46 protein-coding genes, 1 tRNA gene, 3 rRNA genes and 1 other annotated feature (2 of these 51 only partly in view) are annotated in these 57,671 nt (G+C 52.0%); of the genes, 3 read left to right on the top strand and 47 right to left on the bottom strand.

The genetic code is table 11. From position 1 onward, the window contains the following. The 24 genes from fusA to NSS64_RS32070 all read right to left on the bottom strand — a co-directional run. Positions 1-1,262, bottom strand: the 5' portion of a protein-coding gene (fusA, locus tag NSS64_RS32185) for an elongation factor G (protein ID WP_076081734.1). The gene continues 817 nt to the left of window position 1, outside the view; only the first 1,262 of its 2,079 coding nucleotides appear in the window; the start codon lies at positions 1,260-1,262; its stop codon lies beyond the left edge, outside the window. A gap of 47 nt (positions 1,263-1,309) precedes the next feature. Continuing rightward, the gene (gene rpsG / locus NSS64_RS32180; RefSeq protein ID WP_020427074.1) at positions 1,310-1,780 is read right to left on the bottom strand and encodes a 30S ribosomal protein S7; all 471 of its coding nucleotides are present in this window, start codon (positions 1,778-1,780) and stop codon (positions 1,310-1,312) included. 45 nt (positions 1,781-1,825) lie between these two features. Beyond that, the gene (gene rpsL / locus NSS64_RS32175) at positions 1,826-2,245 is read right to left on the bottom strand and encodes a 30S ribosomal protein S12 (RefSeq protein ID WP_036721853.1); all 420 of its coding nucleotides are present in this window, start codon (positions 2,243-2,245) and stop codon (positions 1,826-1,828) included. Positions 2,246-2,379: 134 nt separating this feature from the next. Then, a complete protein-coding gene (locus NSS64_RS32170; protein ID WP_036692367.1) occupies positions 2,380-2,631 on the bottom strand; it encodes a ribosomal L7Ae/L30e/S12e/Gadd45 family protein in 252 nt (83 codons plus the stop codon). A gap of 179 nt (positions 2,632-2,810) precedes the next feature. After that, entirely contained in the window at positions 2,811-6,422 is a 3,612-nt protein-coding gene (gene rpoC / locus NSS64_RS32165; RefSeq protein ID WP_076081733.1) for a DNA-directed RNA polymerase subunit beta', read from the bottom strand. A gap of 113 nt (positions 6,423-6,535) precedes the next feature. Further along, on the bottom strand, positions 6,536-10,081 hold the full coding sequence (rpoB, locus tag NSS64_RS32160) for a DNA-directed RNA polymerase subunit beta (protein WP_341142733.1): 3,546 nt from the start codon (positions 10,079-10,081) through the stop codon (positions 6,536-6,538). A gap of 425 nt (positions 10,082-10,506) precedes the next feature. Next, complete coding sequence (locus NSS64_RS32155) at positions 10,507-11,103, bottom strand: class I SAM-dependent methyltransferase (protein ID WP_341142732.1); 597 nt, start codon at positions 11,101-11,103, stop codon at positions 10,507-10,509. Between the two features lie 136 nt (positions 11,104-11,239). Continuing rightward, the gene (gene rplL / locus NSS64_RS32150; RefSeq protein WP_036721862.1) at positions 11,240-11,599 is read right to left on the bottom strand and encodes a 50S ribosomal protein L7/L12; all 360 of its coding nucleotides are present in this window, start codon (positions 11,597-11,599) and stop codon (positions 11,240-11,242) included. A 63-nt stretch (positions 11,600-11,662) separates the two neighbouring features. Beyond that, positions 11,663-12,166, bottom strand: a complete 504-nt coding sequence (gene rplJ, locus NSS64_RS32145; RefSeq protein ID WP_340946733.1) for a 50S ribosomal protein L10 — start codon at positions 12,164-12,166, stop codon at positions 11,663-11,665. Between the two features lie 64 nt (positions 12,167-12,230). Further along, positions 12,231-12,384: a sequence feature (ribosomal protein L10 leader region), on the bottom strand. Between the two features lie 68 nt (positions 12,385-12,452). Then, positions 12,453-13,145 (bottom strand): 50S ribosomal protein L1, encoded by a 693-nt coding sequence (rplA, locus tag NSS64_RS32140; RefSeq protein ID WP_340946731.1) that lies wholly within the window; start codon positions 13,143-13,145, stop codon positions 12,453-12,455. An 81-nt stretch (positions 13,146-13,226) separates the two neighbouring features. Then, complete coding sequence (gene rplK / locus NSS64_RS32135) at positions 13,227-13,652, bottom strand: 50S ribosomal protein L11 (RefSeq protein WP_019908208.1); 426 nt, start codon at positions 13,650-13,652, stop codon at positions 13,227-13,229. A gap of 75 nt (positions 13,653-13,727) precedes the next feature. After that, the gene (nusG, locus tag NSS64_RS32130) at positions 13,728-14,261 is read right to left on the bottom strand and encodes a transcription termination/antitermination protein NusG (protein ID WP_020427084.1); all 534 of its coding nucleotides are present in this window, start codon (positions 14,259-14,261) and stop codon (positions 13,728-13,730) included. A 21-nt stretch (positions 14,262-14,282) separates the two neighbouring features. Then, entirely contained in the window at positions 14,283-14,474 is a 192-nt protein-coding gene (gene secE, locus NSS64_RS32125; RefSeq protein WP_036692354.1) for a preprotein translocase subunit SecE, read from the bottom strand. A 21-nt stretch (positions 14,475-14,495) separates the two neighbouring features. Then, complete coding sequence (rpmG, locus tag NSS64_RS32120; RefSeq protein ID WP_074086515.1) at positions 14,496-14,645, bottom strand: 50S ribosomal protein L33; 150 nt, start codon at positions 14,643-14,645, stop codon at positions 14,496-14,498. A gap of 362 nt (positions 14,646-15,007) precedes the next feature. Then, positions 15,008-15,652 carry an RNA polymerase sporulation sigma factor SigH gene (gene sigH, locus NSS64_RS32115; protein ID WP_036692348.1) on the bottom strand — a complete coding sequence of 215 codons (645 nt, stop codon included), beginning with the start codon at positions 15,650-15,652 and terminating at the stop codon, positions 15,008-15,010. Positions 15,653-15,813: 161 nt separating this feature from the next. Next, complete coding sequence (locus tag NSS64_RS32110; RefSeq protein WP_036692346.1) at positions 15,814-16,335, bottom strand: NYN domain-containing protein; 522 nt, start codon at positions 16,333-16,335, stop codon at positions 15,814-15,816. A gap of 2 nt (positions 16,336-16,337) precedes the next feature. After that, the gene (gene rlmB / locus NSS64_RS32105; protein WP_076081731.1) at positions 16,338-17,099 is read right to left on the bottom strand and encodes a 23S rRNA (guanosine(2251)-2'-O)-methyltransferase RlmB; all 762 of its coding nucleotides are present in this window, start codon (positions 17,097-17,099) and stop codon (positions 16,338-16,340) included. 24 nt (positions 17,100-17,123) lie between these two features. Continuing rightward, positions 17,124-17,561: a Mini-ribonuclease 3 gene (locus NSS64_RS32100; RefSeq protein ID WP_340946729.1), complete on the bottom strand. Its 438-nt coding sequence runs from the start codon at positions 17,559-17,561 to the stop codon at positions 17,124-17,126. Then, positions 17,558-18,964, bottom strand: coding sequence for a cysteine--tRNA ligase (cysS, locus tag NSS64_RS32095; RefSeq protein WP_340946726.1), 1,407 nt, complete (start codon positions 18,962-18,964; stop codon positions 17,558-17,560). Before cysS ends, NSS64_RS32100 begins: the two co-directional genes overlap by 4 nt. A gap of 51 nt (positions 18,965-19,015) precedes the next feature. Beyond that, entirely contained in the window at positions 19,016-19,708 is a 693-nt protein-coding gene (gene cysE, locus NSS64_RS32090) for a serine O-acetyltransferase (RefSeq protein WP_076081729.1), read from the bottom strand. 426 nt (positions 19,709-20,134) lie between these two features. Further along, a complete protein-coding gene (gene gltX, locus NSS64_RS32085) occupies positions 20,135-21,598 on the bottom strand; it encodes a glutamate--tRNA ligase (protein WP_340946724.1) in 1,464 nt (487 codons plus the stop codon). A gap of 58 nt (positions 21,599-21,656) precedes the next feature. After that, positions 21,657-22,145 carry a 2-C-methyl-D-erythritol 2,4-cyclodiphosphate synthase gene (gene ispF / locus NSS64_RS32080; RefSeq protein ID WP_076081728.1) on the bottom strand — a complete coding sequence of 163 codons (489 nt, stop codon included), beginning with the start codon at positions 22,143-22,145 and terminating at the stop codon, positions 21,657-21,659. Then, complete coding sequence (gene ispD, locus NSS64_RS32075) at positions 22,142-22,840, bottom strand: 2-C-methyl-D-erythritol 4-phosphate cytidylyltransferase (protein ID WP_340946722.1); 699 nt, start codon at positions 22,838-22,840, stop codon at positions 22,142-22,144. Before ispD ends, ispF begins: the two co-directional genes overlap by 4 nt. A gap of 100 nt (positions 22,841-22,940) precedes the next feature. Beyond that, positions 22,941-24,029 carry a PIN/TRAM domain-containing protein gene (locus NSS64_RS32070; protein WP_340946720.1) on the bottom strand — a complete coding sequence of 363 codons (1,089 nt, stop codon included), beginning with the start codon at positions 24,027-24,029 and terminating at the stop codon, positions 22,941-22,943. A 209-nt stretch (positions 24,030-24,238) separates the two neighbouring features. On the opposite strand from NSS64_RS32070, the gene NSS64_RS32065 reads away from it, so the two are divergent. Next, the gene (locus tag NSS64_RS32065; protein WP_036692322.1) at positions 24,239-24,634 is read left to right on the top strand and encodes a hypothetical protein; all 396 of its coding nucleotides are present in this window, start codon (positions 24,239-24,241) and stop codon (positions 24,632-24,634) included. A 170-nt stretch (positions 24,635-24,804) separates the two neighbouring features. On the opposite strand, the gene pssA is transcribed toward NSS64_RS32065, so the two are convergent. The 12 genes from pssA to NSS64_RS32005 form a co-directional block, all read right to left on the bottom strand. Beyond that, the gene (gene pssA, locus NSS64_RS32060) at positions 24,805-25,542 is read right to left on the bottom strand and encodes a CDP-diacylglycerol--serine O-phosphatidyltransferase (protein WP_340946718.1); all 738 of its coding nucleotides are present in this window, start codon (positions 25,540-25,542) and stop codon (positions 24,805-24,807) included. A 64-nt stretch (positions 25,543-25,606) separates the two neighbouring features. Next, positions 25,607-26,683, bottom strand: coding sequence for a DNA integrity scanning diadenylate cyclase DisA (disA, locus tag NSS64_RS32055; RefSeq protein WP_340946715.1), 1,077 nt, complete (start codon positions 26,681-26,683; stop codon positions 25,607-25,609). 13 nt (positions 26,684-26,696) lie between these two features. Further along, positions 26,697-28,064, bottom strand: coding sequence for a DNA repair protein RadA (gene radA / locus NSS64_RS32050; RefSeq protein WP_036692317.1), 1,368 nt, complete (start codon positions 28,062-28,064; stop codon positions 26,697-26,699). Between the two features lie 217 nt (positions 28,065-28,281). Beyond that, positions 28,282-30,750, bottom strand: coding sequence for an ATP-dependent protease ATP-binding subunit ClpC (gene clpC / locus NSS64_RS32045; protein ID WP_340946714.1), 2,469 nt, complete (start codon positions 30,748-30,750; stop codon positions 28,282-28,284). Between the two features lie 37 nt (positions 30,751-30,787). Further along, positions 30,788-31,852 carry a protein arginine kinase gene (locus NSS64_RS32040; protein WP_341142731.1) on the bottom strand — a complete coding sequence of 355 codons (1,065 nt, stop codon included), beginning with the start codon at positions 31,850-31,852 and terminating at the stop codon, positions 30,788-30,790. Positions 31,853-31,881: 29 nt separating this feature from the next. Next, entirely contained in the window at positions 31,882-32,403 is a 522-nt protein-coding gene (locus tag NSS64_RS32035; protein ID WP_076081723.1) for a UvrB/UvrC motif-containing protein, read from the bottom strand. 30 nt (positions 32,404-32,433) lie between these two features. Further along, entirely contained in the window at positions 32,434-32,895 is a 462-nt protein-coding gene (locus NSS64_RS32030) for a CtsR family transcriptional regulator (protein WP_036721901.1), read from the bottom strand. A 362-nt stretch (positions 32,896-33,257) separates the two neighbouring features. Continuing rightward, positions 33,258-34,430: a GNAT family N-acetyltransferase gene (locus tag NSS64_RS32025; protein WP_341142730.1), complete on the bottom strand. Its 1,173-nt coding sequence runs from the start codon at positions 34,428-34,430 to the stop codon at positions 33,258-33,260. Positions 34,431-34,865: 435 nt separating this feature from the next. Then, positions 34,866-34,982: ribosomal RNA gene (gene rrf, locus NSS64_RS32020) — 5S ribosomal RNA — on the bottom strand. 137 nt (positions 34,983-35,119) lie between these two features. Continuing rightward, positions 35,120-38,166, bottom strand: a 23S ribosomal RNA gene (locus NSS64_RS32015). A 261-nt stretch (positions 38,167-38,427) separates the two neighbouring features. Continuing rightward, positions 38,428-38,503, bottom strand: a tRNA-Ala gene (locus NSS64_RS32010). A gap of 127 nt (positions 38,504-38,630) precedes the next feature. Beyond that, positions 38,631-40,191 (bottom strand): 16S ribosomal RNA (locus tag NSS64_RS32005). Together the 16S, 23S and 5S rRNA genes with 1 tRNA gene alongside form the textbook arrangement of a ribosomal RNA operon. 453 nt (positions 40,192-40,644) lie before the next feature. On the opposite strand from NSS64_RS32005, the gene NSS64_RS32000 reads away from it, so the two are divergent. Both NSS64_RS32000 and NSS64_RS31995 read left to right on the top strand, forming a co-directional pair. Next, a complete protein-coding gene (locus tag NSS64_RS32000; RefSeq protein ID WP_340946709.1) occupies positions 40,645-41,895 on the top strand; it encodes an MFS transporter in 1,251 nt (416 codons plus the stop codon). A 114-nt stretch (positions 41,896-42,009) separates the two neighbouring features. Further along, positions 42,010-43,284: a molybdopterin-dependent oxidoreductase gene (locus NSS64_RS31995; protein WP_340946707.1), complete on the top strand. Its 1,275-nt coding sequence runs from the start codon at positions 42,010-42,012 to the stop codon at positions 43,282-43,284. Between the two features lie 84 nt (positions 43,285-43,368). Here NSS64_RS31995 and NSS64_RS31990 read toward each other — a convergent pair whose 3' ends face one another. From NSS64_RS31990 to NSS64_RS31940, 11 genes are all read right to left on the bottom strand, one after another. Further along, a complete protein-coding gene (locus tag NSS64_RS31990; protein ID WP_341142729.1) occupies positions 43,369-44,274 on the bottom strand; it encodes a hypothetical protein in 906 nt (301 codons plus the stop codon). A 13-nt stretch (positions 44,275-44,287) separates the two neighbouring features. Next, positions 44,288-45,532 (bottom strand): ABC transporter permease, encoded by a 1,245-nt coding sequence (locus NSS64_RS31985; protein WP_341142728.1) that lies wholly within the window; start codon positions 45,530-45,532, stop codon positions 44,288-44,290. Then, complete coding sequence (locus NSS64_RS31980) at positions 45,529-46,254, bottom strand: ABC transporter ATP-binding protein (protein WP_341142727.1); 726 nt, start codon at positions 46,252-46,254, stop codon at positions 45,529-45,531. The genes NSS64_RS31985 and NSS64_RS31980 overlap by 4 nt, the downstream gene beginning before the upstream one ends. A gap of 12 nt (positions 46,255-46,266) precedes the next feature. Further along, positions 46,267-47,988 carry an alkaline phosphatase gene (locus NSS64_RS31975; protein WP_341142927.1) on the bottom strand — a complete coding sequence of 574 codons (1,722 nt, stop codon included), beginning with the start codon at positions 47,986-47,988 and terminating at the stop codon, positions 46,267-46,269. 220 nt (positions 47,989-48,208) lie between these two features. Continuing rightward, the gene (gene ligA / locus NSS64_RS31970) at positions 48,209-50,221 is read right to left on the bottom strand and encodes an NAD-dependent DNA ligase LigA (RefSeq protein WP_341142726.1); all 2,013 of its coding nucleotides are present in this window, start codon (positions 50,219-50,221) and stop codon (positions 48,209-48,211) included. A 77-nt stretch (positions 50,222-50,298) separates the two neighbouring features. Further along, entirely contained in the window at positions 50,299-52,668 is a 2,370-nt protein-coding gene (gene pcrA, locus NSS64_RS31965; RefSeq protein ID WP_341142725.1) for a DNA helicase PcrA, read from the bottom strand. Positions 52,669-52,774: 106 nt separating this feature from the next. Next, positions 52,775-53,482 (bottom strand): heptaprenylglyceryl phosphate synthase, encoded by a 708-nt coding sequence (locus NSS64_RS31960; protein WP_036721273.1) that lies wholly within the window; start codon positions 53,480-53,482, stop codon positions 52,775-52,777. 167 nt (positions 53,483-53,649) lie between these two features. Continuing rightward, positions 53,650-54,516: a phosphatidylinositol-specific phospholipase C/glycerophosphodiester phosphodiesterase family protein gene (locus NSS64_RS31955; protein WP_209868286.1), complete on the bottom strand. Its 867-nt coding sequence runs from the start codon at positions 54,514-54,516 to the stop codon at positions 53,650-53,652. 120 nt (positions 54,517-54,636) lie between these two features. Beyond that, positions 54,637-56,037: an undecaprenyl-phosphate glucose phosphotransferase gene (locus NSS64_RS31950; RefSeq protein ID WP_339311784.1), complete on the bottom strand. Its 1,401-nt coding sequence runs from the start codon at positions 56,035-56,037 to the stop codon at positions 54,637-54,639. Then, complete coding sequence (locus NSS64_RS31945; protein WP_341142724.1) at positions 56,034-56,987, bottom strand: glycosyltransferase family 2 protein; 954 nt, start codon at positions 56,985-56,987, stop codon at positions 56,034-56,036. The genes NSS64_RS31950 and NSS64_RS31945 overlap by 4 nt, the downstream gene beginning before the upstream one ends. A gap of 189 nt (positions 56,988-57,176) precedes the next feature. Beyond that, positions 57,177-57,671, bottom strand: partial view of a glycosyltransferase family 2 protein gene (locus NSS64_RS31940; protein WP_341142723.1) — the 3' portion only. It continues 573 nt past the right edge of the window; the window shows 495 of its 1,068 coding nt (coding positions 574-1,068); its start codon lies off the right edge, out of view; the stop codon is at positions 57,177-57,179.

Genomic DNA, 57,671 nt, shown 5'->3' with positions numbered 1-57,671 from the left:
AGTTTATCTTGGTCAGCTTTGGTTTTTGGCTCGACTGCGATTTCGATAACCGGATCTGGAAAGTTCATGGATTCCAGAATGATCGGATGTTTCTCGTCGCAGAGTGTATCGCCTGTGCTAGTGTCCTTCAGACCAACGGCTGCCGCGATATCACCAGCGTAAACGATGGAGATTTCTTGACGGCTGTTCGCATGCATCTGCAGGATACGCCCAATACGCTCACGTTTGCCCTTAGTAGCGTTAATTACATAAGAACCTGATTCCAGGATACCGGAGTATACACGGAAGAACGTGAGTTTACCAACATAAGGGTCTGTCATGATCTTAAATGCCAGGGCACCGAATGGCTCTTCATCCGAAGGATGACGTTCCGCTTCTGTTCCATCCTCCAGATGACCCGTAATAGCCGGTACATCCAAAGGTGAAGGCAAGTAATCAACAACAGCATCCAGCATAAGCTGAATCCCTTTGTTCCGGTAGGAAGAGCCGCAAATTACTGGGAAAATTTTAACTTCAACTACGCCTTTGCGCAGAGCAGCTTTGATTTCCGGAATAGTAATTTCTTCGCCTTCCAGGTACTTCATAGTCAGATCTTCATCAAGTTCAGCAACTTTCTCGATCAGCTCGAGACGCAGTTCCTCAACCTTTGCCAAATATTCTTCCGGAATATCCGTAACTTCAATATTTTGGCCCAAATCATCTCTGAACATATGTGCTTTTTGCTCAACGAGGTCGATGATACCTGCGAAATCATTTTCTGCACCGATTGGCAGTTGAATAGCAACTGCATTGGCTTGAAGACGATCACGCATAGTTTCGATTACGTTAAGGAAATCCGCACCGATAATGTCCATTTTGTTCACATATGCGATCCGTGGTACGTTGTAACGGTCAGCCTGTCTCCATACGGTTTCAGACTGAGGCTCTACGCCCTCTTTCGCACTAAATACTCCAACTGCCCCATCCAATACACGCAGGGAACGTTCAACTTCAACGGTGAAGTCAACGTGTCCTGGGGTATCAATGATATTGATGCGGTGACCTTTCCATGCAGCAGTTGTAGCAGCGGAAGTAATCGTGATTCCGCGCTCTTGTTCTTGTTCCATCCAGTCCATTGTAGCAGCACCCTCGTGAACTTCACCGATTTTGTGCGTACGGCCTGTGTAGAATAGAATCCGCTCAGTGGTAGTAGTCTTACCAGCATCAATATGTGCCATGATCCCGATATTACGTGTATTTTTTAAGGAGAACTCTCTTGCCATGAAATGGATCTCCTTTCAAAATAGAAGTTATTTGAACGACTGCAATCCTACCAGCGGTAGTGAGCAAACGCTTTGTTCGCTTCAGCCATCTTGTGTGTATCTTCACGTTTCTTAACGGAAGCACCTGTGTTGTTGGAAGCATCGATAATCTCAGCCGCCAAACGCTCTTCCATAGTCTTCTCACCGCGGTTGCGCGAGTAGTTTACAAGCCAACGTAATCCCAAAGCAGTACGTCTTTCAGGTTTAACCTCAATAGGTACTTGGTAGTTAGCACCGCCGACACGACGAGCTTTAACTTCCAATACAGGCATGATATTCTTGATGGCAGCTTCGAAAACTTCCATCGGCTCTTTACCTGTACGTTCTTGAATCAACTTGAACGAATTGTACAAAATGCTTTGAGCGACACCTCTTTTACCACCCAGCATAATACGGTTGATCAAACGAGTAACCAACTTGCTATTATACAATGGATCTGGCAATACATCTCTTTTAGTAACTGGACCTTTGCGTGGCATGGATATCCCCCTTTCTTATATGGTTATTATGCTGATAAGCTCATCTTATTTCTTGACTTTAGGACGTTTCGCACCATACTTGGAGCGAGCCTGCATCCGGTTAGCAACACCTGCAGTATCCAGTGCGCCACGAACGATGTGGTAACGAACTCCTGCAAGGTCCTTAACTTTACCTCCGCGCAGCAATACTACACTGTGCTCTTGAAGGTTGTGTCCGATACCCGGAATGTAAGCAGTCACCTCAAGACGGTTCGTCAGACGAACACGGGCATACTTACGAAGTGCTGAGTTTGGTTTACGTGGAGTCATTGTGCCTACACGAGTGCATACACCGCGTTTCTGCGGAGCGCTCAAATTTGTAGCCTCACGCTTGAGGGCGTTGAACCCTTTTTGAAGAGCGGGAGATTTGGATTTTTCGATTTTGGCTTGACGGCCTTTACGAACCAATTGATTGATAGTTGGCATGTTGTGCCACCCCCTTCCTGAAATGATAGTCAATTTACAAACATTAAGTCCACAGACCCAGGTGGTTCATAAAAAGACAAATGAAAAGTCCTTGCTGCCGAAGTGTACCCCGGTACAAAAACGTTCTCTTGCTGCTATTGTTTTAAGACGGCTGCCATCGCAGCACCAACTTCTATACCGCAGGCCTTGCCCAAATTCAGCATCGTGTCCACATAAGTGACCTTCACACCTTGTTTGTTGCAAAGCATTACAATTCTGGAAGTAAGCCGTTGATCTCCGTCCTCTGCCACATAGACTTCTGCGGCTTGGCCCAACTCCACCGCCTTGACGGTTTGCTTGGAACCGATCTTGACCTGAGCATCCTGTAACCCTCTGTCATCAGTCATGAAAATCATTACCTCCACTGAATAAGAATGACAAGACTACTCACGCACCTTAGACATATTAGCATCCTCAGCACATGATGTCAAGAAAAACGACAATAAATTTATTAATAATCACAGCAGACAGCCGCGTCACGCCAGATTTCTGCGTCACGCGGATACTGCTTGCCATGAGTATTCAATTATTCAGCGGGTACCGGCTCTAAAGCTTCTTCATTGCTTTCAGCATTCGGATCGCTCAGCTTCACATTACGGTAACGATTCATGCCTGTACCTGCAGGAATCAGCTTACCGATGATTACATTCTCTTTCAGACCGAGCAACTTATCCACTTTACCCTTAATAGCTGCATCTGTTAAGACGCGGGTAGTTTCCTGGAAGGATGCCGCAGACAGGAACGAATCAGTTTCCAGGGAGGCCTTGGTGATCCCGAGCAGAACCGGTTTGGCGACTGCTGGTTCATTTCCGGCAAGAATGGCTTCCTTGTTGGCTGCTTCATATTCATGAATATCCGCAAATGCACCCGGCAGGAGACTGGTATCTCCAGCATCGATAATGCGGATTTTGCGCAGCATCTGCTTGATCATAACTTCAATGTGCTTATCATTGATTTCAACGCCCTGGTTACGGTATACACGCTGTACTTCTTGCAGAATGTAGTTCTGTACCCCGCGGATCCCTTTGATACGCAGCATTTCTTTAGGGTCAATTGAACCGTCTGTTAATTCATCGCCGGCCTCAATCTCCTGGCCTTCGCTGACACGCAGACGGGAGCCGTAAGTGATGGAATACGTTTTGGACTCTGCTTCACCCTGGACTTCGATTTCGCGGCGGTCCTTGGTTTCACGGATTTCCTTAACTACCCCGTCAATCTCACTGATTGTAGCCTGACCTTTAGGGTTACGGGCTTCAAACAGCTCCTGGATACGCGGCAAACCTTGCGTAATATCGTCTCCGGCTACACCACCGGTATGGAACGTACGCATGGTAAGCTGTGTTCCCGGTTCACCGATGGATTGTGCGGCAATAATACCGACAGCTTCCCCGATTTCCACGAATTTACCTGTTGCCAGGTTACGTCCGTAGCACTTCTTGCAGACACCGTGACGGGCACGGCAGCTGAGTACAGAGCGGATCTGCAGCTTGGTAACGCCAGCATTCACGATTTCTTCAGCCTTATCCGAGTCAATCAGATCGTTACGGTGAACGATGATTTCCTTCGTCTCAGGATGACGGACGGTCTCGAAGGAATAACGGCCTTCAATACGGTCGTAGAGATCCTCAATGACTTCCTTGCCATCCTGAATCCGGCTAACCATGAAGCCTTTATCAGTACCACAATCTTCTTCACGGACAATAACATCCTGCGCTACGTCAACCAGACGGCGTGTCAGGTACCCGGAATCCGCTGTACGCAGCGCTGTATCGGCCAGACCTTTACGCGCTCCGTGAGTGGAGATAAAGTACTCGAGGACGGTTAGGCCTTCGCGGAAGTTCGCTTTGATTGGCAATTCAAAGATTCGGCCCGAAGGTGTTGCCATCAGACCACGCATCCCACCGAGCTGGGTGATCTGCGATTTGTTACCACGCGCCTTGGAGTCGACCATGAGCATGATGGAGTTGAAGCGGTCCATTGATTTAAGCAATACGTTAGTCAGATCATCCTTGGTCTTCGACCAAATCTCGATAACGCGGTCATACCGCTCATCATTGGTAATCAGACCACGGCGGTATTGATTCGCAACCACATCAACCTTAGCTTCGGATTCCTTAAGAATGGTAGCTTTTTCCTCAGGCACGATAACATCCGATACGGCAACCGTAACACCGGAACGTGTAGAGTACGTAAAGCCGAGTTGCTTAATTTTATCCAGAATCACTGAAGTCTTGGTGGTGTGATACGTCTCAAAGCAGCGGGCGATAATGAGGCCCAGATATTCCTTACCTACAGCACTGGCTTCCGGAGCTGCCATGATCAGTTCGCGGACATCCGCACCCTTTTCATAGATGAAGTACTTCTCAGGAGTTCCCTGCAGCAGGTTAGTTTTGGTAGCTTCGTTGATATACGGGAAGCTGCTTGGATAGATTTCGTTGAAGATAATCTTACCCACAGTAGTGATCAGCAGAGCATTCTGCTGCGCTTCTGTGAAGCTGGTTTTACCCAGAGCCTTAACAGGAATAGCAACACGTGCATGCAGACCTGCAGTTCCGCGCTGATAAGCAGAGACCGCTTCATTCACGTTACGCAGGATCATCCCGGTACCCTTTTCTTCCTTGTTGTCCATGGTCAGGTAGAACGTACCAAGTACCATATCCTGGGAAGGGGTAACGACCGGCTTGCCGTCCTTAGGGTTCAGGATGTTACCGGACGCCAGCATGAGAATACGGGCTTCAGCTTGAGCCTCAGCGGACAGAGGAACGTGTACCGCCATCTGGTCACCGTCAAAGTCGGCATTGTAAGCCGTACATACGAGCGGGTGAAGACGGATCGCGTGACCTTCTACCAGAATCGGTTCGAACGCCTGGATACCCAGTCTATGCAGCGTAGGGGCACGGTTCAGCAGAACCGGATGCTCTCTGATTACCTCTTCAAGCACATCCCATACTTCAGGACTTACGCGCTCAACCTTACGCTTCGCGCTCTTTATGTTGTGGGCTAGCCCTTTGTTAACCAGTTCTTTCATTACAAACGGCTTGAACAGCTCCAGTGCCATCTTCTTAGGAAGACCGCATTGGTACATCTTCAGGTAAGGTCCTACGACGATAACCGAACGGCCGGAATAGTCAACACGTTTACCGAGCAAGTTCTGGCGGAAACGTCCCTGTTTACCTTTCAGCATATGGCTGAGCGATTTGAGCGGACGGTTACCTGGTCCTGTTACAGGACGGCCGCGGCGGCCGTTGTCAATCAGCGCATCTACAGCTTCCTGAAGCATCCGTTTCTCATTCTGAACGATAATGTCAGGCGCGCCGAGATCCAGCAGTCTTTTCAGACGGTTGTTCCGGTTAATTACACGGCGGTACAGGTCATTAAGGTCAGACGTAGCGAAACGGCCGCCATCCAGCTGAACCATTGGACGAAGCTCCGGAGGGATAACCGGGAGTACATCCATGATCATCCAGTCAGGCTTGTTGCCGGAGTTGCGGAAGGCCTCGATGACTTCCAGACGTTTGATTGCCCGGTTGCGGCGCTGGCCTTGAGCGGTACGCAGCTCTTCTTTGAGGAATTCCAGTTCTTTATCGATGTCGATATCCTGAAGCAGCTTTTTGACAGCTTCTGCACCCATGCCGGCCTGGAATCCGTAGCCATATTTCTCACGGTAGCTGCGGTATTCTTTCTCGGACAACAGCTGCTTCTTCTCCAGCGGAGTTTCCCCTGGATCAGTTACAACATAAGATGCAAAGTAGATAATCTCTTCGAGCGATCTAGGAGACATATCCAGCGCCAGACCCATACGGCTTGGAATACCTTTGAAATACCAGATATGAGATACAGGAGCTGCCAGTTCGATGTGGCCCATACGTTCGCGGCGGACTTTAGCGCGGGTAACTTCCACGCCGCAGCGGTCGCACACTACGCCCTTATAACGGACGCGTTTGTATTTACCACAGTGACATTCCCAGTCCTTTTGCGGTCCAAAAATACGTTCGCAAAAGAGACCCTCTTTTTCCGGTTTCAATGTACGATAGTTAATGGTTTCCGGTTTTTTAACTTCTCCGCGGGACCAAGAACGAATTTTTTCCGGGGAAGCGAGCCCGATTTTCATAAATTCAAAATTGTTAACGTCCAACAAGGAGCAACCCTCCTTAACCTATATCCTGATTTAGTACCACTGCCCTCTCTTGACGCTGAAGTCAACAGAGGGCATGGTCCTTTGTGTAATGAAATTAGTGGCTTGCTGATGAACTACTCTATGCCGACTTCTGCGCCTTCCAAATTGAGGCTCAGCTTATCGCCTGACGTCTCGTCCTCATCGTCCAGTTCCTTCATCTCGATCTCCTGCTCGTCACCGCTGAGGATTTTGACATCCATCCCGAGCGACTGCAGTTCCTTGATCAATACCTTGAACGATTCCGGCACACCCGGTTCTGGAACATTTTCACCTTTGACAATGGATTCGTACGTTTTCACACGGCCGACCACATCATCGGATTTCACGGTCAAAATCTCTTGCAGTGTATACGCCGCGCCGTAAGCTTCAAGCGCCCACACTTCCATCTCCCCGAAACGCTGTCCGCCGAACTGAGCTTTACCGCCCAGTGGCTGTTGTGTAACGAGTGAGTAAGGACCTGTAGAACGGGCATGAATCTTATCGTCAACCATGTGCGCGAGCTTGATCATGTGCATGACGCCGACAGTAACCTCACGCTCGAAGCGCTCGCCTGTACGTCCGTCATACAGCACAGTCTTACCATTACGCTGCATACCGGCTTCTTCCATCGTATCGAACACGTCATACTCGCGGGCTCCGTCGAATACCGGAGTAGCCACGTGGATACCCAGACGCAGTGCAGCCATACCAATATGGACTTCAAGCACCTGTCCGATGTTCATACGCGAAGGAACGCCCAGCGGGTTCAGGACAACCTGTACCGGCGTACCGTCAGGAAGGAACGGCATATCTTCTTCTGGTAGGATACGGGCAACGACACCCTTGTTACCGTGACGTCCGGCCATCTTGTCACCTTCAGAAATTTTACGTTTCTGGGCGATGTAGACACGAACCAGCTGATTCACGCCAGGAGGCAGCTCATCGCCGTTCTCGCGTGTGAATACTTTGACGTCAACGATAATACCATCACTACCATGCGGAACGCGCAGGGAGGTATCACGAACTTCACGGGCCTTCTCACCGAAGATCGCGTGCAGCAGGCGTTCTTCAGCAGTCAGCTCAGTTACACCCTTCGGAGTAACCTTACCTACCAGAATATCGCCGGCATTGATTTCCGCACCGATACGGATAATTCCGCGCTCATCCAGATTGCGGAGCGCCTCTTCACCGACGTTAGGAATATCACGTGTGATCTCTTCAGGTCCGAGCTTCGTATCACGGGCTTCGGATTCGTATTCCTCGATGTGGATCGAAGTGTATACATCTTCCTTCACCAGCTTCTCACTCAGCAGGATCGCATCCTCGTAGTTGTAGCCTTCCCAAGTCATGAACGCAACGACTACGTTGCGGCCAAGCGCAAGTTCGCCCATTTCTGTGGAAGGTCCATCTGCCAGGATGTCACCTTTTTTGACGATATCCCCACGTTTAGCCAATGGACGCTGGTTAATACAGGTACCCTGGTTCGAACGCATGAATTTGTGTAATTTATATTTAACGATATCGCCTTTGACTTCCTTGCCCTCAACTGCCTCAACACGGCGCAGCCAGATTTCATTGGCAGAGGAGCGTTCGATAATACCGTCATATTTGGAGACAATACATACGCCCGAGTCTTTAGCAGACTTATGCTCCATCCCTGTCCCTACAAGCGGAGCCTTAGGAATAAGAAGCGGAACGGCCTGACGCTGCATGTTCGATCCCATCAGTGCGCGGTTGGAGTCATCGTTCTCAAGAAACGGAATGAGCGCCGTTGCGACCGATACGACCTGTTTTGGCGAAACGTCCATGTAGTCTACACGGTTGCTAGGCATAGTAGTGATGTTGTCTGAATCCTTGTTGTAACGAACGATAACCTGGTCTTCCTTAAAGGAGCCATCCTCATCGATCAGTACATTCGCCTGTGCAACTACATAGTTATCTTCTTCATCGGCAGTCAGATAATCGATTTGCTCAGTTACCTTACCTGTCTTCGGATCTACCCAACGATACGGAGCTTCGATAAAGCCGTATTCATTGATGCGGGCGAAGGTGGACAAGGAGTTGATCAGACCGATATTCGGACCTTCCGGAGTCTCGATAGGACACATACGGCCATAGTGACTGTGATGGACGTCGCGGACTTCAAAGCCTGCGCGTTCACGAGTCAGACCGCCGGGTCCGAGTGCAGACAGACGGCGCTTATGCGTAAGCTCGGCAAGCGGATTCGTCTGATCCATGAACTGGGACAGCTGCGAACTGCCGAAGAACTCTTTGATGGATGCGATAACCGGGCGGATGTTGATCAGCGCCTGCGGTGTAATCGCATTGGCATCCTGAATCGACATTCTCTCGCGGACTACGCGTTCCATACGGGACAGACCGATCCGGAACTGATTCTGCAGAAGCTCACCTACAGAACGCAGACGGCGGTTACCCAGATGGTCAATATCATCCGTGTTGCCGATACCATGCAGCAAATTAATAAAGTAGCTGATTGAGGATATAATATCAGCCTGAGTAATATGCTTAACCGATTTATCAATGTTGCCATTGGCGATCAGTTTGATGATACGGCCTTCTTCGATTGGCGAGAATACGTCAATGGTCTGAAGCGGAATATCTTCGCTGTCCATTACACCGCCGGTTACACGGTAGTTTTTGGCAGCCATACTCTTCTCGAAATAAGGAATCAGCTCATCAAGCAGGCGGCGGTCCACCATTTGGCCGGATTCTGCCAGAATTTCTCCGGTAGATTCATCAACCAAAGGCTGTGCCAGACGCTGATTGAACAGACGATTCTTAATATGCAGCTTTTTATTGATTTTGTAACGGCCTACATTGGCCAAATCATAACGTTTCGGGTCAAAGAAACGTGCGACGAGCAAGCTCTTGGCATTATCAAGTGTAGGCGGTTCGCCCGGACGCAGACGCTCGTAGATTTCAATAAGCGCCTTCTCCGTGGAATCCGTGTTGTCTTTATCCAGCGTGTTGCGAATATATTCATCATTGCCAAGCAGTTCCAGAATTTCAGCATCACTGCCGAAGCCCAGAGCACGCAAGAGCACTGTTACCGGGATCTTACGAGTCCGGTCGATACGGACATACATGATGTCCTTAGCGTCGGTCTCAAGCTCCAGCCAGGCTCCGCGATTCGGAATTACTGTGGCGGTGTAAGTTTTTTTGCCGTTCTTATCCACTTTTGTGCTGAAATAGACGCTTGGAGAGCGAACCAACTGGCTGACAATAACCCGTTCCGCACCATTGATAATAAAAGTGCCGGTTTCCGTCATCAGAGGGAAATCTCCCATGAACACTTCCTGCTCTTTTACCTCACCGGTCTCCTTATTGATGAGACGCACCTTCACACGCAGAGGTGCTGCATATGTTACGTCCCGCTCTTTAGCGTCGTCAACCGTGTACTTCGGGTCACCCAGGCTGTAATCAATGAACTCTAGTACCAAATTCCCTGTGAAATCCTGGATCGGCGAGATGTCCTGGAACATTTCCCGCAATCCTTCCTCCAAAAACCAATCATAAGATTTTTGTTGGATCTCGATCAGGTTCGGGACCTCGAGTACCTCTTTAATTCTCGCATAGCTCCGCCGAGTGCGTCGACCATACTGAACAAGATGTCCTGCCAACTTTACTCACCCCTCATGTCTACTCACTTAAAAATTGATTGCGAACCCTTGTTTGGACCCGTATAATGGAACCATACCACAAGGACTCAGCCATAAATACAGAAAAGCCCCTTATCGAAATCTTTCGAAAAAAGAGCACATCTATCCACGGCCAAAATACTCCTTATCCAGTAGATTTGCCCAAAACGTGCGTATTATACGTCACCAGGCTACAGTTCATGCGCTATTATCTATTGCCCCGGCGACCTTCGCCGTGACAGGAACATAGAGAACGGAATTCGCAGAAACCTGCCGTGCGGCATGCGCTTACCGGGCAACAATATATCACTTGACATTTCAGCAAACTAAAGACATGGAGCCTAGCTTAATACTGACATTTTATAATAATACCACTACGGACATCGCATGTCAATGAGTATTATTATTTATTTCTGAGCTTTTAAGATTCTATAGCCCTTGTCTTTCCCTACTTCTTCTACCACCGCAAACATACTCTCCAGCTTGGCAACCGCCGACGGCGCACCCTGCTTCTTCTGAATGACAACCCACAGACAACCGCCCTCATTCAAATGATCATACGCCTGTTCAAAAATCGCATGCACTACGGCCTTCCCGGCACGAATCGGCGGGTTGGTTAGGATCACATCGAAGGCCTGCCCCTCTACTGCCGATAGCACATCACTTTCCATCACCGTAACATTGCGGATTCCATTATGCTGCGCATTCTCGCGGGCAAGCTCTACCGCACGGCTGTTGATATCAATCATCGTCACATGTCCCTTAGAAGCGAGTTGCGCCGCACTAATCCCTATAGGCCCGTAACCACAACCCACATCCAGTACCTTCGCATCCTCCGGAATCTCCATCGCCTCAATCAGAACACGGCTGCCATGATCAATATCTCCTTTAGAAAAAACACCGGCGTCGCTGGTAAAGCGGAGGCGTTTGCCTCTCAGCTCCGTATCGATGCTGCGTCTGTCATGACGCGCTTCCGGCTGCTGCGAGTAATAATGCTGCGACATACCATCCTCCCTTTCACGTTGAACTACATATACCTGCAAGGCTCCCTTATAGAGCAACCCCCTTGAACAAGTTCAAGGGGGTTGCGGAAACCGGAGAGAATGACTTCTGCTCCGGGGCAGTACCTATTGAATCAACTTATTTTACTTCTACAGCTGCGCCTGCTTCTTCCAATTTTGCTTTGGTAGCTTCGGCTTCTTCTTTGCTTACTTTTTCTTTGATTGCTTTTGGAGCGTTGTCTACAACTTCTTTAGCTTCTTTCAAGCCAAGACCTGTGATTTCGCGAACGATTTTGATAACGTTGATTTTGGAAGCGCCAGCGCTTGTCAAAATTACGTCGAATTCGGACTGTTCAGCTTCAACAGCTGCTACAGCGCCGCCAGCTGCTACTGGAGCTGCTGCAGTTACGCCGAATTCTTCTTCGATTGCTTTTACCAGGTCGTTCAGTTCCAGTACGCTCATGCCTTTAATTTCTTCTAAGATTGTTTCTTTGCTCATGATTGAACCTCCATTATATTTGAATTGGTTTGTGGTCTTGATTATGAAGCCAGAAGCAAAGGCTTACGCGCTTTGTTCTTCTTTCTCAGCAACAGCTTTAACTGCAAGCGCGAAGTTGCGCATTGGAGCTTGAAGCACGCTAAGCAGCATGGAGAGCAAACCATCGCGGGATGGCAGTTCAGCCAGTGCTTTCAGTTGGTCCGCATCGATAACTTTACCTTCTACAACGCCGCCTTTCAGTTTCAAAGCGTCGTTCTTCTTAGCGAAGTCATTTAGAATCTTAGCTGCTGCTACCGCATCAGTCTCGCTGAATGCGATCGCTGTAGGACCCGTCAGGACAGCGTCCAGATCAGTCAGCTCAGCTGCCGCAGTTGCACGGCGAAGCAATGTGTTCTTCAGGACTTGAAACTCAACGCCAGCTTCACGAAGCTGCTTACGCAGTTCAGTCACTTGCGATACGTTCAATCCGCGGTAGTCTGCAACAACAGTGGAGACACTGTTCTGCAGTTTGCTAGTAACAACATCAACCGCATCCTGTTTAGCTTGGATTACTTTTGCATTTGCCAATTATATACACCTCCTGAAAATTTATGTCACGGCGGTTATTCCGGAGAAACCCCGCCGTTCCTACGCAGGCATTAGAAAAGCCTCCGCAGATTCACGAAGGCTTGATAAAACGGAAAGTTAATCAGGCGAGCCTGGCACTTTTTGTTTCTATCACAACACCTCGGTAGGAAATTAAGCCCTACGGCACCTACTGTCTACGGTAAGCATATTCACATTTAAGAATGATCACCTTAATGTTCACAACTGTTATAGATTATCAAAGATAACTCTAGGAGTCAACCTTTAATTATCTGAAAGCAGCTGCATTCACACGAGCGCTAGGTCCCATTGTGGACGAAATAGCGATGCCTTTAAGGTATACACCTTTGGCAGCAGCCGGTTTCGCACGGTTCAGAGCGTCCATAAGAGCTTTAAGGTTCTCGTTCAGTTGTTCAGCGTTGAAAGACACTTTGCCGATTGGCGCGTGAATTTGGCCCGCTTTGTCAAGACGGTATTCGATCTTACCGGCTTTGATTTCTTGAACAGCCTTGGTAACGTCGAAAGTAACTGTACCTGCTTTAGGGTTAGGCATGAGGCCTTTACCACCGAGCAGACGACCCAGTTTACCGACTTCACTCATCATATCAGGTGTAGCTACGCAGACATCGAATTCGAACCAGCCCTGTTGAATCTTGTTGATCATGTCAGCATCACCAACAAAATCAGCGCCAGCCGCTTCCGCTTCCTTCGCTTTTTCACCTTTTGCAAATACAAGCACGCGTTGTGTTTTGCCTGTGCCGTGAGGCAGGACAACAACACCACGAACTGCCTGGTCTTGTTTACGCGGGTCTACACCCAGACGAACTGCTGCTTCAACGGTTTCGTCGAATTTGGCAGTTGCTGCCTTTTTCACAAGCTCTACAGCTTCTGAAGGCTCGTAAGTCGCTTCGCTGTTGATCAGCTTAGCAGATTCCATGTATTTCTTACCATGTTTAGCCATGAAAATGTTCCTCCTTTGTGGTGTTAGCGGAAATTCCTCCCACATATTGCGGTCATGAATGACCGGTTCATCGAATACATATTAGTCTTCGATTGTAATTCCCATACTGCGGGCAGTACCTTCAACCATACGCATTGCAGCTTCAACAGATGCAGCGTTCAGATCGGGCATTTTGGTTTCAGCGATTTCACGAACCGCTGCGCGGCCCAGCTTCGCTACTTTTTTCTTGTTTGGTTCACCGGAGCCTTTTTCTACTTTTGCAGCGATGCGAAGCAGAACAGCAGCCGGAGGAGTTTTGGTGATGAAGGTAAACGAACGGTCTTCAAATACTGTAATTTCAACCGGGATGATCAGACCAGCCTGGTCGGCAGTACGAGCGTTGAATTCCTTACAGAATGCCATGATGTTGACACCCGCTTGACCTAACGCCGGACCTACTGGAGGCGCTGGATTCGCTTTCCCTGCAGGAATCTGCAGTTTCACCATTTTAATAACTTTTTTAGCCATGAGTGACACCTCCTTGCGTAAATAGTGGTATTCGAATGCTAAACAGCATTCTCCCACAAGAAACCCTTGTGCTTGTTATATCTTCTCCACTTGAGTGAAATCCAACTCCAGCGGGGTTTCCCGTCCAAACATGTTGACATGTACCTTGATCTTGCTTTTGTCTGCCAAAATTTCTTCCACGGAGCCCACAAAATTCGCAAATGGACCGACCATAATACGTACGGATTCCTTAATTTCGAAATCAATCTTCGCTTTAGGTTCAACCATGCCCATATGCTTCAGAATCTGTTCAACCTCTTCGGGTAGCAGAGCGGTAGGCTTAGAGCCCGAACCAGTTGAACCGACAAATCCGGTAACGCCCGGCGTATTGCGGACAACATACCAAGAATCATCAGTCTGAACCATTTCGACCAAAACGTAACCAGGGTAAACTTTGCGCATGACAGTTTTTTTCTTGCCATCCTTGTTTACCAGCTCTTCTTCCATAGGAACAAGAACGCGGAATATTTTGTCTTCCATGCCCATGGACTCAACGCGTTTTTCCAAATTGGCCTTGACCTTATTCTCATACCCGGAATAGGTATGAACAACGTACCATCTTTTTTCCATATCAAGCCACCTGGGACCTCTCTAAATAATCGCTTCAATCACAGCGGAAATACCGATGTCCAGAACCCAGAAGTAAAGCGAAATAACTACAATTGTACCGAGAACGATCAATGTATAGTTCTTCAGTTCTTTACGGCTAGGCCAGCGAACCTTTTTGAGTTCACTCCAGCTCTCAGTGAAAAAGGAAAACAAAGACTTGAAACTACGTTTCACGCCGACTACACCTCCAAAAGACTATCTGGTTTCGCGATGAGGAGTTTGCTCGTTACAGAACTTGCAAAATTTCTTCATCTCCAAGCGGTCGGGGTGATTTCGCTTGTTTTTGGTTGTTGCATAGTTTCTTTGTTTGCAACTTGTACAAGCCAAAGTGATAATTACCCGCATGATGTGCACCTCCCGAAGACGTACTTCTAATCATCAAATTAGAAGACGTAGATATTGATTCAAAAAAAAGCCGCGAATTTAGGCCTACCTAAAACACTTTAGCATAATATCAATGTCTGTGTCAACGAAAGTTTCCCCCATCGCACTGGGTAATTCCGGGTGCTGTAGCCTTATGCCATAAGTCATCTTTGATCCTGCTTCTTCTTTTACCGCTAGCTGTCTTCCATAATCATTATGCTGCAATTCGCTTGTGTATAAACCTGCCATCCTCCGACGCTTCACCCATCGCAAGTTCGCCGTATCCAAATCTAGCGGACACTAAAAAAAGACTCGAGTCCCGAGCCTTCCTAGTCATTATATCATTAATTGTCACGCACTTCCAGATATCTTTCCAATTTACGTTTCACTCGCTGCAAGGCATTGTCAATGGACTTCACATGCCGCTTCAAATCCTCGGCAATCTCCTGATAGGACCGTCCGTCCAGATAGAGCATCAGAACCTTGCGCTCCAGATCACTCAGAATCTCGGCCATCTTATCTTCCAGTCCGATGAACTCCTCCTGGTTGATAATCAGCTCTTCCGGGTCCAGCACCTGACTTCCGCATATCACATCCATCAATGTCCGGTCGGAGTCCTCATCATAGATGGGCTTGTCTAACGAGACATATGAATTAAGCGGAATATGCTTCTGGCGGGTAGCGGTCTTAATGGCGGTTATAATCTGACGGGTGATGCACAGCTCGGCAAAGGCCTTGAAGGATGACAGCTTGTCACCCTTGAAGTCACGGATGGCCTTGTATAAGCCAATCATGCCTTCCTGCACAATATCTTCACGATCTGCCCCGATCAAAAAATAGGAACGGGCCTTGGCACGCACAAAATTACGGTACTTGTTAATTAAATGCTCCAATGCGCCACTGTCGCCACCACGGAAGATCTCGACAATTTCTTCATCACTTATGAAATCATACTCGGACAGCATTAATTCCTTGAGGTCGACACTCACCAAGAATCCCCCCGGCTGCAACGCAAGACACATCGTTACTTCTCGAAATATAGGAACAGTATATATTATGTTACCTTACACCGTCAACCGGATTTGTCCAAAAACAATCTTCAATAACATATTATGTCATTTTATCGTGAGGGGCAACTCCTATTTCTGTCCTATTGTCTGCGCCAGTCCTCCAGCCGTTTACGCGTCTCCGGCGGCAGCTTGTCTTCCAGCGAGTGACGGGTCCCGCTCACGCTTCCCGGCTCGATCGCCTTCTTCACCTGCTTCTGGTTCTCCTCAATCTCAAGCCTCAGTTCCCTGGCTGAAATCCGGAGTGCGCCCTGGGCAAAAACGACATGCTGCTCCACAAAATCACTGGTGGCTACCGAGATCTGTCTGCGGCGGTGCGTGAATTCCCCAACCAGCCGTTCGATGCATTCATCTGCCGTTTCCTTCTCCTTGGTGAAGAAGACCTGGATCTTCCCTTGTTCAAACGACCTGCCCAGTCCCGGCACACGGTAGGCATCGAATACGGCAATGACGCGCAGCCCGGAGAATGCCTGATAATCGGCCAGCATATCGAGCAGCCGGTCGCGTGCCCCCTGCATACCGGTCTGCGACAATGCCGCAAGCTCCGGCCAGCCGCCGATCATGTTGTATCCGTCCACGAGCAGGATATCGCGCCAGTCTGCCATAGTTATCCCTGTTCTTGGCGGCGGCGGAGTACCTCGTACATGATTACACCCGCTGCCACCGAAGCATTCAGAGAGTTGATCCTTCCGGCCATCGGCAGCTTAAGCAGCACATCGCATTTCTCACGGATCAGACGGCCCATCCCCTTGTTCTCATTGCCGATCACCACTGCTACCGGCCCGGTGACAATATCAGATCCGAACAGATTCTGATCGGTATCCACATCCGTGCCGACTACCCAGACTCCCAGCTCCTTCAGCCGGTCAATGGTCTGTCCAAGATTCGTTACGCGGGCCACAGGCACATATTCGACTGCACCAGCCGAGGTCTTGGATACGGTAGCTGTAATCTGCGCAGAGCGGCGCTTCGGCACAATGACTCCGTGCACCCCTGTGCAGTCAGCCGTACGCAGGATAGACCCGAGGTTATGCGGATCTTCAATTTCGTCCAGCAGGAGCAGAAACGGCGGTTCTCCCTTAGCTTCAGCTATCGCCAGAATATCAGCAACCTCTGTATAGGCAAAAGGCGCCGCTTGCGCAACCACTCCCTGATGCTGGACGCCCGGTGCGAGCTGATCCAGCTTGCGCTTGTCCACATGCTGAATGACAATACCCGCCTTGCGCGCTTCGGCAACGATAGGTGCGGTCAGGTGCTTTTGCGCGGTCTCAGCGATCCAGATTTTGTTGAGTGTCCGTCCCGCTCTAAGGGCTTCAAGCACCGAATGCTTGCCTGCCAGTATTTCCTCTTCAGTTCTCAATTCTTCCATTGTTTTATCTCCTGTTCTATATACTCACTTGGGGCGGTGCATCATATATTCGATACTGCTGTGAACAAGCTCCTGGATTCTCGTCTGCTGTCCTGTGTAATATAAATAGCCGATCATGCATTCAAAAGCAGTGGCGTGGCGGTATTCCAGCACATCCGCATTTTTGGGAATGCTGCCGGATTTGGCATTGCGTCCCCTTCTGACCACATCCTTCTCATCCTCGGTGAGCACCGGGTCCAGATAAGCAAGAATGTTGCTCTGAGCTCTCGCGGAGACCAGTCCTGTCGCCGACCGGTGCAGATGCTGGGGGCGCAAATTAGGCAGCGAGATCAGATACTGCCGGACTGCAACTTCGTAGATAGCGTCACCTGCATAAGCCAGGACGATAGGAGGCAGCAGATGGGCCGGCTTAGAGGGTTCATACGGGAACCAGGCGCGGTTCAGATCAAACAGCCCGTTCATTTGCGCCGCCACCGCATTCCCTGTGGAGTATCTTCCAGCAGAATTCCCAGCGCATTCAGCTCATCGCGGATTTCATCCGACCGGCTCCAGTTCTTGTTCTTGCGCGCTTCCGCACGCTCTGCAATCAGGCGTTCCACCTCTTCGCTTGCCACTTCTTCCTCAGCCTCTACCGTGAGGCGAAGCACCGCATTCATCTCCGCAAAAGCCTTCAGCAGCGCGGCAAAGTCCGCCGGATTCGCCTCAGGAGCAGCAAGCGTAAGGTTCGCCAGGCTCACCCAGTCGAACACCGCCGTAATAGCGTCCGGTGTATTGAAATCATCCTGCATCCGCGCATGGAAGTTGCTCAGGGTAGCGGCCAGCCGCTCCGTAACCTGCGGACTTGCTTCACCCTCTGCCCCCTCTGCTGCCAGTTCAAGGCGATGCTTCACATTGCCTTCAGCCAGAGCGATCCGCTCTACGCTTTTCTCGGCAGACAGCAGTGCTTCCTCGGTGAAGTTCAGCGGATTGCGGTAATGGCTGGACAGCATGAAGTAACGGATAGCCCCCTGCTTGAAGCGCGCGCGGATATCCTTCACGAGGAGGCCATTCCCCAGCGACTTTGACATTTTCTCGTCACCGATATTCAGAAAAGCATTATGCATCCAGTAATTCGACAGCGGTTGACCCGTCAGCGCTTCGGTCTGGGCACATTCGCATTCATGATGCGGGAATTTCAAATCCTCTCCGCCGCCGTGAATATCGATTGTTGTACCCAAATATTCACGCACCATCGCCGAGCATTCAATATGCCAGCCTGGACGGCCCTCTCCCCATGGACTGGACCAGTGCACTTCGCCCGGCTTGGCTGCCTTCCAGAGTACGAAATCCTCCTGGTTCTCCTTGCGCGAATCCACCTCGACACGGATACCGAAGCGCAGCTCCTCCAGATTCTGGCGGGACAGCTTGCCGTAGTTGGCAAATTTGCCGGTACGGTAATACACATCTCCGCCGTTCTCATACGCGTAGCCCTTGTCTTCAAGCTCCTTAATGAATTCGATAATCGTGTCCATGCTCTCCGTAACGCGCGGATTCATCGTCGCCGGCTTCACGCCCAGCCCGGCCAGATCCTCCTGGTAGGCGGCAATGAACATTTCGGCAACCTCGGCTACGGTGATGTTCAGCTCCTCCGCCTTGCGGATCATTTTATCATCCACATCGGTGAAATTTGTCAGATAGCGGACTTCATTACCAAGCGCCTCCAGGTAGTTGCGCACCATGTCAAAAACAATGACCGGTCTTGCATTCCCGATATGCATATAGCCGTAGACCGTGGGTCCGCAGACGTACATCTTCACCTTATCCGGCTCCTGCGGTACAAATTCTTCCTTCGTGCGCGTCATTGTGTTGTAAATGTGCAAAGCCATTCTTGTCCCAACCCTTTCTATTGTCCCCGGATTTCTGAAATGCCGGTACGCTTAAATTTCATAATCGCCGATATATTGCTGGCTTTCGAGCCGCCGCTGTTCCTTCTTCTGCTTATCTTCAGCACCCATCTGTTCTCTTAGCTCCTCGATCTCCTTCTGCAGGAATTTGAGGGAATCGACCAGCGGGTCAGGCATCTTGGTATGATCCAGCCGGTCGGATACACGTTCGCCGTTACGCTTGACTACACGCCCGGGATTGCCGACTACCGTGCTGTTGTTAGGCACTTCACGCAGCACGACTGCGTTAGAGCCGATATTAGAATTATCGCCGATCCGGAAGGAACCCAGTACTTTGGCGCCAGAGCCAATGACTACATTGTTGCCGACGGTAGGGTGACGCTTGCCCTTCTCTTTGCCGGTTCCCCCAAGTGTAACGCCCTGATAGATAATAACATCATCGCCAATCTCGCAGGTCTCACCAATGACAATACCCATTCCGTGGTCAATAAACAACCGGCTGCCGATGACCGCGCCCGGATGAATCTCCACTCCCGTCATGAACCGGCTGATCTGCGAGACCATGCGTGCCAGGGTAAACCAGCGGCGTTTGTAAAAAGAGTGGGCCATCCGGTGTGCCCAGATCGCATGAAGCCCGGCGTAGGTGAAGACGACCTCGAACCTGCTGCGGGCAGCGGGATCATTGTCGAATACTGCCCGAATGTCCGACTTAATATGCTTAAACATCGCGGTTCCCCTCTTCTTTGAGATGCACATTCTCTTATATTTCAACAAAAAACGCCCCTGCAGCATGATAGCTGCAGAGACGTTTAACCGCGGTCCCACTCTGCTAGAACATTCTTATATGCCAGAGCTGTTAAACTTCGCAGCCGCTGTATCCGGTGTTCCTCTTGGTGTCTGTAACGGCGACAGCCCGGCACAGTCTACAGCCCCGCACAGGGACATTCAACCATGCAGCTCACAGGTGCATCTTCAGCGGCAGACAAATGAATAACTCCCAGCCTGCAAGGGCATTCGCCCTTAAGCGGTTATTCTCTCTGGCAATTGCCCTTATACGCCTACTTTTCCTGATCCCAGCTATTCTTATATTCTTCTATCTTAGCGAAAACCCGCAGAACTGACAAGTGTCTTCTACCCTCGCCTGTCCCTGCCCTAAGCGCCTTTGATTTGTGATTTCAGGCGTTCAATCACCCGGCTGCGGCCGAGCAGCGCAATCGTTGCATTCAAGTCACGGCCATGCATCTGTCCGGTAAGAGCGACACGAATCGGCATAAACAGCGCTTTGCCTTTGTGTCCGGTCTCCTTCTGCACTTCCTTGATCAGAACAGCCATATGGGAAGCGCTGAAATCTTCGGCAGCCTCCACTTTGGCCAGAAATGCGGACAGCACTTCAGGAACCTGGGCTTCGGCAAGCACCCCTGCCGCTTCGGTCTCCAGCTCCAGGTGGCTGCGGAAGAACAGCTCGGAGAGGGCGACAATATCCGACGCGGCTGTCATTTGCTCCTGGTACAGCGCAACCAGGCTCTCCGCCCAGCTCTGCTGCTCCTCACTGAGTACCTCAGGCAAGCGGCCCGCCTTCTGCAAATGAGGAATGGCGAGTGCCGCGATCCGCTTAGGATCGGCATGCTTGATATAGTGATTGTTCAGATGAGCCAGCTTGTTCGTATCGAACACTGCCGGGCTCTTCGACAGGCGGTCCGCCGTAAAGATCGAGATCAGCTCTTCTTTGGTGAAGATCTCCTCTTCGCCCTCAGGCGACCAGCCCAGCAGGGTGATGAAGTTGAATAGAGCTTCCGGCAGGTAGCCCAGCTGATCGTACTGTTCAATAAACTGAATGATCGATTCATTCCGTTTGCTCAGCTTCTTATGGTCATCGCCGACAATCAGCGTCATATGCCCGAAGAGCGGAGCTTCCCAGCCCAGTGCCTCATAAATCATGAGCTGGCGCGGGGTATTGGAGATATGATCTTCTCCGCGCAGCACATGGGAGATAGCCATCAGATGGTCGTCCACCGCTACAGCGAAGTTATAGGTCGGAATACCGTCCTTCTTCACGATGACGAAGTCGCCCATTTCTTTGCTGTTGAACGAAATGCTGCCTTTTACGATATCATTGAAGGTATAAGTGCGGTCTTCCGGAACAAGGAAACGGATGCTGGCCACGCGTCCCTCTGCCTCAAAGGCCAGCCGCTGCTCCTCGGTCAGATTACGGTGTTTGCCGGAATAACGCGGGGTTTCGCCGCGTGCCGTCTGCTCCTCGCGTTCAGCCTCCAGCTCTTCCTCTGTGCAATAGCAGCGGTAAGCCAGGCCGCGGTCCAGCAGATCCTGCCAGTAGACACGGTACAGATCCAGACGTTCAGTCTGGCGGTAAGGCCCGTATTCGCCGCCTACATCCACGCTTTCATCCCAATCGATTCCCAGCCACTTCAAATACTTCAGCTGGCTCTCTTCACCTTCTGCAATGTTGCGCTTAAGATCCGTATCTTCGATCCGGATAATGAATTTGCCGCCCAGATTGCGGGCGAACAGATAGTTAAACAAGGCTGTTCTGGCATTTCCGATATGTAAATGTCCCGTAGGGCTCGGTGCGTAACGCACCCGAACTTGATCCGCCATGGGTTTCCCTCCGCTTCATATTGGTTGAAATCAGGCCTTTACTTGCGCTAAAGCCATCTCACGATGATATCACATCTTGCAGCAGACAGACAATAGATTGAGCGGCAATTCCCTCTCCGCGCCCCGCGAAGCCCAGCTGCTCAGTCGTTGTTGCTTTTACATTCACCTTCGATACGTCAGCGTTCAGCGTGCGGGCAATAATCTCCGTCATCTGCGGAATATAAGGTGCCATCTTCGGTTGTTGCGCGATGATGGTTGAATCGATATTCCCCAGCCGGTATCCGCGCTCACGTGCAAGTGCCCATACCTGCTCCAGCAGCTTCAGGCTGTCTGCATCCTTGAAGGCCGGATCGGTATCTGGAAAATGTCTGCCGATATCCCCAAGACCCAGCGCTCCCAGTATAGCGTCGCTTACAGCATGCAGCAGCACATCCGCATCGGAATGCCCCAGCAGCCCCTTCTCATAAGGAATCGTTACTCCGCCGATAATACACGGCCTTCCCTCGACCAGCTGGTGTACGTCAAATCCTTGTCCTACAGCAATCATCTGTGTTCCTCTCCCCTGCTTCTTACTGTGAATTCAGCGAAATCCAAGTCCTCCGGCGTCGTGATCTTAATATTCATGTAGCTTCCTTCTACAACTGACACGGTAATGCCGCTGCGTTCCGCCAGACTGGAATCATCTGTCCCGAGAAAACCGTCCCGCTCTGCCTCCTCATAGGCGGACAGCAGATCGGACAAACGAAAAGTCTGCGGGGTCTGAATCGCCCACAGACTTCGCCGATCCGGCGTTGACAGCACCTTGCCTTCACTGTCGACCTGCTTGATCGTATCCTTAACCGGTACTGCAAGCACCGACGCTCCGGCTGACTTCGCACGCTCGTAGCAAGCTTCTATCTCGCTGTCCTGTACGAACGGCCTTACCCCGTCATGAACCATGACCCAATGGGTCTTAAGTTCATCCAGTCCGCGGCGTACCGAATGCTGGCGCTCCGTTCCCCCGGGAATGACCGCAGCCACTTTATCCAGCTTGAAGGCTTGTACCCACTGCTTACAGCGCTGCACATCCTCTTCCCCGGTGACAAGCACAATCTCGGAGATCAGCTTATGCCGCTGGAATACCTCCAGGGTATGCACGAGTATCGGCTTGCCCTGCAGCAGCAAATATTGCTTGCTCTCTGCCGTTCCCATCCGGGTTCCTCTGCCTGCCGCTACGATAACGACGCCAACACTGTTTGACATGCTTTCGGCTCCTGTCTTTCTTTCACGTATACTCCCATCATAACGTGTTTGGCTGGCATTTCCAAGCCCGAAAGGGTGCTGCCGGAGAGGTGGGCTGAACTTATTGTGCTTTTTCCAGAAGCTTCGGTTTGGCAAAAATCATCCGTCCTGCCGATGTCTGCAGCACGCTCGTCACCAGAACCTCCATCGTAGTGCCGATATAATCCCGGCCGCCCTCCACCACAATCATCGTGCCATCGTCCAGATAGGCTACGCCTTGTCCATGTTCTTTGCCGTCCTTAATCACCTGAACAATGATCTCTTCGCCCGGCAGAACCACCGGCTTCACTGCATTCGCCAAGTCATTAATATTCAGCACCGACACTCCCTGTAGCTCGCATACCTTGTTAAGATTAAAGTCGTTGGTGACGACCTTGCCGTGCAGTACTTTCGCCAGCTTGACCAGCTTGCTGTCCACTTCTGAGATCTCCTCGAAATCCCCTTCATAGATCAGCACCTTAACGTCCAGCTCTTTCTGAATCTTATTCAGAATATCAAGCCCTCTGCGTCCACGGTTACGCTTCAGCAGATCCGATGAATCCGCAATATGCTGCAGCTCCTCCAGCACGAACTCAGGAATAACAATCGTGCCTTCGATGAAGCCCGTTTTACAGATGTCAGCAATCCTCCCGTCAATAATCACGCTGGTATCGAGAATTTTATGCTCCTGAGTTCCACGCTCCTCCGGTTCAGCAGAGCGTGCCCAGCGTCCGGTATTCCAGAGCGAAGCCAGCTCCTCCTGCTTCTCCAGCCCGATCCGCAGGCCCATATAGCCCAGAGCAAGCGTGGCAGCTACCTGCAGCAGCTCCCCTGCTTTACCCAGCCAGGACATAGCGGGATACAGCAGCAGAGACAGCAGCAGACCTCCCGTAAGCCCTGCTGCGCCTGCAGCAAGCTCATTCATCGGGATACGCGAGCAATACGCAACCATCTCCCGCAGCTTTGAACTTGCCCATTCCGCGCATAAAGTCCCCGCAATCAAAAAAATAATGGCACCCAGCACCGCAAACAAAATGCTTCCTTCCATAGGCAAGCTATCCTCCAGTTTCCCAAGGCCTACCGGGAACCCTCTTTCTGCCGCGTGATATAGCGAATAACCGGACCAGGCTCCACAACACCCGGCAAGTATCAAAACAGACTTTTTCCACATAACCTCGCACCTCCTTTTATTCATCCATCAATCCTCTATACCTCACCAGTATGTTCCAATTTTTAGGACAATAATCCGGGGGCGCGTTATTTTTTCTGCAAGCCCCGAATTTCGTCCGGCTCTGTTGCCGTAAACTGCTATTCCTGGTTGAAAATGAGGGAGGCCCTGGCATATAATGAATTCAATTCGAACCCAGGGGTGAATGGAAAATGAGCGCACCAAGTTTACAGGCCTTCCAGGATCAAGTCTCCGAACTGCTGCTCCGTCACCGTAGTCTTCTGGATGTAATGTCCAAGAACGGACAGAGCAGTGCTTCCGTCAACCGGGCTGTCGTCAAAGCCATTACCGAATGCGGCTGCATTCAGCTGCATGCCACCAAGCAGGTCTTCGAGCCCACTCTAGGCCTTGAGCAAGCCAAGGAGCTTGCCGGAACCCATCTGGCAGGGGAGCTGTGTGAGAACTGCCGGGAGGTCATTGGCTCCGAGCTGGGCCGCGAGCTGTTCTACATGTCTGCACTCTGCAATTTGCTTGCTATCAATATGGACGAGGTTGTCGCCAAGGAATCGCAGAAATGCGCAACACTCGGGTTGTTCAACTTGTCCTGAGCAGACCGTCCGCGCTCTCCTTCATCCATTCCGCCAGCTCCGGGGGAACCGTATTCCGTATACTCCCCTTCCCGCAGGCAGCAAAAAGGCATTGCACTCTCCTGATATTCAGGAAAGGCAATGCCTTTTGTATATAGCGGTCTATGAATGAAATAAGTTCTGAAGAAGGGCTAACCGTTCTTGGAATGATATACCTTATCCTCCGAGCGTCTTCTGCGGCGGCGTTGCCGGCGGACCTTAAACAGCCCTAAGCTCTGTCTGAAGCCATATAAGGCGTACAGCGCCAGAAGTCCAAAGATCAGCTTGGCAATTTGTTCAGGGAAGACCACCGCAACAGCTACAGCGATCACGATAACTACAGGTGCGCCTATAACCGCTTTTTTGGGAAAACCGATCTTCTTGAAGTTGGGGTACTTGACTGTGCTGACCATCAGATACGACAGCAGCAGGGTAGCCATAATCATGAATGGTGCAGATACATCCTTATGGAAAAGTGCAAGCGTGGCCAGAACCCCGCCCGCAGCAGGAATCGGCAATCCTACGAAATATCCCGGAATCCCCGGGCGGACATTGAACCGGGCCAGACGCAAGGCTCCGAATACAGGGAAGATCGCTGTGATCGTCCACCCCAGTGCAGGGTTCAGCTCCTGCAGACTTGTCAAATACATAATCAGCGCCGGCGCTACTCCGAACGAAACTACATCGGATAGAGAATCCAGCTCCTTGCCGAATTCACTCTCACATTTCAGCGCACGGGCCATCCGGCCATCCAGCCCATCGAGCAGCATCGCGATAATCACCATGATAGCGGCCATGCTCAGCTTGCCGTCAAACGCCATCATGATACCAAACATTCCAAGCATCAGATTACCAATCGTAAAAAGACTTGGAATTGATTTTTGTATCATTTCTTCACCTCAATTTTCCTACTTGTACTGCATGGGACTGCAACATTACGTGATTGTATGGTATTTACATTTGTCTGTCAATAAGAACTTGTTTCTGGAGCCGCTTCAGCCCGTCCTGAATATTGCGTGCGCGGACCTCGCCAATGCCGTCCACTTCATCAAGCTCAGCTATGCTTGCCTTCATCAGGTTAGGCAGCATTCCGAAGCGTTCCACCAAATTGTGGATGATTACATTCGGCAGCCGTGGAATCTTGTTCAGCAGGCGGTAACCACGCGGAGTTACAGCTTCTTCGGAGGAAATGGCTGTTGAGGAATAGCCCAGCAGGCGGGCAATATGGTTGTCATCCATCAGTTCATCATCGCTGCTGCGCTTCAGCCCGGCAATGATCTCACGGATCTTCTCCTCCTGCTCTTCTCTGGCATAGTCTCTGTACAGCAGCCATGCTTCTTCCTCTGTATTTCCAACCAATTCTTCCATCTGCATACTGATCAGCCGGCCTTCATTGCCAAGCTCGTTGATGTAACGCTTAATTTCCATTTTGATTCTCAGCACCATCTCTACGCGCTGGATCACACCGACGACCTCGGCCACCGTCACAATCCCTTCATATTCGGAAGCAGACAGGTTGGTCAGCCCTTGTGTCAGAACGGCTCTGTACTTCTCCAGGGTCTGGATCGCCTGGTTGGCTTTGGCCAGAATCGAACCGATTTCCTTGAGTGCGTAACGGATGGAACCCTGATACAGCGTAATAATATTACGGCGCTGGGAAATGGAAACGACCAGCTTGCCGGTCTGCTTCGCTACCCGTTCTGCCGTCCGGTGCCGGATTCCTGTCTCGATCGAAGAGATGGAGGAATCGGGGATCAGCTGCGTATTGGCGTACAGAATCCGCTTCAGATCCTCGCTCAGAATAATCGCTCCGTCCATTTTGGCCAGCTCGTATAAATAGTTTGGTGAAAAATCGCAGTTAATGGAGAAGCCGCCATCGACAACCTCCATGACCTCCGGACTATATCCGACAACAATCAGTGCCCCGGTCTTCGCGCGAAGCACATTCTCCAGCCCTTCCCGGAAGGGTGTTCCGGGTGCAGCCATTCTAAGCAGATCATTCATATTATCTGATGGATTATATTCTTTCATGTCCCTGTGCCCCCTAATCTAACGCGACCGCTAGTGCCTGTGCTACTGTGCTGACGCCTATAATCTGGATATCCTGCGGATGCTTCCAGCCCTTCAGACTCTTCTCGGGCATAATGACCCGCCGGAAGCCAAGCTTGGCCGCCTCTTTCACCCGCATCTCTGCGCGTGATACCCCTCTCACCTCACCGGTAAGCCCTACCTCCCCGAAAAACACATCATACGGCTTGGTCGGAAAATCACGGAAGCTGGAGGCAATGCTGATAGCGACAGCCAAATCCACCGCCGGCTCATCCAGCTTCACCCCTCCCGCAACGTTGAGGTAAGCGTCCTGATTCTGCAGGAACATGCCCATCCGCTTCTCCAGCACAGCAATGATCAGCGCCATCCGTTGATGATCCATACCTGTGCACATTCTGCGGGGCGAAGGGAAATGTGTCGAAGCCACCAGCGCCTGCAATTCAACAAGAACGGGTCTTGTACCCTCCATGCTGGCTACCACGGCTGACCCGGCCACTCCGAGCGGGCGCTCGGACAGGAACAGCTCCGACGGGTTCTCCACCTCGGTCAGCCCGATTTCCCCCATTTCAAAAATCCCGATCTCATTGGTGGAGCCGAAGCGGTTCTTCACCGCCCGCAGCAGACGGTACGTATGATGGCGCTCCCCTTCAAAATAAAGGACGCAATCCACCATATGCTCCAGCATACGCGGTCCGGCAATAGCGCCTTCCTTGGTTACATGCCCTACAAGCACCGTAGCAATTCCCCGGATCTTGGCGATCCGCATGAATCTTGTCGTACATTCCCGCACCTGTGCTACACTGCCCGGCGCACTGGTTACCTCCGGCATAAATACAGTCTGGATCGAGTCAATGACCAGAAACTGAGGCTGAATCTGCTCAATCGCTTCCTCAATGCTCTCCATGTTCGTCTCACACAGAACGTACAATTCCGCAGACAGCGCTCCGAGGCGGTCGGCCCGCAGCTTGGTCTGCCGCACAGATTCTTCCCCCGAAATATACAGTACGCGCAGCCCTTGTGTAGTCAGGGCATGCGAAGTCTGCAGCAGCAGTGTCGATTTCCCGATTCCGGGGTCGCCTCCGACCAGCACCAGCGAGCCGGGAACGATACCGCCGCCAAGCACGCGGTTAAGCTCACCGATGCCCGTCAGAATACGGGGCTCCTTGTCACTTTCTATATTTATGATCGATTGCGCCTTTTCTTTACTCTGAAAAATAGGTGCATTCATGCCTTGTGTTTTGACTACGCTTTCCGTTTCCTCTACCATCGAGTTCCATTCCTGGCAGCCCGGGCACTTTCCGAACCACTTCGGTGATTCGTAGCCGCATTCGGTACAGAAAAATTTTGTTTTAGGTTTAGCCATGTGCACTCCTTACCGTCCGAACTTGCTAAAATTGCGGATATTTTACTCTTATTCAAAGTTTACCATTTCTACACACTGAACGGAAGGACACTTAAGATCTAGTTTTCATTTGCGTCTTCTTTTGGGCGTGTTAGGGTATGTCTGAAGGGTGGAAACAAATAAAGCTCCCGCCCCTCTATACGGAGGAGCGGGAGCTTTGTTTCATTTTCCGGAGCAATTATTCAGTTTCGACTGTTTTCTCCAGGGAGACCTCGGCCGGTGCTTCAACGGTGGTTACGACCAGTTCGCCGTTCACCTCATCAATGTTCAGGGAATCCCCCTTCTTGATGTTGCCCTTGAGCAGCTCTTCGGAGAGGCGGTCTTCGATATGCTTCTGAATCGCCCGGCGGAGCGGACGTGCACCGAAGGCCGGATCATAGCCCTCTTTGGCCAGGAATGCTTTGGCGCCGTCAGTGAGCAGGAAATCTACATCGTACTCACGCAGACGCTTGCGCAGCTCCTCGGACATCAGAGTCACGATCTCAGCGATATGCTTCTCATCCAGCGAGTGGAAGACAATGATCTCGTCGATCCGGTTCAGGAACTCAGGCCGGAAGCTCTTCTTCAGCTCTTCCATAACCTTGCCCTTCATATTCGTGTAATCGGCGCCTGCATCTTGAACGGCCGTGAAGCCAAGCGTCGAATTCTTCTTGATCGCCTGTGCCCCTACGTTCGAGGTCAGGATGATCAGGGTATTGCGGAAATCGACCACGCGGCCCTTGGAATCGGTCAGACGGCCATCCTCCAGCACCTGCAGCAGAATGTTGAACACTTCAGGGTGGGCCTTTTCGATCTCATCCAGCAGTACAACCGAGTACGGCTTACGGCGCACCTTCTCTGTCAATTGCCCGCCTTCTTCATACCCTACATACCCTGGAGGCGCTCCGACCAGCCGGGAGGTGGAATGCTTCTCCATATACTCCGACATATCGATGCGGATTACCGCATTCTCGTCACCGAACATCGCTTCGGCAAGCGCCCGTGCCAGCTCAGTCTTACCCACCCCGGTAGGTCCGAGGAATATGAAGGAGCCCATCGGACGTTTCGGGTCCTTCAGACCCGCACGCGCCCGGCGGAGTGCCCGGCTGACCGCCTTAACGGCTTCGTCTTGGCCAATTACACGTTCATGCAGCAAGGCTTCCATATTCAGCAGGCGGTCTGTCTCTTCTTCCTTCAGCTTGCTGACCGGAATGCCGGTCCAGCTGGCCACCACCTGTGCGATATCCTCAGGTGTAACCTGGGAATCGGTGCGGCCCTGCTTTTCTTTCCACTGGTTCTTCGTAGTATCCAGCTCTTCACGAATCTTCTGCTCGGTATCGCGAAGTGCAGCAGCCTTCTCGAACTCCTGGCTTTGTACTGCGGAATCCTTCTCCTTGCGGATATCATCCAGACGCATTTCCAGTTCCTTCAGATTCGGCGGGATGGTGTAAGAATTCAGTCTTACCTTAGATCCTGCTTCATCAATCAGGTCAATCGCCTTGTCCGGCAGGAACCGGTCAGGAATGTAGCGGTCAGACAGCTTGACTGCTTCCACAATGGCTTCATCTGTAATCTTCACCCGGTGATGGGCTTCGTACCGGTCACGAAGACCGAACAGAATCTGTACAGCTTCCTCAGGGGAAGGCTGATCCACTGTGATCGGCTGGAAGCGGCGCTCCAGCGCGGCGTCCTTCTCAATATATTTGCGGTATTCATCAAGCGTTGTGGCACCGATGCACTGCAGCTCACCACGGGCGAGGGCAGGCTTCAGGATGTTGGAGGCATCAATCGCGCCTTCCGCACCACCCGCTCCGATCAGCGTATGAAGCTCATCAATGAACAGCACGATGTTGCCAGCCTGGCGAATCTCATCCATGATTTTTTTGAGGCGGTCTTCGAATTCACCGCGGTATTTCGTACCAGCCACTACAGAACCCATATCGAGGGTCATGACACGTTTGTCGCGCAGCGTCTCCGGAATTTCATTGTTGATGATCTTTTGAGCCAGACCTTCGGCAATCGCCGTTTTACCAACCCCAGGTTCACCGATCAGCACCGGATTGTTCTTGGTCCGGCGGCTCAGCACCTGAATGACACGCTCAATTTCCTTGCTGCGGCCGATCACAGGGTCGAGGTTACCGTCCTTGGCATAGGCCGTCAGATCGCGGGCCAGGCCGTCCAGTGTTGGCGTGCTGACGTTAGCCGGAGCTCCGCTGTGGCTGGAGGTGGCTTCACTGCTGCCCAGGAGCTGCAATACCTGCTGGCGGGCCTTGTTCAGGCTAATGCCGAGATTGTTCAGCACACGGGCGGCTACGCCCTCTCCCTCGCGGATCAGACCGAGCAGGATATGCTCTGTTCCCACATACGTGTGACCCAGCTTGCGGGCCTCGTCCATGGACAGCTCGATGACCTTCTTGGCACGAGGAGTATATGCGATGTTGGTCGGTTGTTCCTGACCTCTGCCAATCAGCGTTTCCACTTCATCCTGTATCTTCTCCAGACCCAGACCAAGTCCGATCAATGCCTTAGCGGCAATGCCGTCTCCTTCACGAATCAGTCCGAGTAAAATATGCTCTGTCCCAATGTTGTTGTGTCCCAAACGTACGGCTTCTTCCTGCGCCAGCGCCAGCACCTTTTGTGCGCGTTCCGTAAATCTTCCAAACATCATATCTCCTGCACCTCCACGGATAATAAATATCTATAATTTAATGTTGTGATCCCAGTGTCTCCCGGAGCAGCTTCGCCCGGTACATATCGCGTTCAGTAGGCGACAGCTCGTCGCCGAACAGCTTTTGCAGAAAGCCCGGCTGAGTCTTGACATTCAGCTCATTGAGCACTGAAATCGAAGGCCCTTCCAGAATCCCCAGATCTACACCAAGCCGCAGATCGGAGAGCCGCTGTGCCGATTCTTTAAGTTCCATCACAGCAGCATAGGCCAGAATTCCGTAGGAGCGCTTGATACGGTCCGTAATCCGCAGAGCGGAATCGACCAGCAGGCGTTCGCGGGCGTTGCGTTCATGCTCTATAATCTGGGTGACTACGCTGTGAAGATTCTCAATAATCTCATTTTCGGTCTGTCCGAGCGTAATCTGGTTGGAGATCTGAAAGATATTCCCTACTGCTTCGCTGCCTTCACCGTAAATTCCTCTAACGGTAAGCCCCACCTGATTAACTGCGGACAAAATGCGGTTGATCTGATGCGTCATCACCAAGGCCGGCAGATGCACCATAACCGAGGCTCTCAGCCCTGTTCCCACATTGGTGGGACAGCTTGTTAAGTAGCCTCTGCGGTCATCGAAGGCGTAATTGACAGCAGCCTCGAAAATATCATCGATGGCGGTTGCCCTCACCCAGGCTTCTCTGACCTGCAGCCCCGGGAACAGGCATTGAATGCGGAGATGATCCTCCTCATTAATCATAATGCTGACCGACTCGTCCTCGTTAAGAATGACGGCTCCGCCATTGGATTCATCCGCCAGATTGGGACTGATAAGGTGCTTTTCCACCAGTACTTTTTTGTCCAGCTCACCCAGCTCATCCAGTCTCAGCAGCTCGAAGCTGCCGAAGTCGGCCGAAGCTTCACCCTGAAATACGGGGGCAAGCTGCTCCAGCACCTCCTCCGACTGCTCTCTTGAAGCGAGCAGCGGGAACGGAAGATGCTCCAGATTACGGGCGATACGCATACGGCTGCTGATGACAATCTCCGAATGGCTGCCGCCGCAGCGCATCCAGTCACTCAGTGCTTGTTCGGTAAACCGGAGACTTGACATGCCCGGATCCCTCCTATATATCAAAGACTTTACTCTTGTGGCATTTCTTTTTCAAGCTTGCGGATTCTGTCCCTCAGCTCAGCTGCGGTCTCGAACTCCTCCTGTACAATACTCTGCTGCAATTCCTGCTTCAGCTCATCAATCTGGCGCTTGCACATGATTTGTGCGCCCGCCCGCTTGGGCAGCTTGCCAACATGCGCTGTACTGCCATGCACCCGTCTGAAGAGCGGGTCGAGTGTACTGTCGAAATACTTATAGCAAGAGCTGCAGCCGAACCGTCCCAGCTTGCTGAACTGTGAATAGGTCATGCCGCAGTTTTCACAATGCAGACCCTGCACATTCTGTGCTGCTGTCTTGCTCTTGCCTGCGCCTTCCAGATCCAGGAGACCGGAAAGCAAGCTGTGGATAGAGAAGCCTCCCGCAGTTCCGGGAATCAGTTCACCCTTCTCCCGCGCACAGCTTTCGCAGATATGAAATTCCGTCTTCTCCCCGTTCACAATCTTCGTGAAGTGGAGTGTAGCCGGTTTGACGCCGCATTCCTGGCATAGCATGAGCGGTGTCCCTCCTTACCATTTGACAAATTATTTGCCCAATAAAGAGATTAGCATAGCCTTCATAAGCTTGGCACGAATCTCATCCCGGTACGGCAGATTAACCGTCAGGCATTCCCGGGAAACCGCAGACCGCATCAGACACGCTTCACGTTTGGAGAGGAAACGGGCCTCCTCCAGCTGATAAATCAGCCCTTCGGCAGAATTCTGATCAATATCATTCCCTATCGTGGAGTTCAGATGTGCGTATAAGGCCACATTCTGAGGCAGCTCATAGCGCTGAATGCGGATATATCCGCCGCCGCCGCGTTTGCTCTCCACCACATATCCCTTTTCCAATGTGAACCGTGTGCTGATGACGTAATTGATCTGTGACGGGACACAGGAGAACTGGTCCGCCAGATCATTGCGCTGAATTTCCACCGTACCTTCGGGACTTTCATGCAAAATATTCTTCAGATATTGTTCAATAATATCGGAGATATTACGCATCACTCATCCTCCAGTGTGTAAGCATTGGTTAAATCTGTGCTGCGCCAACGCCTGCCGTCAGAGACATGCTCTTAAGAACTTAACCCGGTCAATGCATTAAGAATCGGCTGCAATAGCCTCTGCACTGCGCTTTTCCTCTAAATGTTACATTCCTGAGAACGATGAACTCCGGCCTGCGTTGACTTTGACTTTCTTTGACTTTTTCATATTATAACATATTCTCACTGAATTCCAAGGGGTTACTCTTATTTTTTACTTTTTGGCTGTATTGTATTCCGGTTGCCTGCTTCGTTCACTGAATTGAGGCGTTATGTATAGGACAGCTCCTCCCTTTCCAAGGGAAGCGGAAGAGCCGTTCTCTGTCAGAAAAAATCGAATAATGCCGTCTCGGCCTGCGGAATCAGCGCTTCAAGCCAAGCCGCCGCCTCAGCAGTCCCGGATAATTGTCCGTACTTTGCCGCTTGAAGCGGACGTTTGTATCCCATCAGCAGCACAGTAAGCGTGCCGATACTGCATTCAAGATCAGCCTCAGACCGCCCGCCCTGAATCCGGGTGAACGTCGCTCCCCCCTGCTCCGACACAGTCCACCGCCATAACCCGTTGTTCCATGACGCTTGCTTATCTTCAATATAAAGCAACCGCTCCCGGTCACCCTCCGGCACATTGAAGGTCATGTTCTCCACAAAAGCCTTAGCATTGACGATACGCGCCATGAAGTATGGATAATTCTCCTGCGTAATCCGTGGATCAGGGAGGAGGAAGGGCAGAATGTCGTCAGCAGGCACCAGCTTCAGCTGTGCAGCCGTAATCATGGAGTCATGATTGGCCAGGAAGGTCCACAAGCCCTGGCGGGCAAGCTCGTTTCCATAGATAAACTCATCTATGACCAGCTCCTGCTGCACTATTTTATACAGCACATAGCCCTCCGGTTCACCCTGCTCAGAATAAAACACACAGGAATGCGCATCGTCATCAAGCACACTTTCCTTCCACCAGGTCTCAGTGCGCTGTAGAGTCCCGTTATACCTCATGGCGAATTGGTCGTACAGCTGCTGGAATACTGCAAGATCCGGGATATCGCGCTTCACGCTGCCCTTAATCTCCGTCTTGTGCGGGAACTTCCCTACCGGAAGAGTATACTTCTTATATTCACAGTAGATCTCCCAGCCGAATTTACGGTAAAAGGGAATCAGGAACGGATGCAAAAAGGACAACGTCTGACCGGCTTCGTTCATCGTCTGGAGCGCATGGGTCAGCAGATGGGCTACATAACCCTGCCGGCGGTTCTCCGGCCAAGTGGCTACACCGGCGATGCCCCCCATAGAAACGGGTCTGCCTTGTATATATACCTGTAACGGAAGAAGCGTCAGCTTCGCACCTATGCTGTCTCCTTCAAAAATCCCCCAGGTTTGTTCCGGTTTGAAGTTCTCCCTGGCGCGTACTCTATCTTCTGCAGAAACCTTATACTTAAAAGCATACTCGGACAAGCTCAGGCTGTCCTCAAATTCTCCGGCACGTAATTGCCTGATTTCCATTCTGTTCCCCCCGTTACATTCCATAAATTAGCTCCAGATATTTGCTTAATAGAGAGTATAACAAGCCAAGCCGCCGGATGCTAATAAAGGCTGACCATCCGTTGCAAAAAGAATAGTTATCCACAGCTTTTGCACAGCAAAGCAAAAAAACCGGAAAGAGTTTCTTTCCGGCTCAAATGAGTTATCCCCGATTACATTTTATCTATCCACAATATTCACTTTTTATCCACAAAACCGGTGTATTACTTATGTTTTCGCTTGACTCATCCACAATATTGTGCGTGATTCTCCCATGATCCGGGGATCATTCTGTTCCTGTAAAGGTATCCACATGTGTGCAACTTTTTTGTACTTACTGAAATCTATCCACAGCTTTTCCACAGCCCTGCCCGCACGCAAAAAAACCACTGTCGATTGCTCAACAATGGCTCATACGCTTGGCAACGTCCTACTCTCCCAGGACCCTTCGGTCCAAGTACCATCGGCGCTGGAGGGCTTAACGGTCGTGTTCGGGATGGGTACGTGTGGAACCCCTCCGCTATCGCCACCAAACATGATTTTTCGAAGCTTCCGCTTCTCGAAATCGCTGCGAGAAAATATCCGTCCCCAGAAAGGACCTGCAGCTTAAGGTGTACCAGGCTTGATCACCTGAAAACTGAATCCGAAACGAATTTGTGTGTTAGTGTTTTTTGGATAAGCCCTCGACCGATTAGTATTGGTCAGCTCCATGCATTACTGCACTTCCACCTCCAACCTATCTACCTCGTCGTCTTCAAGGGGTCTTACATACTGGGAAATCTCATCTTGAGGGGGGCTTCACGCTTAGATGCTTTCAGCGCTTATCCCGTCCGTACGTAGCTACTCAGCCATGCTCCTGGCGGAACAACTGATGCACCAGCGGTACGTCCATCCCGGTCCTCTCGTACTAAGGACAGCTCCTCTCAAATTTCCTGCGCCCACGACAGATAGGGACCGAACTGTCTCACGACGTTCTGAACCCAGCTCGCGTACCGCTTTAATGGGCGAACAGCCCAACCCTTGGGACCTACTTCAGCCCCAGGATGCGATGAGCCGACATCGAGGTGCCAAACCTCCCCGTCGATGTGGACTCTTGGGGGAGATAAGCCTGTTATCCCCAGGGTAGCTTTTATCCGTTGAGCGATGGCCCTTCCATGCGGTACCACCGGATCACTAAGTCCGACTTTCGTCCCTGCTCGACTTGTAGGTCTCGCAGTCAAGCTCCCTTATGCCTTTGCACTCTGCGAATGATTTCCAACCATTCTGAGGGAACCTTTGAACGCCTCCGTTACTCTTTAGGAGGCGACCGCCCCAGTCAAACTGCCCGCCTGACACGGTCCCCGTACCCGCTAAGGGTACCAGGTTAGAACCTAGATACGATCAGGGTGGTATCCCAACGGCGCCTCCGCAGAAGCTTGCGCTCCTGCCTCCACGGCTCCCACCTATCCTGTACAGATCGTACCCAAATTCAATATCAAGCTGCAGTAAAGCTCCATGGGGTCTTTCCGTCTTGTCGCGGGTAACCTGCATCTTCACAGGTATTAAAATTTCACCGGATCTCTCGTTGAGACAGCGCCCAAGTCGTTACGCCATTCGTGCGGGTCAGAATTTACCTGACAAGGAATTTCGCTACCTTAGGACCGTTATAGTTACGGCCGCCGTTTACTGGGGCTTCGGTTCACAGCTTCGGATTGCTCCTAACCGCTCCCCTTAACCTTCCAGCACCGGGCAGGCGTCAGCCCGTATACTTCGCCTTGCGGCTTCGCACAGACCTGTGTTTTTGCTAAACAGTCGCTTGGGCCTTTTCACTGCGGCCCCCTCGGGCTATTCACCCTACCGAGGCACCCCTTCTCCCGAAGTTACGGGGTCATTTTGCCGAGTTCCTTAACGAGAGTTCTTCCGCGCGCCTTAGAATTCTCTTCTCGCCTACCTGTGTCGGTTTGCGGTACGGGCACCTTCTCCTGACTAGAGGCTTTTCTTGGCAGTGTGAGATCATGACCTTCGCTACTATAATTTTCGCTCCCCATCACAGCCCAGCCTTACGATGTGCGGATTTGCCTACACACCAGCCTCACTGCTTAGACGGACATCCATCAGTCCGCGTCACTACCCTCCTGCGTCACCCCATCGCTCATAGCGGATTACGGTGGTACAGTAATTTCAAACTGTTGTCCTTCGACTACGCCTGTCGGCCTCGCCTTAGGTCCCGACTTACCCTGAGCGGACGAGCCTTCCTCAGGAAACCTTGGGCTTTCGGCGGATCAGATTCTCACTGATCTTTTCGTTACTCATACCGGCATTCTCACTTGTATACTCTCCAGCGCTCCTTACGGTACACCTTCAACGTATATACAACGCTCCCCTACCCCAGGATCGACTTCACTCCAGCTTCGAAGCCTTGTGTTTATCCCCTGAAAGCATTTAGCCTTTCATCCCTGCGGATGATTCACGGCATCAATGTCAATCCGGATAAACACGCCTCAAAGGCGCAGTGAAGTCGATCCTAGCCATAGCTTCGGTGGTGTGTTTAGCCCCGTTACATTTTCGGCGCAGAGTCACTCGACCAGTGAGCTATTACGCACTCTTTCAATGGTGGCTGCTTCTAAGCCAACATCCTGGTTGTCTGTGCAACTCCACATCCTTTCCCACTTAACACACACTTGGGGACCTTAGCTGATGGTCTGGGCTGTTTCCCTTTTGACAATGGATCTTAGCACTCACTGTCTGACTCCCGGCAAGAAGTAAATGGCATTCGGAGTTTGACTGAGCTTGGTAACCCTTGCGGGCCCCGCACCCAATCAGTGCTCTACCTCCACCACTCCATTCACCGAGGCTAGCCCTAAAGCTATTTCGGGGAGAACCAGCTATCTCCGAGTTCGATTGGAATTTCTCCGCTACCCCCACCTCATCCCCGCATTTTTCAACATGCGTGGGTTCGGGCCTCCAGTGCGTGTTACCGCACCTTCACCCTGGACAGGGGTAGATCACACGGTTTCGGGTCTACGTCCACATACTTAATCGCCCTATTCAGACTCGCTTTCGCTGCGGCTCCGGCTTCTCACCTTAACCTTGCATGTTAAACGTAACTCGCCGGTTCATTCTACAAAAGGCACGCCATCACCCATAAAGAGGGCTCTGACTTTTTGTAAGCACACGGTTTCAGGTTCTATTTCACTCCCCTTCCGGGGTGCTTTTCACCTTTCCCTCACGGTACTGTTTCACTATCGGTCGCCAGGTAGTATTTAGCCTTAGCAGATGGTCCTGCTGGATTCATACGGGGTTTCACGTGCCCCGCACTACTCGGGATCCGTCTCGGAGAGAACACAGTTTGGGCTACAGGGCTTTTACCTCTATCGCGGGCCTTTCCAGACCTCTTCACCTACCCTATTCCTTTGTAACTCCATGTGAGACGTCCCACAACCCCAAGAGGCAAGCCCCTTGGTTTAGGCTGTTCCGCGTTCGCTCGCCGCTACTGACGGAATCACTATTGTTTTCTCTTCCTCAGGGTACTTAGATGTTTCAGTTCCCCTGGTCTGCCTCTGCGTATCCTATGTATTCAGATACGAGTAACTGCGAATTACCACAGCTGGGTTTCCCCATTCGGACACCCCCGGATCAAAGCTTGCTTACAGCTCCCCGAGGCAGTTTCGTTGTTCGCCACGTCCTTCGTCGGCTCCTGGCGCCTAGGCATCCTCCGTGTGCTCTTAGTAGCTTAACCTCGATTTTTCCGTCAGGAAAATATCGGACAATGAATTTCTTCAACGCCTGTATTTCCATCCAGATCATCGTTGCATCGCCATTAATTCAAAACTTGTTTACACAAGTTCAGCTTAAAGGAATGTTCTAAAACGCAAATTCGTTTCGGTATCCAGTTTTCAAGGATCAAGTTGCTGTTATTATGAAACAATCACGACTGTGATGTTCGGAATAACAGACAATGTATCGAGTATTTCAGACATAACAAATAGATGAAGTTTGTTGGTGGAGCCAAGCGGGATCGAACCGCTGACCTCCTGCTTGCAAGGCAGGCGCTCTCCCAGCTGAGCTATGGCCCCGCAAATTCCATCAAAACCGAACAAATGGAAACGCTCAAGGCTTTACGAAGTAAAGCCTGCTTCAGGAAGTTAGCTTCCTGAAGACTTTTATTTGAATGTCTTCGTTGCAGAAGACGATTCTCCATAGAAAGGAGGTGATCCAGCCGCACCTTCCGATACGGCTACCTTGTTACGACTTCACCCCAATCATCTACCCCACCTTCGGCGGCTGGCTCCCTTGCGGGTTACCCCACCGACTTCGGGTGTTGTAAACTCTCGTGGTGTGACGGGCGGTGTGTACAAGACCCGGGAACGTATTCACCGCGGCATGCTGATCCGCGATTACTAGCAATTCCGACTTCATGCAGGCGAGTTGCAGCCTGCAATCCGAACTGAGACCGGCTTTGCTGGGATTGGCTCCACCTCGCGGCTTCGCTTCCCGTTGTACCGGCCATTGTAGTACGTGTGTAGCCCAGGTCATAAGGGGCATGATGATTTGACGTCATCCCCACCTTCCTCCGGTTTGTCACCGGCAGTCACTCTAGAGTGCCCAGCTTTACCTGCTGGCAACTAAAGTCAAGGGTTGCGCTCGTTGCGGGACTTAACCCAACATCTCACGACACGAGCTGACGACAACCATGCACCACCTGTCTCAACTTTCCCCGAAGGGCACCTGATGCATCTCTGCTTCGTTAGTTGGATGTCAAGACCTGGTAAGGTTCTTCGCGTTGCTTCGAATTAAACCACATACTCCACTGCTTGTGCGGGTCCCCGTCAATTCCTTTGAGTTTCAGTCTTGCGACCGTACTCCCCAGGCGGAGTGCTTACTGTGTTAACTTCGGCACCAAGGGTATCGAAACCCCTAACACCTAGCACTCATCGTTTACGGCGTGGACTACCAGGGTATCTAATCCTGTTTGCTCCCCACGCTTTCGCGCCTCAGCGTCAGTTACAGCCCAGAAAGTCGCCTTCGCCACTGGTGTTCCTCCACATATCTACGCATTTCACCGCTACACGTGGAATTCCACTTTCCTCTTCTGTACTCAAGTCACCCAGTTTCCAGTGCGACCTCAGGTTGAGCCCAAGGTTTAAACACCAGACTTAAATAACCGCCTGCGCGCGCTTTACGCCCAATAATTCCGGACAACGCTTGCCCCCTACGTATTACCGCGGCTGCTGGCACGTAGTTAGCCGGGGCTTTCTTCTCAGGTACCGTCACTCCGGTAGCAGTTACTCTACCGGACGTTCTTCCCTGGCAACAGAGCTTTACGATCCGAAAACCTTCATCACTCACGCGGCGTTGCTCCGTCAGGCTTGCGCCCATTGCGGAAGATTCCCTACTGCTGCCTCCCGTAGGAGTCTGGGCCGTGTCTCAGTCCCAGTGTGGCCGTTCACCCTCTCAGGTCGGCTACGCATCGTCGCCTTGGTGGGCCGTTACCCCACCAACTAGCTAATGCGCCGCAGGCCCATCCCCAAGCAGCAGATTGCTCCGCCTTTCATTCTCTCCTCAGGAGAAGAAAGAAATTATCCGGTATTAGCTACCGTTTCCGGTAGTTATCCCAGGCTTGAGGGCAGGTTGCCTACGTGTTACTCACCCGTCCGCCGCTAAGTCTGAAAGGAAGCAAGCTTCCTCTCAGACTCCGCTCGACTTGCATGTATTAGGCACGCCGCCAGCGTTCGTCCTGAGCCAGGATCAAACTCTCCAATTAGGTTTTTCCGAAGGAAATAACCCTCCGAAAACTATCGAAAAGAGCGATTGCTCATTTTGAAACTGACGATTCATAAATGAATCTTGTAAAAATTAAAGCGTTCCATTTGTTCAGTTTTCAAAGAACTTGCTCCCGGCATTTCAACCTTACGTCTCTTGCACAGGAATTAGATCATATCATTTTATTACGTTTGTTGTCAACTTATTTTTCTTCCGCCGCTCAATTCAGCGTCGATGTCTCATAAGCACAAGAGATAATATATCACGCGTTCCAAACGTTTGCAAGTCTTTTTTGAAACAAAGATTAGGCACCTCTTTTTTTGAGGTAATAATGAATAGTTGACCGCTCCCCTGCACAAATTGATTCCCATAATGCTTCATTTGTCGCTACAATAGAATTTATCTTCGTATCCATAGATAACTTACTTATTAACTGTTCCTGAAAGGAGTTCAAATGTCCAACAAGACCCTGCCTCAAGCTCCACCCGGCTCTTTGGGTGAATCACGCAATCTGCAGCAGGCTACCATCTACCGCATTTTGCTTGCTGTCAGCTTTGTTCATTTATTCAATGATTCCATTCAGGCACTGATTCCGGCGATGTTCCCTGTACTAAAGGATAACCTGGTGCTCTCTTATGCCCAGATCGGCTGGATTGCGTTCGCGCTGAATCTCACCTCCTCGGTGATTCAGCCTATTATCGGCTTCGCCGCTGACCGGAAGCCGCGTCCGATCCTGCTCCCGCTGGGGATGTGCTGTACCTTTGCCGGGGTCTTCCTGCTCGCTTTTGCCGGCAATTATGTATTAGTGATTGTGTCCGTAATGCTTGTAGGCTTCGGATCAGCAGCGTTCCATCCGGAAGGCATGCGCGTGGCTCATATGGCTGCCGGTCAGCGCAAGGGGCTGTCGCAATCCATATTTCAGGTGGGCGGAAACGCCGGCCAGGCCTTGGGTCCTCTATTAATGAAGTGGGTATTCATTCCCTTCGGACAGATGGGCGCTCTCGGCTTCACCGTTATCGCCGCTGCCGGGGTGGCCATCCAGGCCTATGTGGCCCGCTGGTACCGCGAGATGCTGGATGCCGGATACACGTTCCGCAAAAAGTCAGCGGCACGGTCCATCGACCCTGCCCGCAGCAAACGTATTCTCATTACAACCGTCATTCTGGTCTTTATCGTATTCGTGCGATCCTGGTACGGTGCCTCCATCGGCGGTTACTATGCCTTCTATCTAATGGACAAATACGGGATGACGCTGGATAAGGCTCAGATCTATATCTTCATCTATCTCGCTGCGGGCGCTGTCGGCACCTTCTTCGGGGGCCCGCTGGCAGACCGCTTCGGCCGCCGTAATCTGATTCTGGTGTCGATGATCGGGACGGTGCCGTTTGCGCTGGCCCTGCCTTTTGTGAACCAATTCTGGGCGGCGGTGCTGCTGATCATCTCCGGGTTCATTCTACTATCCAGCTTCTCCGTCACTGTGATCTACGCGCAGATGCTGTATCCGGGCAATATCGGGACGGTCTCGGGTCTAATAACCGGCCTTGCTTTCGGGCTTGGCGGAATTGGTTCTGTCGTGATCGGGCATCTGATCGACACGATCGGAATCGCCACGGTGTTCGTGGCCTGCGGCTTCCTGCCGCTGCTCGGCCTGCTGGCGCTGCTGCTGCCCGGTGACAAGAAGCTGGAGGAATGGGCGGCGGAATAATCCGCGGAATCTGGATAACGCCAGAGAATTATTCAAGGGACACTTTTTGCGGTACAATTAGTTAAAACTTGAATTAATCACTCTAAGCCGGGGGCACCAGAGGAGGCCAAGCGCTTGAAAAACTTACTTACGACCCTTCGCAAAGGATACGGCAAGAAGCTCGTCTCGATTCACCTGTGGAATGCCTGGCTGGTCTTAATCCTTGCCGTTAGCGGTCTGATGCTAGTGGGCGGCTTCTGGAGAGAGCTGCTGGGAGAGGGCAGAGTGTGGCTGAAATGGGGCCATATCGTATTTGGACTGGCGCTGTTGATCCCTGTGGTCTACTATCTGTTCCTGGCAGCGAAGCACTGGAAGCGGCTGAAGGGTAAACCTGCGCAAAAAGCCAACGTCCTCTTCGTGCTTACGCTTTTGATCGGGTGGCTGATCTCAGGGGTTGTGCTCTGGCAGTTCAGGCTTGCCGGGCCGAGAGCAGCGAATACTGCGTTATTCATTCATGATCTGCTGACCTGGATCGGCCTTCCAGTCATCATCTATCACTCCATTACCCGGGTGAAGTGGCTGAAGGAGCCCAAGAAGCGCACGATTGTGGCAGAAGCTGTCCCTCTTGAAGAGGCCTCTTCACCCGCAGGACGGGCACGGCGCGCGGCTCCTTCTGAAGCCCAGCCTATGTATTCACGCCGTGGTTTCATCAAGGCTGCGGTAGGTGCAGGGCTTGCTGTCACGCTCGGCCCTACTTTTGTCCGCTGGATCGGTAAATCCCTGCAGTTTCCGGGTACAGCCGACTATGCGGCAACCAATGCCAATGCATTGATTCCAGATCCTATTCCGCTGGCGGAATCGGCACCTCCTATCGGCGGGGGAGCCGAGGGCAGTTTTCGCGTATATACGGTCACAGCCATTCCTGCGTTCGACAACTCCAACTGGTCTTTTACCATTGATGGGCTGGTGGATAAGAAGCTGAGCTGGAACTGGGAAGAGTTCGTCAAGCTGCAGCGCGAGGTACAGGTCAGTGATTTTCACTGCGTGACCGGCTGGTCTGTGTACAAAAATACATGGGAGGGCCTCCCCCTCTCAAAGCTGCTCGATATGGCCGGTGTGCAGCCTGGGGCCGTCATGGTCAAGCTCTACTCGGGAGACGGTGTCTATACGGACTCACTCACTCTGGATCAGGCAAGGATGGACGATATCATGGTGGCCGTGATGCACGATGGCAAACCTATCCCCAATCAGCTCGGCGGGCCGGTTCGACTGGTGACTCCGCAAATGTATGCCTATAAATCAGTCAAATGGCTGAACCGGATTGAGTTAATCAATGAAGATTATACCGGGTACTGGGAACAGCGGGGGTACGATAAAGATGCCTGGCTGCCGGGTGCGAAGCGGGTGTAATGTAGCTTTTGTTCTCTATTCAGTACAAAAAACCTCCTTTCCCAATCCGGGATTTGGAGGTTTTTTTGGTTCTTGCTTCATGGATCACAGGCTGGTGAAGGAAGCGTCGTACAGGCGGAACATGGTTTTGTAGCCGGACTCGTCAATCTTGATTCCGACATCCAGACGCCCCGATATTTCTAGCGGACCAGAGGTGTACCGGAGCTTACTGCCTTCAGGAACAAATACGATCATAATCTTGTTCCAGTAGGTCTCATCCCCATTATCAAACGGACATTCGGCACCCGGTTCGGGGATCAGCAGAAACCAGTTTTTCTCAAAAGAAAGGACCTCACCCATGAAGCCCTTAATGGTCACTTGCTGTCCGCTGAGATCCCAGAAGTGCTCTGAGGGCCGGGTCTGATCGTCTCCATCAAAAAAACCATTCCAGTCTATGGCCTTATTCCCCGTGAAGGCAGCACCCACGGTAGCGGCTGCCGCTGGTGCCGCAGACGGAGACAGTGACGGTGACACGCTTAATGCCGGAGCAGATCCAGCCTTGACGGATTCCGCTACAACGCTGCTCCCCCCGGTATCCTTAGGCGATGCCACTGGGCGGGGGCTGTGTACAGAAGAAGAGGCGGCCGGGCTCGGGGTAGTAGTTACAGTCTTTCCGGAGGGCTTCCGGGTAGCCGTCCCTACAGGTGCAGCAGTAGGCGCGGGAGACGGCTTGAACGTAACCGTCACCTTAGGTCCGGCATCCGTACCTTTGGATGGAGCAGCGGATGCAGCAACTCCGTCTTTGGCTACTGGAGCAGTGGCCTGCGGAGAAGGGGATGAGGATATCTGTGCTTCCTTCGCGACTTCCTCAGTGCTCTGCGGAGCTTCTGCCACCGCCGCAAAGGACTCCCCGTTTCCGTTAGTAGCAGCATTCTGGCCACATGCCTGAAGCAGCAGCATACCTGTCACAGCTCCTGACAGCAGAAGCATTCTTCCTTGTAGTCGTATCAATTGAACGTACCTCCTATGATTTGAACAAGGCGAGCGGATGCATCCGGTACATCCGGAAGGCCGGTCCAAGCGAGGACAGCAGACCTATAGCCAGCGCACCAAGCACAATAAGCCCATGCTCCGGTGTCCAGTGGTAGGGCTCGATTTGAATGCCCGCCTGCGAGAACAGCATATCCTTAAGCAGATAAGCTCCGAGATGTCCGATTACAAGCCCAACGATAAGTCCGGTTGTTGTTACCAGCAGGCCTTCTGTGGTCAGGGAGAGCCATACGTAGGCCCGTGATTTTCCGAGAAGACGCAGTATTCCGACATCCTTAGTCCGCTCCGAGGCTGCTGCAACAAGAGATAATAGAATCGCAATAGCTGCGAGCAGCACACATATGGCTGTCAGCATCCCAAGCAGCCGGGAGCCCTGATCCACTGCATTCAACACCTCGGACACGGCCTTGCTGGTATACGCCGCCTGAACACCGCTGCTGCCATCGAACGCCTGCTTCAAATCATGGGCCCCCAGCAGACTGGCCGGCTTAACCAGCACCGCCGTAATCTCCCGTTCCTCAGGCGCGAGCCCGTGTACAGCCCAGGCATAGTCCACCGTTGTAAAGACCGCACGGTCATCTGGAGTATGGAGCTCTGGAAGAATACCCGCTACCCTGTATCGAAAATCCTCATGGGCATGCCCGCCTGACTCTCCGGCTTCGTGTTCCTCCTCATGACCCTCCTCGTGCTCAGCCGCTGCGGATTCGTGGTCTTCTCCCTGCACAAGTCCATGCGCCCCCGCAAAGGTATCGCCTACCTTCAGTCCTAGTGACTGGGCAACATACGAGCCGATAATCGTATCACCGGTATGGGTATACATCTTACCTTCCTGCAGCCTGCTGCCGCCATAGCGGGTGAAGAAGTAACCGGAATCTATCCCGACAATCGGATACCCCTTGTAGTTATCGCCAGTGGTCATCGCAAAGGCGGCTTCCACAGACGGGTCCTGCCGTGCCTCATCCAGAACAGTGAGCGGGATATTCCCGGTTGGTGCGCCGATATGATAAAAGGTATTGAGCACCAGCTGCGTCTCACTTCCCGCTGCTCCTATGACAAGGTCAAAGGGTCCATATCCCTTCTTGGCCCCCTGCTCCACACTCTGCCGGGAGAGGACAAGCAAAACGATAAAAGCAACGGTAATCGCCACTGCACACACGGTAAGAAGAGACAGGAATCGCCGGTGCAGTACATTGCGGAGAGTGAGCCGGAACAGACTCATAGCGAAATCCCCTCCTTGTCCACCCCACTGAGCGAAGAGCGCTGCCGGGATAATGCCTCCCGCCGCACTTCATTGATATCCTGAATGTTCAAGCGGCGTGGAAACCGTTCAGCCATATTGAGGTCATGGGTTACCATGATTGAAGTGTGTCCATGCGCCGCGCTAAGCTCCAGGAGCAGAGAGGATATCTCATCGGCCGTCTCCCAGTCCAAGCTGCCGGTCGGTTCATCTGCCAGCAGAAGCGGCGGGTGATTGACCATGGCCCTTACAATAGCAACACGCTGCTGCTGCCCGCGTGAGAGCTGGGAAGGCAGATGCCTTCCGCGGCCACCCAGACCCACCTGCTCCAGCCAGCCGTCCACTATGCGCCGTCTCTCCTTTTGCGGAAGCCGGGCCGTCATGGCAATCTCGATATTCTGCCGTGCAGTTAGCGAAGGAATCAGATGGAAGTCTTGAAGCACATAGCCGATAGCAGAAGCACGAAAGGCATCGCGCTTCGCCTCAGTTAACTCGTGAAGCGGCTGCCCGTCTACGGTAATTCTGCCGCTGTCTGCACGCATAATGCCGCTGATCAGGTGCAAAAGCGTGCTTTTACCGGACCCGCTGGGTCCGGTAATGGCTACGCACTCTCCCTTTTCAACCTTCCAAAGGGGGATATTGAGAATCGGTACAGCTCTGCCGTCCACTTTGAATTGTTTGGTCAAATTCTGAATCTGAAGCAATAAGAGCCACTCCTATCTGAGCACAATGCGTTCGGATAACGCATCCCAGGTTAAGGTCGTGCCCTTCAACTGGTTGAATGCACTAAGCGGAAGGTAGAGTACGTTGTTATCCACATCCACCGTGTATGCGGCCGCTTTGCTGTTCAGCTTCGCTGTTTTACCGGTCAGATCGACCTCGATCGTATTCTTTCCGATAGTGAGCTTGGCGGTAGAAGTATTCCCTGTATAGCTTCCTCCAAGCGCCTTCACCAGAGCCTGAGCCGGGTAGAGCACTTCATTGTCGCGGCTGATTTTGAATTTCGGATAGACATACTTCGACTGCAGCTCTGCGGAACGCTTGTTCAGATCCAGTCCCAGTATTCCCGCTCCCATAGTTGCGATCTGCGTATTGTCAATCTGTCCCTTCACCTTGTCAGCAATCGGGCCATACGCCCACACCCCAACATCCACTGCAGAGTGGCCGTGACCCGACCAGCCGACCAGCAGGCGCTTGGAGATCACTGCATTATATGCGCCCTCCCGTTTGTACGAAGATCCGTCACCATTCATAATCTGGGTAACTTCCTCCTCCGTCAGATCCGTGATCCAGGTGTTTGCCGTTACGATCTTGCGGATCTCTTCCGGTGTCTGCGCTGCTTCAAGATCTGCTGCCAGACTCTCGGAGGAGTGCTTCTGCTTGTTCCACAGATCGATGTTGATCTCATAGATATTGTCACGCGAGAGTGAGAGACCGCCTGTCTCATGGTCAGCAGTAACCACTACGGAGGTGTTACCGTTTTTCTTCGCAAATTCAACTGCTGTCTTGAAGGCGGCGTCGAAGTCAAGCGCTTCCTGCACCAGGGTTGGCAGATCGTTGGCATGACCGGCATGGTCGATACGCCCGCCTTCAATCATCATGACGAAGCCGTCTTTATCGGCGGACAGAATATTCAGTGCCTTGGAGGTCATCGCCGAGAGGCTTGGAATTTCCGGAGTGCGGTCTGGCGTGTAAGCCACATGGGAGTTACCGAACAAGCCTAATACCTTGGTATTCTTGGAAGTGAGTGCATTTAAGGCTGCGGTATTCTCAACCACCGTATAGCCTTTGGCTTTGAAGTCAGGCAGCAGGTTCTTATCCGTACGCTTGCCCTTCTCATCCTTGGTCAGGAAGAACTGCTTCCCGCCGCCCATGAGCACATCTACACCGCTCTCCAGATACTGTGAGGCAATCGCCGATTCATTGTCACGATTACGGACATGGGAAGCGTACACGGCAGGTGTGGCATGGGTGATACGGGCAGAAGTCACAAGGCCGGTGGCCTTGCCCGCGCTCTCGGCAGCTTCGATAATAGAAGCAAAGGGCCTCGAGACATCCTCATTCGAGACACTGATGCCTGCGTTATAGGTTTTATGGCCTGTAGCAAATGCAGTACCGGCAGAGGCGGAGTCTGTGACGATCCCGGATACGATTTTACCGCTGTCCTCTCCCCGGTCTGCATATGTAGTAGCTTGACCCACGTAGTATGGATCGAGGTTCAGGTGCTTGACACCCTTGGTATATTGCTGAAAATATCTTGCCGCAGACACTTGGGCCGGGCCCATGCCGTCGCCGATCAGAACGATAAGATTCTTAGACTGGGCCTTGGCAGCGCCCCCGGAATTAGCCGGGCTCTTGGCCGCCCCTGCAAGTGTTGCTCCTGAGACTACGGCTGCCGCCAATCCTCCAAAAATCATGCCCCTCATTAACTTGTTCATCATATACCCCTTCCTCATTGTGACGGTTCTAATCCCAAGCTTACCTTGGAAAGATTAACTAACTGTCAAAATAAGTATGGAGTTGTATTAAATTATCAAGTGTTCATGTGAAACATATAAAGGCTACTCATATAAAAAGCCCTGTATCCCTCCGCCGTCAGGCAAAGGAAGTACAGGACTCCTGTTCTGTTACATTCAATATCCGTTGATAATCCTTATTCTACATCTCCAGCAAGCGGATCAGCTCGTCTTCATCCTCAATGACTTGAATGCCGAGCTGCTGAGCCTTGGCCAGCTTGCTTCCCGCCTTCTCCCCGGCGATGACCAGGTCAGTCTTCTTGGAGACGCTGCCGGATACCTTGGCTCCCAGAGCTTCCAGGCGTTCGGCGGCTTCCTCGCGGGTCATTTTTTGCAGGGAACCGGTCAAGACAACTGTTTTGCCGCTGAAATAGGTATTCGTATTGACTACACGCGGAGCTTCAGGAGCCTTGGCCTCTACCCCCAGCGCCCGCATACGGTCGATGCTAACCACTACGAACGGGTCGGCAAAATAATTCACGATGCTCTCCGCCACAATCCCTCCGATATCCGGCAGTCCGGCCAGTTCCTCCGCTGTAGCAGACATGACGGCTTCCAGGCTGCGGTAATGGTCGGCCAGCATTCTTGTCGTGGCTTTGCCGGTATTAGGAATGCCGAGTGCATAGAGGAAGGATGCCAGATCTCTCCCTTTGCTGTCTTCAAGTGCCTTCAGCAGATTCGCCGCCTTCTTCTCTCCGAACCGTTCCAGCTTCACCAGTTGGTCGAAGGTTAGCTCGTACAGATCCGCAGGCTCCCGTACACTAAGCTCTTCATGCAATTGAGCCGCCGTCTTCTCACTGAACGTCTCAATATCCATGGCATCTCTGGAGGCAAAATGCGTAATCCGGCTGACAATCTGCGGCTTGCAGTCAAGCTTGTTGTTGCAGAACAGATGAGCGCCGCGCATCTCCAGCGGGAACCCGCAGGCTGGACATTCCTCAGGGAATAGTATCTCCCCCCCGTCACTCTCTTCTGTCACCTTACCCAGAATCTCCGGGATGACATCATTGGAGCGGCGGATGAATACCCGTGTACCCAGAGCAAACTTCAGATTCTTGCGCTCAATATCGCCTACGTTGTTAAGTGTGCAGTTCTGCACCGTAACACCGGCTAATTCTACAGCTTCTACCCTCGCAAGCGGAGTGACCTTGCCTGTACGTCCGACATTCCAGCTTACAGATTCCAGAATGGTTGTGGTCTCTTCCGCCTCGAATTTATAGGCTACGGCCCAGCGCGGGAACTTGTCGGTATAGCCCAGCGCCTCACGGATGCGGAAGTCCGTGACCTTAATAACCGCCCCGTCAATCAGATAATCCAGACCGGAACGGCTCTCTTCAATCTCTGCCAGCTGCTCGGTCACATCATCGAAATTGCTGAAATAGTTGAGGTAAGGGTTAACCTTGAACTGGTTGCTGCGCAGGAAATCCATCATCTCCTGATGATCGGCGAACTGCACGCCCTCTGCATACCCCACATTATAAAAGAAAGCATTCAGCCTGCGGTCGGCAGTCATCTTCGGATTCAGGTTGCGCAGCGCACCCGCCGCACCGTTGCGTGCATTCTTCAGCGGCTCTGCTGCGCGGGTATTATAATCCGCCAGTACAGATAGGTTCATAATCCCCTCACCCTGCACTTCAATAACGCCTTCCTTGAACGGAATATTCAGCGGAACGGACTTGATCGTCTTCACCTGGGCCAGAATTCCCTCACCTGTCACCCCGTTGCCGCGGGTAGCTGCTTGTACAAGCGCCCCGTCACGGTAGGTCAGGTTCAGGGTCAAGCCGTCGAACTTCAGCTCCACGGCATAACACGGCTCCGGCAGCAGATTGTCCGGGTTCTTGGTATTATAATCATTCACCAGCTTCAGCACACGGGTGTTCCAGGTACGAAGCTGTTCAATGTTCTGCGCCTTATCCAGACTCCACAGCGGCGCCAGATGGCGGTGCGGCGTGAAGCCCTTCAGCAGCTCTCCGCCTACACGCTGGGTTGGGGAATGCGGAAGCACAATCCCGCTCTCCGCTTCCAGGGCCACCAGCTTATCGTAGAGCACATCATATTCCTTGTCGCTAATCTGCGGGGCATCCAGCGTATAGTAGTGATAATTGTATTGATTCAGCTCGGCTACAAGCTCTTCCATCGTGAACATCATATCCATCCGGCATATCCCTCCGTCAAATAGGTTTCCTACGGTTAGCGTGATCCAAAAGCACTGCCGTTAATCGCAAGCTTGATTTATTCAACTTTGGTGATCGGCGCAAAGCCGGCCAGCAGCCGCTTAACACCTACCGGCGCCGGGAAGGCAATCTGCAGCTCCGTATCGTTGCCGCTGCCCTTCACAGCCACAATGGTGCCGGTGCCCCATTTGCCGTGGGCGACCTTGTCGCCCGCCTTGAAGCCTCCGGCCTCGGCAGCCGCCCCGGCTCCGCCCGTCGTGCGCTGCGCGCCTCCGGTCGTCACCACCACACGGCCCGCGCCAGGCACCGCGCTTGCCGAGCTGCCGCTGCCGAAGCTGGCGGACCCGCCGCCTCCCGGCGCGTTCCCGGCAGCAGCGGTGCGGCTGCCGAAGTTCCCCCGGCTGCCTCCGCTTCCGCCGAAGCCCCGGCCGCCATAGGCACCGCCTGCCTCCGCGCCTCCGCGCCGGAAGCGGTCCGATTCACGGACGGTATCTTCCTTCAGCTCCTCCGGAATCTCCTCCAGGAAGCGGGACGGCGCATTCGCGTTCGTCCGCCCGAACAACGTGCGCATCCGTGCGCAGCTGAGGAACAGCTGCTTCTCCGCACGGGTAATGCCCACATACGCCAGCCGGCGTTCTTCTTCCAGTTCATCATTGTCCTGGAAGGCGCGGCTGTGCGGGAACACCCCTTCCTCCATCCCGATGATGAAGACGGTCGGGAACTCCAGCCCCTTCGCGCTGTGCATCGTCATCAGCACCACCGCATCACTGCGTTCTTCTTCATCATTCACGCTGTCGATGTCCGCAACCAGCGCCAGGTCGGTCAGGAAGGAGACCAGCGACTTGTCTTCATTGTTCTTCTCGAATTCCATCGTAACGGACAGGAACTCGTCAATGTTCTCCAGGCGTGAACGGGACTCCAGCGTATTCTCATTCTGCAATTCAAGGCGGTACTGCGACAGCTCGAGAATCTTCTCAGTCAGCTCTGTCACCGAGAGGAATTCCACCATCCGGTGCAGGGCTTCGATCATATCGTAGAATTCCACCAGCGTGTTGCGGGTCCGCCCGGCGAACCCGAGATCATCCACCGTCTGCAGCGCCCGGAAAATCGAGACGCCCTGGGCCGCAGCCGCTGCCGCAAGCTTCCCAACGGTTGTATCCCCCAGCCCGCGCTTCGGAACATTGATAATCCGCGTCAGGCTGATATCATCATCAGGATTGGACAGCAGGCGGAGATACGCCAGCAGATCCTTGATTTCCTTACGGTCGTAGAACTTGATCCCCCCAACGATCTGGTAGGGAATATCCGATTTGATCAGAATTTCTTCTATTACACGGGACTGGGCGTTCGTACGGTACAGAATCGCATGGTTCTGGTAGGCCTGCCCCTGCTTGACATTTTTGTTGATCTCCCCGGTGACAAAATATCCTTCGTCATGCTCAGTGTCGCCACGGAACACCTTGATCTTCGCGCCTTCATCGGAGTCGGTCCACAGCTTCTTCGGCTTGCGTCCCGTATTGAGGGCAATCACGCCGTTGGCGGCATTCAGAATGTTCGAGGTGGAACGGTAATTCTGCTCCAGCAGAATCGTCTGGGCTTCGGGGTAATCCTCTTCGAAGTTCAAAATGTTCGAGATATCCGCCCCGCGCCAGCGGTAGATCGACTGGTCACTGTCCCCGACCACGCAGATCCGGTGGTGGCCTTCAGCCAGCATCCGGCAGAGCATGTACTGCGCACGGTTCGTATCCTGATACTCATCGACATGAATATACTTGAACTTCTTCTGATAGAAATCCAGTACATCCGGCTTCTCCTTGAACAGCTCGATCGTCTTCATAATCAGGTCATCGAAATCGAGAGAGTTATTGCTTCTCAGCCGGTGCTGGTATTTGGAATACACCTTAGCCACCAGGCCTTCAAAATAATCGCCAACCTTCTGCTCATACTGCGCCGGTGTAATCAACTCATTCTTATTCGTGCTGATGACAGCCTGGATGGCCTTCGGTTCGAACTTCTTGGTGTCGATGTCGAGATCCTTCATACAATTGCGGATGACGGACAGCTGATCTGTCGAATCCAGAATGGAGAAATTCGAGGTGAAACCAATCTGATCGATATCCTTCCGCAGAATCCGCACACACATGGAGTGAAAAGTGGATACCCAAATATCCCGGCCCTCCGGCCCTACCAGCTTGGAGACACGATCCTGCATCTCCCGGGCGGCCTTATTGGTAAACGTAATCGCCAGAATCGCCCAAGGCGGTGCCTTGCGGTTCGCAATCAGCCAGGCTATCCTGTGGGTCAGCACCCGGGTCTTGCCGCTGCCCGCGCCAGCCATGATTAGCAGGGGTCCTTCAGTTGCTTCTACAGCCTGACGCTGCGGGGGATTCAGACGGCTTACGGCGTCCTGTATGTTAACAAGTTGCATGTGTTACATGCTCCTTTCTGAATATAAGTTATATAAGACGCACTTAAGGTTTGAACTCGAAGCTTGGTCGTCGCTGCGGTGAACATTTGGACATGATCTATAAACTCTACCAGTCCATCTGCGGTGTATCCCGTACAGCCTGGACCGTCAACAGCGCTTGTTCCACATTACTATAAATAATATTGCCGACCACTACTGTATCACATAGCGCGGCTACATGCATGGCTTCCTCTGGACCTGTAATTCCGCCTCCGTAGAAAAGCTGGCTGTGCTCAACCACTTCCCTGACCTCGCGCACAATCTCCAGATCTCCATAACGTCCGCTATATTCAAGGTAGACCACCGGGAGGTTCATCAGCTTGTCTGCAATCTGCGCATAGGCTCCCGCACCAGCCGCATCGAGCGAGCAGTCCGCACCGGTCAGGCGCGCTACCGAGGAATCGCTGTTCAGCACAATATAGCCCTCTGTCAGCAGCAATTCCCATGGGATCAGACTGCCGAAGCGTTCAATCGCCCGGCGGTGATGGCCGAGAATCCATGAAGTATCGTCAGTGTTGAGCACCATGGGAATCATATACAGGTCAAAACCGGGCACAGCGGCCTCCAAATCCGAAATCTCCAGCGCGCAAGGCAGGTCATACTGCCGGATTCTCGCAAGCAGACTCACTGTATTCTCATAAGTCACGCCAGTAGAGCCGCCTACGATAATCGCATCGGTTCCCGACTGGCACACAGCGGCCAGCTCCTTGTCACCAAGCACACGGTCCGGGTCCAGCTTGAATACATGCCGCCATGGCCTGATCATTTGCCGCATCTCGTTCATCTTTGTCCATCCTCATTGTTCATCTAAGTGAATATACACACTCCTGCGCTCGCAAAAATCCGTATCTCTAGTCTAAGTCAGCACGAAGGGGGGTGTCAATTTAAAAGAGAACAAAATGCGAACATTTTTTCGCATATTTGCCTTAGCCTTCTCCTCGATCAGCGGAGACCCTTGATCCGGTTCAAATCATTTTCCGGGACAAAATCAGTGTAGAATCCGTTGACGCCCAGCCGGGACAGCTCCACAATCTCCTGCTCATCGTTCACGGTATGCACGTAGACTCTGGCGCCCGCTTTTTTCAAGTTACGCACGAAGCTCTTGGTAGCCCTGGTTGTCGGCATCGTGATGTCCACGCCGGTCTGCTTGACGAATTCAATGACCACCTCGTCGCTGTCCTCAGTCTGGTATAGGGTATAGATGATTTCCGGAAAAGCGTACACCTGCTTCACAACCTCCAGCATCTCCCGGCTGTAAATCTGCGGAACAATCCGCTCCAGCAGCGCAGGGTCCTTCTTCCGGGCGGCTTCTACAATGAGCTGAAATTGCTTCGTTACCTGTTCCGGTTCCAGCTCCTTCGTGTCCGTAACAATATAAGTATCCGGATAGATCTCCATCAGATTGACGATTTTCTCAATATCCAGCGGAGAGTAGAGCTCCAGCACCGGGCTGTTCATCACTTCATCGTGAGTCAGCACCTCTCCCTGCTTGTCAGGAGGAAGAACCTCCTGTTGACCCAGCTTCTTACTCATACCTGTAGTCCATTCATGACGGGCCACGAGCTGTTCATCACTGGTCAGCAGCAGGTCCGCCTCAAAGATCCGGGTCCCCTGCTCATAGTTCGCAATAAAAGCGTCCTTGGTATTGGTATACGCCTTGTCATTGATTCCGCCCATGGCATGGGCAATGACCCTATGGGCCGCGAAGCCTGTAGCTGGCTGTTTTTCTTTTCCTCCAAGCATCAATACAAGCAAAAGTGTAACAGCCCCGATCATAGTAATAGAAGCAATAAGCTTTGTTCTCTTCATGATGGCAGTCTCCTTTGCAAGTAGTAGAGAGTCGACTGAAAAAAGCAAAAACGGCTGTGTCATCCTCAAGGGGCAGCAACCGTTTTTTAGCGGAGAATAGAATATAGATAAGATCGTGTATTAATAAGCGTTCTTAAAGCCATTACGAATAGTCTTGGCAATAATCCGGATGTCGAACAGCAGAGACCAATTCTCGATATAGAAAATATCATGCTTGATCCGGTCCTCAATCGAGGTATCCCCGCGCAGACCGTTACTCTGAGCCCAGCCGGTAATCCCCGGCCGCACATGATGCTTAACCATATACTTCGGAATCTCGCCGCGGAACTGCTCTACAAAATAAGGGCGCTCCGGCCGCGGACCAACCACACTCATCTGCCCGAACAGCACGTTGAAGAATTGCGGCAGCTCATCCAGACTCGTTCGGCGGATAAACGTACCAAAGCGGGTCCGGCGCGGATCTTCCTTCGTGCTCCAGCCTGTGTCCACTTCACCGTCCGTCTGCATTTTCATGGAACGGAACTTGTACATCATGAAATTACGGCGGTTCAGGCCCACCCGCTCCTGCTTGAAAATCACCGGTCCCGGTGAAGTCAGGCGCACTCCGAGCGCAACAATCAGCATCACCGGAGACAGCATGAGAATGGCGAACAAGGCGAATACAATATCAAACGCACGCTTTGCCATTTTGTTCCCGGCCATATCCAGCGGAATATCGCGTACATTAATCATCGGCATCCCGGCAAAGTTATCGAAATACGGACGGGCCGGCAGGTAATCGAAGAAGTCAGGGATAATCAGCGTCCGCATCCCGGCTTTCTCACAAGTTGCAATAATAGCCGGGTATTTCGAGTGGGCATCCAGCGGTAGCGCCAGAATCACCTCATCGACAGGAAGCATCTCCAGCATAGCCTCCAACTGATCCACTGTACCCAGAATCGGCTTATACCGCTGCTCCTCAATGCCATCCCACTGATGGAAGTCATCCAGGAACCCGATGGCCTCATAGCCCAGCTCCGGATACTGCTCCAGGTTGTTATAGAATCTTTTACCCAATGTGCCTGCACCAAGAATCAGGACGAACTGGCGGTTGAAGCCTTTTTCACGCAGCGACTTCAGCATCTTCTTCAGCACATAACGGTACAGCATAATGGATAGAATATTGAAGCCCATGTAGATCGCCAGGTATTGCCGGGAGATATCAATTTCTCTCAAGAAGAACATTAGACCAAGCAGAATAAAAATACCCATAACATGTACCTGAAAAATTTTGACGAATTCATCAATGAACCGCTTCTTCCGCTTAGGCAAGTATAGAGACACTACAATACCGATCAGTACGGCTATGGCCCCATAGATAATACTCCAGTACCCATAGGATTCTATAGGCAGCGTCCGGTAGGATTCCAGCAAGCCGCTCTTGAACTTCAGCCACCAGGCCGCAAGGAAGGACAACTGGATCACGATAAAGTCGGCTACCATATATAGTTGGGTCAAAAACTTTTGATTCCGGCGCATCATAATCTCACCTCAGCCTTCGATTCATTGCGGATACCGGCTTCCCCGGGAACATTCAAACTCTGTGCGGGTGTAGGTACCTTACGCGGGGCAATCAATGCGTTGCGCAGCAGCGACAGAGTGAACTTAACGCCGACGCCCGCATAGACCGCTCCATTTATCATACTGTTGTAGCGGCTGCTATAATGCTTCTTATGAAATAAAATCATGGCCCGGTGAAACTCATACACAATCTTGAACGGTCTGCGGCGCGCACTCCCACCCTTCAGATGTACGATGGATGTCTGCGGATAATAATAGATCCCCCAGCCCGCTTCCTTGATCCGGTAACACCAATCCAGATCCTCTCCATACATGAAAAAGGTCTCATCCAGCCCGCCCACCTGCTCAATCGTCTCCCGGCGCAGCAGCATGAACGCTCCAACCAGACAATCTACCGGATATTCGTCATCCGGGTCCAGATAGCCCAGCTGATAACCGTTGAACTTCGGACGGTCCGGGAACAGCTTACTGAAGCCAAAGGCATAATAGAACGACGCAGAAGGGGTCGGGAACCCTCTCCGGCAGGCCTTATCGAGCGACCCGTCCGGCAAAATCACCTTACACCCGGACGCGCCAAGATCAAGGCGGCTGTCCATGAACGCAAGCATCGTCTCCAGCGTATCCTTACGGATCACGGTATCTGAATTGAGCAGCAGCACATAACGCCCGGAGGCGACCTCCATCCCCTGGTTATTCCCCTTGGCAAAGCCTACATTCTCCGAATTGGCGATTAACAGCACCTCCGGGAACTCCTTGCTTATCATCTCCACCGAGTCATCCTGGGAGTTATTATCTACTAGAATAATTTCATAGGAATACCTTGTCTCCGAATCATATACCGACCTCAGACAATCCATCGTCAGGCGGCATGTGTTGTAATTTAGAATCAATATACTAACATCTACATTCACTGCTATACTCTCCTGACAAATATAGTAATCTATCGACAATTATTATAACACAAAAACCCCGCTGATAGGCAGCGCCTATTCAGGGAGGTTTTTACAAGGCTATCCGTCATTCCTCGGTCAGCTTCATTGCTGGCAGCAACCAGCGTCCGCCAACACTCCAGCCCTTTCAAGGTTTTATCGAAAACTCTCTTATTCCGCCCCTCTGCCCAGACGCTTTGCCTTCTCCTGAATATACTGGCGCTTGCGCTTCAGGGCAGCTCTCTGTGCGAAGAAGGAGATCCAGGCTCCTAACAGCTTAGGCTCTTTCAATAGCGAGTAGCCATGTGCGGCGATCTCGTAAGGAAGAGAATTTAGCAGAGTGAGCAGCAGTGTGCGGGAGGGCTCGTTCTTGTATATCATTTTATACCGATTAATATAGGAGATCCGCTTGATGAACATCGCTTTACCACTCCGCCCCGATGTCTTCCAGCCCCGCTCATGGTAGCCTATCGCTTCCGCATCATAGTAGGCCTTCCAGCCGAACAATTCCGCACGCCAAGCCACATCTACATCTTCCTTATACGCAAAAAAATCCGCGTCGAAAAATCCCCCCTCCACGCTGATATCCTCAATCATCCGCCGCGAGTACATCGCCGCCGCACCGGAGACACCGAATACTTCGCCAGACTCATTCCACTGGTCGGC

This window comes from Paenibacillus sp. FSL H8-0122, assembly GCF_038005345.1.
GTDB lineage: Bacteria > Bacillota > Bacilli > Paenibacillales > Paenibacillaceae > Paenibacillus_AQ.
Note: the sequence above shows the minus strand (reverse complement) of the source record. Positions and strands in the feature narration are given on the sequence as shown.

What these genes read in the sequence shown, in the direction of transcription:
- rplA (WP_340946731.1), bottom strand. Translation starts at nt 13,145, where the DNA reads ATGGCTAAACATGGTAAGAAATACATGGAATCTGCTAAGCTGATCAAC.
- NSS64_RS32000 (WP_340946709.1), top strand. Translation starts at nt 40,645, where the DNA reads ATGTCCAACAAGACCCTGCCTCAAGCTCCACCCGGCTCTTTGGGTGAA.
- cysE (WP_076081729.1), bottom strand. Translation starts at nt 19,708, where the DNA reads ATGTTTAAGCATATTAAGTCGGACATTCGGGCAGTATTCGACAATGAT.
- ispD (WP_340946722.1), bottom strand. Translation starts at nt 22,840, where the DNA reads ATGTCAAACAGTGTTGGCGTCGTTATCGTAGCGGCAGGCAGAGGAACC.
- NSS64_RS32170 (WP_036692367.1), bottom strand. Translation starts at nt 2,631, where the DNA reads ATGACTGATGACAGAGGGTTACAGGATGCTCAGGTCAAGATCGGTTCC.
- pssA (WP_340946718.1), bottom strand. Translation starts at nt 25,542, where the DNA reads ATGATACAAAAATCAATTCCAAGTCTTTTTACGATTGGTAATCTGATG.
- NSS64_RS31955 (WP_209868286.1), bottom strand. Translation starts at nt 54,516, where the DNA reads ATGAAGAGAACAAAGCTTATTGCTTCTATTACTATGATCGGGGCTGTT.
- NSS64_RS32025 (WP_341142730.1), bottom strand. Translation starts at nt 34,430, where the DNA reads ATGGAAATCAGGCAATTACGTGCCGGAGAATTTGAGGACAGCCTGAGC.
- rlmB (WP_076081731.1), bottom strand. Translation starts at nt 17,099, where the DNA reads ATGGAAGAATTGAGAACTGAAGAGGAAATACTGGCAGGCAAGCATTCG.
- ligA (WP_341142726.1), bottom strand. Translation starts at nt 50,221, where the DNA reads ATGGATATGATGTTCACGATGGAAGAGCTTGTAGCCGAGCTGAATCAA.
- nusG (WP_020427084.1), bottom strand. Translation starts at nt 14,261, where the DNA reads ATGGAAAAAAGATGGTACGTTGTTCATACCTATTCCGGGTATGAGAAT.
- gltX (WP_340946724.1), bottom strand. Translation starts at nt 21,598, where the DNA reads ATGGCGGATCAAGTTCGGGTGCGTTACGCACCGAGCCCTACGGGACAT.
- NSS64_RS32110 (WP_036692346.1), bottom strand. Translation starts at nt 16,335, where the DNA reads ATGGCAGACTGGCGCGATATCCTGCTCGTGGACGGATACAACATGATC.
- NSS64_RS31950 (WP_339311784.1), bottom strand. Translation starts at nt 56,037, where the DNA reads ATGATGCGCCGGAATCAAAAGTTTTTGACCCAACTATATATGGTAGCC.
- rpsL (WP_036721853.1), bottom strand. Translation starts at nt 2,245, where the DNA reads ATGCCAACTATCAATCAATTGGTTCGTAAAGGCCGTCAAGCCAAAATC.
- ispF (WP_076081728.1), bottom strand. Translation starts at nt 22,145, where the DNA reads ATGATTGCTGTAGGACAAGGATTTGACGTACACCAGCTGGTCGAGGGA.
- NSS64_RS31960 (WP_036721273.1), bottom strand. Translation starts at nt 53,482, where the DNA reads ATGCGGCAAATGATCAGGCCATGGCGGCATGTATTCAAGCTGGACCCG.
- NSS64_RS31985 (WP_341142728.1), bottom strand. Translation starts at nt 45,532, where the DNA reads ATGAGTCTGTTCCGGCTCACTCTCCGCAATGTACTGCACCGGCGATTC.
- NSS64_RS32035 (WP_076081723.1), bottom strand. Translation starts at nt 32,403, where the DNA reads ATGCTATGCCAGGAATGCGGCGTCAAACCGGCTACACTCCACTTCACG.
- clpC (WP_340946714.1), bottom strand. Translation starts at nt 30,750, where the DNA reads ATGATGTTTGGAAGATTTACGGAACGCGCACAAAAGGTGCTGGCGCTG.
- rplL (WP_036721862.1), bottom strand. Translation starts at nt 11,599, where the DNA reads ATGAGCAAAGAAACAATCTTAGAAGAAATTAAAGGCATGAGCGTACTG.
- NSS64_RS32070 (WP_340946720.1), bottom strand. Translation starts at nt 24,029, where the DNA reads ATGTGGAAAAAGTCTGTTTTGATACTTGCCGGGTGTTGTGGAGCCTGG.
- NSS64_RS32040 (WP_341142731.1), bottom strand. Translation starts at nt 31,852, where the DNA reads ATGTCAAGTCTCCGGTTTACCGAACAAGCACTGAGTGACTGGATGCGC.
- NSS64_RS32030 (WP_036721901.1), bottom strand. Translation starts at nt 32,895, where the DNA reads ATGCGTAATATCTCCGATATTATTGAACAATATCTGAAGAATATTTTG.
- radA (WP_036692317.1), bottom strand. Translation starts at nt 28,064, where the DNA reads ATGGCTAAACCTAAAACAAAATTTTTCTGTACCGAATGCGGCTACGAA.
- pcrA (WP_341142725.1), bottom strand. Translation starts at nt 52,668, where the DNA reads ATGCAACTTGTTAACATACAGGACGCCGTAAGCCGTCTGAATCCCCCG.
- rpmG (WP_074086515.1), bottom strand. Translation starts at nt 14,645, where the DNA reads ATGCGGGTAATTATCACTTTGGCTTGTACAAGTTGCAAACAAAGAAAC.
- rplK (WP_019908208.1), bottom strand. Translation starts at nt 13,652, where the DNA reads ATGGCTAAAAAAGTTATTAAAATGGTGAAACTGCAGATTCCTGCAGGG.
- cysS (WP_340946726.1), bottom strand. Translation starts at nt 18,964, where the DNA reads ATGGCTTTGCACATTTACAACACAATGACGCGCACGAAGGAAGAATTT.
- NSS64_RS32065 (WP_036692322.1), top strand. Translation starts at nt 24,239, where the DNA reads ATGAGCGCACCAAGTTTACAGGCCTTCCAGGATCAAGTCTCCGAACTG.
- disA (WP_340946715.1), bottom strand. Translation starts at nt 26,683, where the DNA reads ATGAAAGAATATAATCCATCAGATAATATGAATGATCTGCTTAGAATG.
- NSS64_RS32100 (WP_340946729.1), bottom strand. Translation starts at nt 17,561, where the DNA reads ATGAACGGGCTGTTTGATCTGAACCGCGCCTGGTTCCCGTATGAACCC.
- NSS64_RS32155 (WP_341142732.1), bottom strand. Translation starts at nt 11,103, where the DNA reads ATGTCGCAGCATTATTACTCGCAGCAGCCGGAAGCGCGTCATGACAGA.
- rpsG (WP_020427074.1), bottom strand. Translation starts at nt 1,780, where the DNA reads ATGCCACGCAAAGGTCCAGTTACTAAAAGAGATGTATTGCCAGATCCA.
- NSS64_RS31975 (WP_341142927.1), bottom strand. Translation starts at nt 47,988, where the DNA reads ATGAACAAGTTAATGAGGGGCATGATTTTTGGAGGATTGGCGGCAGCC.